We start from the raw sequence: 54,629 nt of genomic DNA, 5'->3' as shown, positions 1-54,629 counted from the left end.
CAGGTACTTCTTTTTTCCGTAGTCGCTGGGGATTTTCCTTTGTTTAAGGACATTATTTCATACACCAGAATTTATAAATTTGGACATCCCATACAGCCGCTAGAAAAGTGCTCGGGGCCCCGCCCGGCGAAAAAAGGGACCCCACTCGGCTCAGCGATAGCTACCGCCGAGTGGGGTGAGAATAGCTAATGCCGGGTGGGTTTTCTTGTTGGTTTACAAGTCCTCTCTGCGGACGTATAATGAGAATCGTAATCAATGATAATAAATCTCATTATCATTCGCTTATATATGATTTTCATAGGGGGAGGACTTCTTTTGAACAAGAAACCTGTATCACTGATTCTTGCTACGACGCTGCTTGCCGCCTGCACGGCGCAGGGACCTGCAGCAAACCAACCTGCTGCCGAGCAGCCGGTCCCTGCCGGAAAAGAGACGAAGAAGCTGGCTGTTGAGAGAGCGGGAACCGGCTTTGATACTGCAGCCAACATGTTCGCCTACGCGGAGTTCGAACTTTCGGGAGAGCCGCTGGCCGAGTCGCTGGGCCTTGATCTGGACCTCTTGGACGCAGGTAAACCTGACAGCCCTACCCCGTTCGACTACGCTGCAGGCATTGAATCCTATGAATATTCCGAAGAGGCCATGTACGAAGTGGTGGAAAAATCAGGTTTGGGCCTGCACCTGGTAAACGGCCCGATCAACCAGAAACGGGCTGGATCTAAAGATCCGCGCCAGGCGCTGGCCGAGCGCTACTACACTTTGGCCGGGTCCGTCGGATACGCACCGCAGGAGCTGTTCCAAAACATGTTCCCGACGTTCGTCGAGTACGCTTCAGGTGATCCGCACTACATCCAAAAGGTGGACACCAGCAAGTTTGCCGACGGAGAGAACGGACGGTACATACCAAAGTATCAGGTGGATTATGCCACTCTCCGCTGGGACCGCAGCAAGATGGAGCCGGTGTTGACGCCGTCTGCGGTGGGTGCCACCTATTTGAAACAGGCGCTGTGGCTGGGAGACTTTTTGAGCGGCTTCCACACCGTGGACAAGGATGAGGAACTGGAAGCTGCATCACCTGCGCAGGACAAAGATCCGAACATCCGCCTCGGCGTAAGTACGGCTGACGGCTTACAGGGTGTACTTTTGGCAGAAGGCGTATGGAACAAGCTGGCGTTTGTCCGCGACCGCATGTTCCTGCACGCAGCCGACGGAAAACTGGGAGCCACGCCGGGAACCGGCTATGATCCGGCCAAAGGATTTGTCTACATGCCGCACGGAGTCAAAGTGACGGAAGACGGCAACAAGGACTTCCCGGGCGTAAAAGAGCTGAGCGTGACGGACAAGCGCAGCCTGCTGCAGGATCAATGGTTAATGATGTGGGCCGCGTCCGAATTCTTCGGAACGACGGACCAGCGCCCTGCCAACCCCAATCAAAATCCGGCGTTCCGCGCCGTCTTTGACGGGCAGCCGTTTCCGTCCGCTCCGGCAGCCAATCTGGACGCAGACCCATCCAACGACGTGAAGGCGGACGATCCGTATTCTCTGAACCGCGACGTCCTATACACCCTGTTTGCCAACCTGCAGGCGATGCACTGGAACGAGAGTGAGCAGACACTGGTGGACGAACATTCTGGCGTGGTTAACGGACAAGGAACCCTGGTTGATACCTTCCAAATCGGTTACGCGCTGGAATCGCTCAGACTGTTCCAGCGCGCTGTGGACGGCATGCCATTGGGTTACGCCAGTGGAGAAGCGGCCAAAGGGCTGAATACGCCGGAAGGACAAAAAGCATTGAAAATGATCAAGGGGCAGGCCGACTTCATCCTGAACAATCTGTGGGACAACGGCCTTGTGGCCAACGGATACCGCATCGGCAAAGGCAAGCTGGAAGAGGCGAAAACCCTGCGGGCGCAGTTGGGCGCGATCCGTGGTTTGACCGCAGCCTTTCTCGCCTTCCAGGATGATAAATATCGCGCTGCTGCCCGCGAACTGTTTGAAAATACGACCAAGACCTTCTGGGACGCGGAAGCGGGTGTGTACCGCGACGTCGCCGGCAAAGAGAACGACTATGCCTACGACCCGTATTTGGCGGGGGCTGTTTCTGCGGCGCTGCGCGTCGGCATGCTGAACCTCGTGAACACCGATGCAGACAAGGAGAAATATCCGTCACTGGAACTCGGGACGCTGACGGAAACCTACACTCGTTTCTTCCGCACGGTGATCAACGGTCCTACGTTGGCACATGGCATGCAGGCGAGTGAGTTCTGGGATACCGGCGACTTTTACCTGCAATCGGGTGACAAAGAGGGCAACACGGACGGCGATACGGTGCCGCAGATTCAGGCAGCCGTCGAAGGGAACGGCCCGTTTGGCATCGCTCCTGTCCTGCTCCCGGTCACGGTGCGAAAACAATAGGGAGGCAAGTCTTACATGAAGAAACGGCGACAATTATACACTTGGGCAGGGTGGGGGCTGGTGATGGCCCTCGCCCTTTCCCTTTCCGCTTGCAGCGAGCCGCAAACCATTCGCCAAACTCCAAGCGAGAGTCGGCCGATCGCCATAACCGCTGACGGAAAGCAGGTGCTGACAGCCAATATTGATGTTCCCACGCTTTCGATTGTGGACATAGCCTCCCGCAAGCTGACGGCAGAAATTCCCGTGGGCAAGGAGCCGCGCAGCGTGGCGCTCTCTCCGGACAACCGGCTGGCGTATGTGACGGCCATGCAGGACGATCAGGTACAGGTAGTCGATCTGGAAAAGCGGCAGGTAATCGCCTCCGTCAAGGTTCCTCATCAACCGTTTGCGGCTGTGACCAGCCCGGATGGCTCGCTGCTATACGTCAGCTCCTACCGCGGCGGCGTGGTCAGCGCCATCGATACAGCAACTTTCAAGGTGGTCAAACAGCTGCGGGTTGAAGCCGAACCGCGCGGGCTGGCGCTCTCTGCTGTCGGCTCGGAGCTGTATGTCAGCCACTATCTGAACGGCCATATCAGCATCGTCGATACGAAGGCCTGGAAGCTGAAGAAAATGGTGCAGCTGGCGGAAACTCCTGAACCGCCGAACCACGACCAAAAAGTGAGCCAGGGACTGCCCGGCATGGTGGAGAACATGACCTTTAGCCCGGACGGTAAGCAGATCTGGCTTCCCCATTTGCTGACCAACGTGGATACGCCCATTCAGTTTGAATCTACCGTGTTTCCCACGGTGTCGGTTGTCGACACGGAAGCAGAAGCGGAACGGATTGGCGAGCGGAAACACTTGTTCAAGCAGATGAACATCGTCAATGTCAAAAACGAGACAGAAATCGTCTCCAACCCCGCCGACGTCGCCTTTTTGCCGGACGCAAGCAAAGCGTTCGTAGTGATGGGCGGAAGCGAGGACCTGATGACGTTTGACCTGCGCAGAGGAGGTAAAGCAACACAGCTGCTACGCCGCATTCCGGGCGCTAACCCGCGAGGTATGGTCATCTCACCCGACGGAAAGACGCTGTACGTGCACAACGCGATGAGCCACGACCTCGTCTGGATTGAAACAGGCGGCTCTGATCCGTATAAAAAAGCAAAAGTGTCGGGCGAGCCGCTGAAGCTCATCGCAAAGGACTCACTTCCTGCAGACGTCCGCGCCGGAAAAGTGATGTTCTTTTCCGCCAACAGCGACCGTTTCGCGGCGCCGATTACCGGCAAAAACTGGATGAGCTGCGCTTCCTGTCACTTTGACGGGGAGATCAATGGCCTGACCATGCAGTCGGCAAAAGGACCGCGCAATCTTCCGAGCAACGTCCTCACTACCAAGACGGGCTTGATGACATGGGATGGCAGCCGCGATGATTTTGCCGATTACCTGCTGACGGTACAGGCAGAAATGGGGGGCATGACGCAGTTCGATCCGACCAAGCCGCTGCCGCCCGAGGTACAGAAGATATTCGATCAGATTTTTGCCTATCTGGATTACCGGGATTCGCTGCCTGTACCAAAGAGTCCGTATCGCCAGCCGGACGGTTCACTTACCCCGCTCGCCGTTCAGGGAGAAGCCCTGTTCAAAGGAAAAGCGGGCTGCATTACCTGTCACGCGCTGCCCAACTATACCGATAGCGACAAGGCGGTTGGGAAAGATGGCAGCTTGACGGTACTTAACAAATCGTTCCTGCACGATGTAGGGACGGGTACGGACGCAGACAAGGGGGCGCCAAAAGGGGATGGTCGGGCTCATTTCCAAAACCCCCGCAAGCCAGGCGAATTTGACACGCCGACGCTTCGCGGCGTCTGGGCCACGGCTCCGTACCTGCACGACGGAAGCGCCGCCACGATCGAAGAAGTGCTCGTCAAGCGAAATCCGCAGAACCGGCACGGCAATGTAAAGGGCCTGACCGAGCAGGAGCGGAAGGCGCTGGTGGAATACGTCCTTTCGATAGACTGATCAATCCTATAAGTTATACACAGGCGATGTGCATAACCCTCCTCCGTGCGTATCAGCGGAGCTTGTGGATTGTGTGGATTTTGTTGAAAAAAATATCAAAATCACCACAACTATTTGCCTTTATGGACGTATAAATTAGTGGAAAACAAAACGGAGGCAAAGCGCGGTTGCGCAAACGATACAGGAGGATTGTAACATGAAGAAAAAATGGCTGTCCGCACTGTTGATGCTGGCAGTAGCTGGTGCTGGCACCACTGCCATCGGTGAAGGCGTGATTCGAATTTCCATTGACGGCGAGCGGGTCGTCTCCAATGTGGGGGCATCCAATGCGGAGTCCGTAGAGGAACTTGTCCACAAGCTGGGCGGGTTTACAAGCTACGACCGAAAATCAGGCAAACTGCAGGTGGAAAAACCGCAAGTGAACATTCTGGTTTTGGAAGGCACACAACAAATGCGGAACAAAAACGTCGTGCTGAGCAACCCGATCAAAGGGTACAGCGACAAGGACATTCCCCGCACCTTCAACGTGTTTGTCGAGGTGGATGAAGCTCCTGTTGCAAGGGAGCTGAAAATGCGCCTGGTTCTCATGGGACCGGACGGCAAAGAGGTTGACCACGGCAAGGATTGGACCTACTCTACGAAGAGCGGCACGAGCTTTTATTTCTCCGAACCGTTCGTCTCTGCCAAGTTCCGCGAGTACGGCACCTACAAGGTTCAGCTCCGTATGAAGTCAGAGAAGTACAGTGATTACATTGTCGTGGGCGAAAACAGCTTTACAGTTGGGCGCTAAATTTTATGGCTTGGATGCGTTTTCACATGACTTGTTTGCATGGTATAATAGACTCTAACGGAAATATACATCATCTGTAAGCAAGTACATGACGAAAGGAAAGATGGAAGCGAATGGAGACGAATCCCGCGCGGTCATCCACAGATACAGAAGGTCCGAGTATACGGATTGCCTGGAAGGATGAGCAATCGATCGTGGCTCAATGGCACATGACGAAGGAGTTTGAGTTGGAAGTGGAGCGAAAGTTTTCCATTCCGTTTGACGAACTGCCGTTTGTCCTGCGCCTGTTCGATGTGACGGACCGAAGTGAGATCCGCAATGATGGGACGGACATTTACACTGACTTCGACATTAACCTCCAGTCGTCCGAGTGGATACTCTACGGTGTCATCGAAGGAATGACCTATTGTGTTGATCTGGGGATACGGATGGTTGACGGAAGATTTTATTCGCTGACGAGATCACAGCCGATTTAAGCATGACTCAATAGACAAAGGTTCTCCCATTCAGGAGAACCTTTTTAACGTATATGAATTTATAAATTTGGACATCCCATACAGCCGCTAGAAAAGTGTTCGGGGCCCCGCTCGGCGAAAAAAGGGACCCCACTCGGCTCAGCGATAGCTACCGCCGAGTGGGGTGAGAATAGCTAATGCCGGGTAGGTTTTCTTGTATGATGCTGTTCTTTGAGTTTATTACCTCCAGGCGTGAACCTGCTGCCGCATACGGGTCATATGATCCCGGATTTGCGTCCGGAAGCAGTCCCAAGCGCCGTAGATGAAGTTTGTCAGCAGGTCAGGTGACCTCCTACGGCAATGATTGGTACTCCTGACGGTACGCTTCCGCCCGCTGACGGTAGACCCGGGTGGTCATCCGCACGATTTCCAGATCGCTTTCGGTCAGCTCTCGAATGATCTTTCCCGGAGAGCCCATGACCATCACGCGGGGAGGGATGACCTTGCCGGACGGGATAAACGTATGGGCGGCAACAAAAGCCTCCTCGCCGATCTCCACTCCGTCCAGCAGAATGGAGCCCATCCCGATCAATGCGCCGCTTAAAACGGTGCAACCGTGCAGAATCACATTGTGTCCCACAGAGGCGCGGTCCTCCAGCACCAGGGGAAATCCTTCATAGCTGTGCAGCGTACAGTTGTCCTGCACGTTTACCTCTGCCCCCAGGGTAATGAGAGATTCGTCACCGCGAATGACGCTGTTGAACCAGACGCTTGCGTGTTCGCCGATAACGACATCGCCGATGATGCGTGCGCCAGGGGCGAGAAACGCCGTGTCGGCGACGCGGGGGTAACGTCCTTGAAACGGGTACAACATGAGCTATCCCTCCCATCTTTATGGAAAAATAAAAACAGTCGGTGGAAAGTCCAACTGTTTTTTTCGGTGCACTATGGTTTGCGCGGCTGAAAATACTGAATACGCTTGTTGAAGAGATGCAACTCAGCCTTGTATTCACGGGCCAGGTAACGGCAAAACTCGTTTGCCTTGCTTTTGTCCCCGTGGGTGGCCGATTCAGGCAAGGAGATCTGGATAAAGTGCTTTTCCTGTCCGTTCACTTCTTTGGAACCCACACCACAGATGATGGCTTTGTATTCCTTGGGATCCTTGCCTTTTAAGAGGAACCACGAATCCTTTCCCTCGGGCCGTTCCTCAATGACGTAGGGAAAAGCTGCGTCGCCGTATGCCCAACCCAGCTGCTGTCCGGTTTTTTTGGTCATCTCTATGTATCGCTGCAGCTTCGCTTTCACGTCATCCAACGTCGCCTGGGCAGCTGTGGAACCTTCCACAAAATAAATATAGGCTGATTGAAAATTCACGGGTTCGTTCACTCCTAGTACCTGAAAATTCCCTTCAAATAGTGTAGCACTCCTGCCACTCTTTGACAACTTGCCAATGTAAGAAGGAAAACAATTGCTTGTTTTTTCAGAAAAGTTTATAATGTCCATAATATTTCATCTTTTCGCAAGGGAAAAAGAGGGTTAATGGAGGAGTGCACCGGATGCAAGAGGTATCAATACGGCACATTTATGAGACATTGAATACGATGCGCGCCATTGACGTCGTGAATAAAGAAGACTGGGAACGGGCTGCCAAGGATGCGGATCTCGATTCGTCCGTACAGCTGAATATCCTGTGGATCATTTACTGTTACGAAGGAGTTCGCGTCACGCAGATTGCCGACTGGACGTTCTGGCATCCCTCTTCCATCGTGATCCATATTAAAAAGCTGATGGAAAAGGGCTTGGTCACGATCGAAAAGTCGGAGCAGGACGGACGTGTGGTACACGTTTACCCCACCATCAAGGGCAGGGAAGCGATTGAAGCAAGCCGCCGCTGTGTTCCGTCTATATTTCGACTGACCTACGCCCTCGAGAAACTGGAAGAGCGCTACAGCACGGCAGTGGTGGAACTTTTCTTCGAGTGCCTGTCGTTCGTCGCCCAGTCCTTGCACGGAGCAGAGAAAGTTCGCTGGATTCAGGAAAGCGAGGATCGTATCCCCAATACCCAGCACCTGATTAGCTGAGAGTATCCACAGCCGTCTTCCTCAGATGAAGGCGGTTTTTCTGTAAATACGAATCATTTTGGGCCAAAAGGATGAATGACAGCGGAGGGGCATTATGGTAAACTTATAGAAATCAAAATATTTAAAAAACGAACGAACAGGAGGGATTGCTGAATGGATCACTACGACAACTTGTACGAAGTGACGGAGACCGCAAAGGTCCGGTTTCTCGGATTTGTAACGGATCGAACCCGACACGATTTTGGAATCATTTACACGCACAAGTTCTATGGAAAGCCATTGGTGATTTGCATGCAAACCGGGCAATCTACCCTTCTGAGTTCCGAGGATGCGATTAATCCCAACTATCTGCAAAAGATTTTTCGCCTAGACTGTCCGAACGAGGCGGAGGCGTTATCCCATTTCTTTCAGGAGTGTTTACCGTCCATGCCGTTTGAGGAAAATCAATATTAGAAAGTGGTCATTCCATACGGGCAGAGGGATTCCTCTGCTCCGTTTTGTGTTGAAAGGTAGGGAGTACTATGAAATTGTTCCGGCACAACTGGAAGGTGGAGGAGCCGCGAGCCACGGTGGTTCTCATTCATGGCACAGGGGAGCATCACGGCAGGTATGCTCATGTGGCGAGCTTTCTCAACGAACATGGCATAGAAGTGGTGTCGGGAGATTTGCCGGGGTGGGGAAGATCTCCCGGACTGAAAGGACACATCGACCGCTTTGAACAGTACCTGGACGCTGTGGAGGGATGGGTGGAGGAAGCGCGAACCGCAAACAATGGAAGGCGGACTGTGTTCGTGCTGGGGCACAGTTTAGGTGGGCTCGTAGCCACGCGGTTCGTACAGCAGTACAAGGAGCGGCACGCATTGGCCGGGTTGATCCTCTCCTCCCCCTGTCTGGAGCTGAAAATACCCGTCCCGGAATGGAAAAAGCAGTTGGCGTCCGTAATGGATCGCATTTGGCCGACGCTTCGACTGCCCAATGAGATCGAGCCGTTCATGGTGACGAGGGATCCGGACGTACAGGAACAGTACCGAACGGATCCCTACAACTATGCAAAAGTCAGCGTGCGTTGGTTCCGGGAGCTGCACCGGGCGATGCAGGAAGCATGGAAGGAGCGGGAGCAGCTGGACATCCCTTTGCTTGTGCTGCAGGCCGGCGACGATTGTTTGATCAATGCGGCTGCAGTGGAGCGCTTCGTCAGCGGAGTGCCGAGCCCGGATGTACGTTTCGTGAGCTTTCCTGGTTTGCATCATGAGGTAATGAACGAGCCCGAACGGGAAGAGGTACTGGAGCAGGTCGTCAACTGGATCGAACAACGGACTCCTTCTAATGTGACATACTAATTCGATCTTTATTTTCGTATATTTTCCTTATTGACGGAATTAGTGTGTCATATTAAGATAGAGATATCCTCAAATTGTATGACTAGTTAACGGCCAAATCCTTTTTGCCCGGCACTACTTTTCCGGAGGGATCCTTCTTATGGGTACGATTGTTTGTCAGACGTGCGGTACGATCATCGATCACTTTGAGTCCAATCAAGTGAAAACGCTTTACGGCGTCTGCGACTGCGACTGCCGCAAACGCGACCAGACGGAACAGGAGTAATCTGTATAACGTATAGAGAAGCAGGCGCTCACCTACGGGCGTCTTATTTTTTTTTTTGACATCCACCCCTTCATCCCTAATAATGGAGAAGAGTTAAAAAGTTGGGAAGAGGAGGAATTTTTCCATGAAACACAGACGCATCCAAGGATGGCTCAGCGCCGCTTTGCTGGCAGCATCCTTCTGGAGCGGAACGCCGGCACAGGCAGAAGAGATTGGAACCGAAATGAAAATAGTGCCGGATCAACCTCAGCCGTCTAAAGCCGGTATTGATCTATCCAAAAATTACGCAGTGTGGATTTCTGAGAATGATACGGACCGCGCAATCACCCTGTATGATTTGAAGGAAAAAACAGAGACACGAGTGGTCGCGAATGGCACGCAAAAATCGTATCTGAAGGTGGACGGCAACTACATAGCCTGGATCGATTCGCGCCATGGCGGCACCGATGTATACCTCTACGACATTGCCAAAAAGACGGAACGCCGGTTGACGTCCGGTACGGCAGCGGCTTCCGAACTGGAGATTCAAGGCAGCTACGTGGTCTGGACGGACGAGCGTGACGGGAAATCGGATATATATGCCTACGATATCAACAAGAACCAAGAACTTCGGGTCTCCCAAAGCGGCAAGGCAAGCCATCCAACCGTCGGCAACGGCTACGTCGCGTGGGAAGATCAGCGCAACGGCAACGCCGATATTTATTACTACAGCTTGAGCAAACGGCAGGAGTATTCCGCGAGCACCCACCGCAGCCAACAGAAGAACCCCAACATGGTGGGCACCAAAATCGTCTACGAGGATTCCCGAAATCAAAACAAGGAAGTGTACCTGTACGACATCAGCAAAGGCAAGGAAACTCGCATGACCGATGATTCAGACGAACAAGAATACCCGCAAATGTACGGCGATTTCATCCTCTATCTGGAAGACAACGATCTGAAAGTATACGATACGGATGAAGAGGGCAACTCTTACATCGAGCACAACATCTATGACAAGATCAGGCCGAGCATCTACGGAGACTACGTCCTCTTTGCAAAGCTGAATGAAGACAAAAAAGCACAGCTGTTTCTCTACGATGTAGATGACGAAGAAATCGAGCCAATCGGCGGCCTGAACGGTGAACCGAGCCAGCCTGACGGTGACTCGCGCTACGTGGTTTATGTGAACGAAGGAGACGACAATTCGGTTGTTTTGTTTGATGTGGAAACGAAAAAGATGGCCGTGATCAGCGATACCGAGACCGATCCGGAGCGTCCGCTTGTCAGCAACCAGTACGCAGTTTGGTACGACGGCGATGCTGAAGCGCTCATTTCGTACAACATCCGCAAAGGAGTCCGAGAGAGGGTTACGAAAAAAGCTGAAGAACCGCTCGGTGACATGTACGAACTGTCCGGCAGCCAGCTGTTCTGGATTCACGAGGGCCGAAACTACACCCTGAACGTCACCAACCTGTCTTCGGGTGAAACCAAGGAAATCAAGAGACTGCGCAAAAAGCCGAAAAGCCTGGATATCAACGGCGACTACCTTGTATGGATAACAGACGAAGGTTCCGATTACGGCAAGATTTATCTCTACAATCTCAAAGAAGAAGACGAGTTGGAAGTACTTGAGGACAAAGCCAAGGTAGAGGATGCGCGACTTGGAAGCAGCTTCATTGTATGGAGCCAATTTGTAGACGACAACTGGGATTTGTATTATTACGACCTTGAAAGAGGCAGGACCCGAGAGGTATTGCGCAGCGCAGCTCGCGACCAGATCCGCCCCCAGGCGGCAGGCAACTTCATCTACTTCGACGACAACCGCAATGCCGTCGGAAAGGGCAAGTACTTCCATGAGCTGTATGATTTGGTGGAAGGGCAATACAGCGACTACCTGTGGTCAGAGGATGCAGAGATTACCGAACCGCGTATGGGCGGCAACCGTCTGGTTTGGATTGACAAGCGTGACCGTGACAACCCAACGGTGTACACGGTTGCCTTTACAGAACCTGGGAACGACGGCGGAGATTCCGGTGACGGCTACAAGGAATACACCTTGATCGAGGTGTTAAGCAACGACCTGCTGCCGGAAATCATTGACGAAAACGATCCCGAGGACGTACACTTCGTCTTTTATCCCGATTCAAGCAAAGAAATGACAATCACGTTGGAAGAGGCGTTTGACGACTTGGACACCTTCATTGATGCCTTGAACAACACCGACTTTGATGATATCGTGGTTCGCGTCTTCTACTGATCAGCGAAACCAAACGAAAAAAGCAGGCCTACGAGCCTGCTTTTTTCAGTGTATAAGAATTTATAAATATGGACATCCCATACAGCCGCTAGAAAAGTGTTCGGGGCCCCGCCCGGCGAAGCGCAAATACGGGGCCCCCAAAAAGTAATCGGAATACTCTGCATAGCTACTCTTCACTTTTTGGGGTGGTCTTGAGCCGGGTGGGTTTTCTTATATGACAAAGATACGGATACGTCAGAACCAGTCCAACCGCAAACAAGAGAGCGGCGACAAAGGCCGGGAAGAGGTGCCAAAAATCCGTGTAACCCACCGCGTAGTGAATCCCGATTCCGGATGCAAAACCAGGCACTCCCGCGAGGAGCAGCGTCCACCAAATCCAGCGTGAGCCCTGCCGAAAGCCCCAGAGACTGATCAGTAAAACAGCCAGGCCATCGGAGACGAGTGCTCCGCCAAAGCCGGCCCGGTCGTGGGCGATCAGGGGAATCAGCCGTTCATTGATCGCGCTCAGCATCTCCGGTGTGGCGCAAAGATAGGCCAAATCCTCCGGTACGAAAACGTGTGTCATTCCGATGATCGAGATCACGAGGCCAGCCGCTGTCAGGCCAAATCCGATGATGACGAAACAGAGCTGTCCCCACAGCGAACAAACCCATGTGCGGTTGTTGCGAAGCTGAGGCGGCAAAGCTGGCAGCGTTTGATCGGCTGGCGCCCGTACGCCTAGAACAAACAAGGGAAAAAGCGAGAGGGAAAGGACCGCGTGCAGGATATCGAAGTAACCGTACCCGATAAACAGAAAAAAACTGGCGAATCCTGCAGAACCGGAAATGAGCAGAACCTGTCGCGCCCAGTGGAGACGATCGCGCAGACCAAACAGAGCGAGCTCTAGGTAGATGATTCCGATGGAGATCATGGTTCCGGCCAGGCTGATGCGGTCATGTGACATGAATAAAAGCAGTCTCTCGTTGATCTGCTGCAGTTGTGCGCGGGTGATTCCCAGAAACGCTTCGTCGTAAGGCAGGACTACTGTCGTAACGGCAACCAGCCAGGCCAAGCTCCCTCCGACAATCATGCCGATCGCAAGCAAAACAGCGCACATCCAAGCGGACAGGAGCGGAATCTTGTTTTTCTGCAGGGGAACTGCAGCGGAATCGGCTTTTGCTGCCTGCGTCAAAACGATGGCTTCGTTAATGCGCTTGGGCAGCCCCGGTCCTGAGTAGACCAGGCCGCTGTGCAGCTGCACGAATGATGCACCGGCTGCCAGCATTTCCAGTGCGTCTGACGGCTCGTGGATGCCGCCGGAGCCGATGACCACGAAGCGTTCGCCCCATCGCTCCCGGATGTACCGTACCGTTTCCAGACTGCATGTGCGGGTCGGGCGCCCGGTAAGAAAGCCGGGTGTCTCATCACAGACGGAAGCCCCTCCGGCCACGACGACTCCCTGGATTCCCAGTTCTGCCGCCGGATGCAGCATCTTCTCCAGCTCCTGTGGCGACATGTCAGGCGGAATTACTGCAAGCATCGGATACCGAATCGCCTGGGAAAGCCGCTGAAGGTGCTCCCGCCATTCGGCGGCCTCCCAGCATTTCCACCCGGTTTCCACGGTAAAAAATGAACAGAAGGGAGCTAGCTTCTCAGCGAGGCTGATCTGTTCTGCGGCTGCTTCGGCAGGACCGCACCCTGGTTGAAATCCGAGTCGCGCTGCAAGCGGCAGGTTCTTTGGTTTGGAAGCTTCCAGCCGGTTGACTAATGGGTTTACCCCAACGGAAGCCTGCGGTTCCGGATAAACGATGGCACCCTCAGCAGTGCGTCGCTCCACTTTTTCTGCTGGACTGATCGGTTCAAGTGTGACAGGTCCCAATTCGAGGTAGCCAAAGCCGAATTTGGCCAAAGCGGGGAGCGCCCGAGCTTCTGTATCGAGGCCCGCCCCCAATCCGACCGGGCTGGGAAAAGAAAGGCCCCAGTGGGTTCGCTTAAGACTGGCTGGCGGGTTCATATGTCCCATGGTTTCTATCACAAACGTCCCGCCAGGCATTCTGGCCAGCGTCCCCATCGCCCGCAGGGTAAGCTCCCGGGAAAACTCTGCAGGCAGACGAAACAGCAGGGGACGAAAGAGCGGCAGGTAGGACCAGTCTGGCATGACCCGCCCTCCTTTCCAAACAGAATGGATATTCTGATTGTAACAAAAAATCCCCTTTACGGGGAAAGGAGCTTGGAGGTATAGGGCTCGGTCGGTTTAACCGGAAATCGCCTGCTGGCGCTTGACGACTTTTACGGTGCGAAGCGTTTCATCTTCCGGTCCCTGAACAGGCAGGCCGACACGAATGTTTTCCTGAATGTAGGCAATATTTTCTTCCGTAATCACTTCACCCGGCAGGAAGATCGGGATCCCAGGCGGGTATACCATGATGAACTCGGTAATAATTCGTCCGGCCGCTTCTGCCAACGGGATGACCTCCGTTTCCGCATAAAAGGCGTCTCGCGGAGTCAATGACAGGACAGGAATCTCCGGAAGGGAGATGGCTGGCTTCTCTTCCGCCTGCACGTGGGCGAACTCCACGGATAAATCGCGCAGGGCATTCACCAGCTTTTGGATCGACTCGTCCGTATCACCGGCGGTAATGAAACAGAGTACGTTGTACAAATCGCTCATTTCCACTTCGATGTTGTGCTTGTCTCGAAGCCAGTTTTCCACTTCCCAGCCGGTGATGCCCAGATCGCGAACGTGAATCAACAGCTTGGTCGGATCCATCGCAAAGGTGGCCGGTTTGCCGAGAATCTCAGGGCCAACGCAGTAGATGCGCGGAATTTCATTGATCATCGCCCGCGCCTTGTTGGCCAAACGCATGGCCTGCTCGGCCAACAAACGTCCGTTGAGGGCCAGATGCTGGCGAGCCATGTCCAGCGAGGCCAGCAAGATGTACGAAGTAGACGTGGTGGTGAGCATACTCAAGACCGTTTTGACGCGGTTGACGTCCACCAGCCCCTCCCGCACATTCAGGATCGACGATTGCGTGAGGGATCCGCCCAGTTTGTGCACGCTGGTTGCAGCCATGTCTGCTCCCGCCTGCATCGCCGAAATCGGCATCTCCTCATGGAAGTGAATGTGGGCGCCATGTGCTTCATCTACCAGCACGGGAATCTCGTAGTTATGGGCGGTGCGAACGATTTCCCGCAGGTCGCCGGCGATCCCGAAGTACGTCGGGTTGATGACCAGGAGAGCGGCTGCGTCTGGATGGACTTCCAGTGCCTTTTGGACGGATTTGACAGTGATGCCGTGAGCAATCCCCAGGCGTTGGTCCATGACCGGGTGAATAAACACAGGTACGGCACCGGCAAAGATGATGGCCGCCATGACGGATTTGTGCACGTTGCGCGGCACGATAATTTTGTCGCCAGGGCTGCAGGTCGCCATGATCATGGCCATGATGGCTCCGCTTGTCCCCTGGACGGAAAAGAATGTATGGTCAGCGCCGAATGCCTCGGCAGCCAGTTCTTGCGCTTCCTTGATCATCGCCTTGGGATGGTGCAGGTCGTCCAGAGGCGCGATGTTGATGAGGTCAATCGAGAGCGCATTCTCCCCTAAAAACTCGCGGAACGCCGGGTTCATGCCCATGCCTTTTTTATGTCCCGGAATGTGAAATTGGATGGGGTTTCGCTGTGCGTGTTCGAGCACACCGGTGAACAGAGGAGTTTTTAGCTGTCTCATGTGATCGCCTCACTTTGCTGAAAAAATCGGGTTCAATCAAAATCAAAAACAAATTGAGTATAACAAAAAAGGGGGGGAAAGCAAGCGAATTTTTATTCAAATTTTCCGCATGCGGCAGGAGATCCTGCGTGTTGCCGAGAAGTGTGAAAAAGAGGTGATTGCGGTGAAAACAAGAGTGACGGAATTATTGGATATACGTTTTCCCGTCGTGCAGGGCGGCCTCGCCTATCTGGCCTATGCCGAGCTGGCTGCTGCCGTCTCCAACGCGGGAGGTCTGGGACAGATAACCGCCATGTCCCTTCCTTCTCCGGAGGCGCTGCGCGAGGAAATACGAAAAGTGAAACAATGGACGGACAAGCCCTTTGGCGTCAACTTTGCCATCGGTCAGTACAATCGTCCGTATGAACACATGCTGGACGTGGCGCTGGAAGAAGGGGTAAAAGTCGTCTCCATCACGGGAGGCAACCCCGAGCCGTTGATTCGCCGCATGGACGGGTATGACATCAAGAAACTGGTGCTGGTGGCATCTGTCCGTCAAGCGCAAAAAGCAGAGGCAATTGGCGCTGACGCTGTGATGGCAGTGGGTCAGGAAGGCGGCGGACATCTCGGTCGGGATGACATCGGCACATTTGTACTGATCCCTCGCGTCGTCGATTCCGTCAACATCCCGGTGCTTGCCAGCGGCGGTATCGGAGACGGCAGGGGCTTTCTCGCCGCACTTTCCCTCGGGGCGGAAGGCGTGGAGATGGGCACCCGCTTTATCGCCACCCAGGAGTGTGTGCACGCCCATCCCGCCTATAAGGAAGCGCTCCTGAAAGGAACGGAGCAGGACACGGCCGTCATCAAGCGCACGCTGGGTTCCCCTGCCCGCGTCGTTCGCACCAGGGGCTCTGACGTGATTCTCCGCATGGAGGCGGAAGGAGCCGGCTACGAGCAGTTGAATCCCTACATCAGCGGCGAGCGAAACCGCCTGTTTATTTACCAAGGCAACGATGAGGAAGGGTTCGGCTGGGCTGGCCAGGTAATCGGCCTGATTGAAGACGTCCCCACGGTGCAGCAGTTGTTTGACCGCATGTTTACGCAGGTAGAGGAAACGCTGCGCCGCTTGCGTGAAAGCACCGAACGCCGATAGCCTTTAAAGCTAGTGTCCCAACCAGCCGCATGGCGTTATGCAAAAATGAAAAAAGAACAGGCCATTCGCTTTTGTCAAGAAAGCGGACCTGTTCTTTTGCATATATTGAAAAACACTACGGGGTGAGGACGGCGGGCCTGCTCAGGTTATACAGTTTGGTCAGGACGCTGAACGTCTGCTCCAGCCTCTCCAGCAACCGATTTCCGTCTGTCAGAACGGGATCGTGCCGATCGATGCTGATGCCGCAGAGGATTTCCGCTTTTTTCACCGTTCGCAGCCTGTCTACCAACTGAAGGACTCCTTCCCGGCCAAGCGCGCCTTGAACCGTACTGTCGGGTTGTGTGTGGTCGGGGGACCAGCGGAAGTCGTCGGGTACCATCGCCAAAATCTCATCCAGGTGCTGTTTCATCGCCTGACTAATCTCCGTTTTAAACGGCGACTCGTAAATCACCGCGTACCAGACAAACAAGTGCGTTCCCCACAATCCCACCTGAAAATGCGGGTGTTTTTTGTATCCGCGTTTGTCGGGGGCCCATGCCACCCAGGTATCATTCGGCGGATTGACCGTACGTCGCGCGTGTTTTGCCACATGATGGAACATTTCGCTTCCCGTGGCAAGGGATAACACCGGTGAAAAGTGATGTCCGAGCGCCTCCAGTTTCGGGCGAATACTCGTTTTGATCGCCTCCATGCGGTTGTCCAAACCGTCAATCGTGAAAACGTCAAAGTCTTGCTGATCAAAACCGGTGAACGTTGCCATAGCATTTCTTACTCCTCTCTCCACAGATAAACCAAACGACAAGAAACGGGCAAGCGTCCCTGTCAAGGAGCTTGCAATCTCCCATATGATATCATACGAGCATGGAAAAAAATACGTTTGAACCGGTCAGCAATAAACTGATTAATCCCGCTGAAAAAGGGGTAATCCATCCAAAAAAAACCAAGTGTGGGGGAATAGCAAAAGTACCGGCAGAATAATATGATATACCACTCACTCCCTTAGAAGCCGCCGTATATGTCTGAGTATTCTGTGAATGGGAGGGGCCCATGATGAATACAAACAAAGAACTGGAGTATTGCAACGTAGCCGTTTGGTTTGATCGCAGCACCCTGCACGCGATGATGCAGGCCCTGGTCGAAGCGGGACTCAACGTCGCCTGGAAAGAGTCGCAGAAGCAGTTCCGCGTGACGGTTTACACGCAACACGGCACCTCCGATTTGACCCTTCTCCGTTTAAACGGCGCCTACAAGTTGGATGAACTGGACTACTGCGTCCGGGATATGCGACTCGCGCTGGTGCTGTACCAATTCATTGAGCAGGCAAAAGGGCACGCGATTGTGAAGATGATGAACCAAGACAAGATCGTAGTGAAAAACATCAGGTATGGAGAGGCCGTGAGAATAGTCGAGATAAAAGGAGCTGAGAAAAAAGTGATTTACGAAAAAGCTTGCAGTGTAACCATGGATCAGGTGATTGCCGCATTGAAGCGTAGAGATGCAGAAGAACGCATACCAGTCATGCGTTTGGAATTGGATTATGAATTGGCCACGCTGTACGACGCGATTCAGGCCAAGGACACTGCACAGGTTAAAAAGTCAAAAGATCGATTGAAGCAGTTGCGTCAGGAAATGCTCCTTCTGGAAGCGTGATGGTGCAGCTGAATATGGAGGATAGGTAGGTCAAACATGAGTACCGAACATGCGCATAGAAAGTGAGAAAGCGACATTGCTCAGGGAATGAGAGTGTCGCTTTTTTTGCGTGCCGGGATGCCCTGCAGTACAATACGGGAAAAAAGGGAGGAGAGGAGCCGTTATGTGGCGCAGGATCTATGAGGGACTGCAAGCACACTTTCCCGCTTTTTCCGTGGACGACTGGTGGGGCGTTACAGATTCATTTGCCCGGATGGCAGGCAGCATCCTCGTTCAAAACACCGCCTGGACCCATGCAAAAAGAGCGCTGGAGGAGCTGGAACGGGCAGGATTGTTGGAGCCGGAGGCACTCACTCACGCTGCACCCGATTACGTAGCAAACCTGATCCGACCTGCCGGCTTTCAACAGGCGAAGAGTGCTGCCTTGATTCGGCTTTCACAATGGGTGCTCGAAAAAGGCGGGCTTGATGCCTTGCTGTCCGGGACTGAGTCAGCGGACGAGCTTCGGCAGGAACTTCTCCAGATAAAAGGAATCGGACCGGAGACGGCGGATACCATTCTTGCCTACGCGCTGAAGCGGCCGGCTATTTCCGGAGATGCCTACTCGCGTCGACTGTACGAACGGTTAACCGGCGAGTCGCTGTCTTACGAACAAATTCGCCGCGCCATGCTGAACGAATTTCATCAGGTGGAGGAATTGCAGCGCCTGCATGGACTTGTCGTAGAGCACGGCAAGGAGATCTGCCAAAAACGCAATCCCCGCTGCGGAATTTGTTTGTTTGCCTCACATTGCAATCGTTTGAGCTGCGATCCTTATTCTTTTATTTGAATTGGGCCAATTGACGGATGTAAAATAGAGAAGGATTTTTGCAACAGGCAAGGCCAGAAAGGAAGAACACACTCCATGCAACCACTCCTATCATTCTTCACCACACCTGCTCTCCTCTTCATCCTGGCGGGAAGCAATTTCCTGCTCCTGCTGTTCTGCATCCTTCTTTCCGTCAGAATCAGCCGCCAGCGCAAATCGATGAAGCGTCTGCTTTCCGGAACGGATGGCGCCAATCTGGAAGCGGGTCTGCACCGTATTCTGGACCATCTGGACGAAATCAAGAAGACACAAGCCGATCAGCAGTATGCGCTGAATCAGTTTTCCCAGAGACTGGCCTCCCAGTGTGCCAACATTGCCGTAATCCGCTACAACGCGTTTGGTGACATCGGCAGCGATCTGAGCTTTTCTCTGGCGATGCTCGATGATGCGCAAAACGGCGTCGTGTTGACCAGCATTTACGGCCGTGAAGAATCCCGCATTTTTGCCAAGCCCGTGGAAGGCGGCACTTCGGTTTACAACCTGTCGGAAGAAGAGCTGGCTGTGATCCAAAAAGCATCCCGCCGCGGCAAATAACCGGCGCATCAGGCAGAAATCGTGAAGAATCCCGTTCTATCAGGGAGATCACTTCCCCTCACGGCGGCTGAGCACGGAAAATCAGCCTTTTTGGGAAAATTCCTCACCTTTTCGCTCAAGACTTTTTCTTCGGCCTGATGTATAATAATAAGTGTCATTCACGGTTTTGAAATATCAAAAGTAGGTGATCCGCCTTCATTACCCAAATCGATTTTCGATTCACGGGGCAAGGTCAGGTTCTACAGCGATCTTTTGTTGATACTTAGCTTGTCTCCTCAGATGCAGCCGTTATCGTCCCAACGAGCCGGCAAATTCATGAGAATTGAGGAGATAAATATGGCACAGCGTTTAGCAACCAATTACGCCAACGCCTATTTCACAATGAACGAAGAAGAGTTGGACCAATTTGTGACGCTCTTCGCAACCGAGCACATTACGGTCGACGTCAAAATTTGCGACAACGGCGATCGGGATATCATACTTACGGATAAGCACGGTGAGATCCAGCTGTCCTTTCATCGAACCGGGAATCGCTATTCGTGCGAGAGTTCCTACCTGATCAAGGACCTGCACCTCGCCAATGCCATGCGTAAAGCAATGAAAGCCTTCAAAGGCCATGGCATCGTACACCGGATTTACGACAGCTTTACCGTCGTCTACCACTACGATGAAGGGTCGGTCGTAAGCATTCAGGAGGTATCCGGAGACGAAGAGGTAACGATCTTCGAAAACACCGCTCCCAACATTGCCAGGGAACTGGAGAATTTATTTCAGCAGACAGGCAGCGAACAGGAGATAGAATGGATTCGTCAAGAGACGGATAAATGGCTTGATTTGCGGAATTGGTCACAAAGAGTTGCCCCGGAAAAGGTCACTTCCATTGACCAGCGTTTAGCCGAGTTGTCACGCCGACTGTTTATTTTGGAAGCCTAATGATACGGAAAATGGGTGCTTATCCAGCGCCCATTTTTTCTTTTCCAGGATTTTCATATAAAAAAAGTATTGTCATCTAGGCCGAACCGTGATATTGTTGATTTCGTTGAAAAACAGGATTAGGAACCAGGATTCACTTTAAAGGGTGGAACGCTTGAGAGAAACCGCCCCCGTTAGTGAATGACGCAGGTCCTAGCGATGTTTACCATTACACTTGCTAGGAAGGGGGAAACCGAAAGATGGAATACTCGACTTTCGGAAGACACGTTGCCATTGACACATGGGGAGTTCAGTTTGACTTATTGAATGACGCAGAATTTTTGAAAAAAGAAATGATTGAAGCTGCAGAAGCATGCGGAGCTACCGTTCTGGGCGTTCAGGCGAAGCAGTTTTCTCCTCAAGGGGCTACCGTTCTGGTTCTTCTCTCGGAAAGCCACCTCTCCATTCACACCTATCCTGAGCGCGGTTTTGCCGCTCTGGATTGCTACACTTGCGGCGAAACGGTTGACCCGCAAATTGCGATTGACTACATGGTTTCTGTTCTGAAACCGGAGAAAGTGTACGCGAAAAAGCTGGTTCGCGGTATCGGCGAAATGGAAGTCATGGAGCCTGAAATCAAAGTGGCTGAACTGGCAAACAAATAAGGCTTTGCAAATACAAGAGGTGCGGATCTGTTCCGCACCTCTTTTTGCTTGCAGCGGGCCTCGCTCAGCCGGGTGGTTCTACCGGAACGGAGCCGTAATCGTGCGGCCCATGTCGCGGACGAGGGCGGCAAAGTCGGTTGCCACATTCGCCAGGTTTTCGGGGACGGTTGTCGGTCCGGAGGTGATGGCATTGTTCGTACCGTTTAATCCGTTGCGGATGGACATGTCCATTTTTTGAATACGGGTAAACATGCTGCCATCGGTAGTGACCCGAATGTTGCAGTTGGGGGCAACGGAGCGAACAGCGGAGTGAATCTGCCGTTCAATCACTTGTCTCTGCTGCAAGGTGTTCATGCGGGTGTTGGCGCCTACCACACAATCGTTGCCGTAGACGATGGCGGTGGCATGATCCACGCCGGGAACGGAGTCGGCCGCTCGGGCGATACGTTCCGCCAGCTGCTGGTTGAAGCCTTGGGCGGTAAAGCCGTTGCGGTAGTTGTACACGTCATAACGCTGGGTATAGTTGTTGTAATGGTGCATGTTGGCTCGATAACTGGAAGGATTCTGGTTTGGTTGTTGATACCCGGCGTTTTGCGTGTGAAGTCCTGCCCTCGGTCCGACGGCGTTGTTGCCGCATCCGGTCAGTGCGCCAATGATCGCCAAACAAGAAAAAGAGTACAACCACTTTTTCATGTGTATGCCACCTCCGTTACTTAGTATGGTACCGGAGGTTGTGCCTTAATCAGGGATGATATGGGGCAATGGCAAGACCAATCCTGCCGTGTCCCACCCGGGTCTTTGCACCGATTCAAGCGCCGGCGAGGACAATATGGACATGAGCGATACGGGCAAGGTCAGATTTCCCTGTTCCGTGAGCCGCCCCTGTTGAAACCGGTACGCTCGAGGGATCCAGGCAAAGATGGACCGGCGAGGTTGAAACACACCGGGCAGCCGCCACTCCGGAATGAACAGCACGTCCGGTTGATTGACAAGCCATTCCCGAAACGGCTGGGGAGGGGCAGGTCTTTTCCAGTGAAAGGAAGCCGGTTCGCAGTCAGAAGGAACCAAAGCAGGCGCCTGAAAGACATCGCATGCTGCCGGAATTACTCCTTGTGATGTGAAGAGAAAGCTGCCCCGTGACCAAGGGACCAGCGGATCATACAAGACGGTCAAACCACTGCGTCCAGCCATCTCATCGGCAAAGGCGAGTGCAAGGGATCGCGTGTGCCCCTGGTGAAGAAAGCGACAGTACGTGTTGTACAGGAGGCTGCGAAATGCGTCTGGAGCCAGCAGCAGCTTCGTGTTCGAATTTTTCAAAAGGATGGAGCACAGGGGCTTGGGAGTGAGCAGACTGATCCAATCCGATTCCGTCTTTAGAAACGCAGCCTCCTTTTCATTTGGCAACCGGCGGCTTTCATAAACAAACGGGAGGCGGGCAGAGCGTACAGCGGTCATTTCCGCCTGCAGGAATAGACCATGGGAGTGACGGACCGTTCGCTTGTGCAGCGTAAGCTCCAACCGCAGGTCTTCAGCAGGATGGCAAGCCGTCAGCTGCTTGAAGTGCCTGAAGACATTGGGATCATGGAGAGGTATATCCGGCAGCGGGAAGGTTGGAGGTTTGCGCAAGCGGCGTTGATTGCGGTCAAAATATCGACCGCTTTGCCAAAAGGGAATCGGCAAGCGTTCCTCTTTTGACAGGAATGGCGAAAGTCGATGACTGGAGACGCTGCCATCCTGCCAGATCAACGTCAAGGCGCCGCTGCCTGTCATGAGATAGGATCCTTCCATGGCTGTCGTCTGCTGTTCATCCAGGCAAAAGCAGTAGGCGATGATTCCGACAGGACCGGATGGCTTTTGGATCTCTTGCTCGAGCTGTTCCCTCAGATCGTCCGCCCAAGCCATTACGCTTCCCTCCTTATCGGCTGAACCAGCACATATTGAGGACCTGAAACGGTCCACAAGAGGTCTTCAGATCCCCACCCGATGACGGTTTCACCGGCTCCGGCCCATAGTGATTCCATTACGCGATTAAGCGGCAGTTCAAAAAGGCATGGTTTCAAAATCTCATGACGGGTCCTCATGCCTCGGGGTAGAAAGCTGCATAATCCGCTGTTTTCGTCAAAAGCAAACCAATCAACGCCCTCCAACAGCAGCCACGTCCCATCCATTCCCATACGGCCGGCCTGTTCAAACAGGTGGTCCACGTGTTGGACCTGTTCCAGCGAGTCGGGCAAGCGTACCAGGAGGTGATTGGAAAAGCCGGATATTCCTCGCACCGCGTGCAAATGAGCAGGTTCTGGGCCGGTCGGGGAGAGCAGCGTGAGCGGCGGAAACAAACATCCCCAGGGATGGAGCGGGAAGTATCCGGGGCACCCATCCAGTGCGACAGCCTGGATGATCGCTCGTGATCCGATGGTTGTGCGGCTGCTTTGCACCCAGGCATATACGAGCCTGGCGAGCAGTTCGATATCCAGCAGAAGCGGACAGTCAGTCAGGGGAGCGTGTGTACAATAGGCGGAATGTTCCAAATCAGAAAGAGTCGGAAAGTCGCGGATAAACCGTTCGGTCTGCTCGGACAAGGCAGCGAGATGGTGCTGCACATCCCAGCCGTTTTGGGGTAAATGGCTGGTACCGATACGTATCCGGTGCAGGGCGTTGCCTGCAGGAAGATAAGTGACGTGATCCGTGATCAAGCGAGAAAAACGGACAGCGTACGAAATGCCGTCACTTCGAACCACGCGCATCTGCTCCAGAACGTTTTCCAGAGTTGTCGTTAAGCTGTAGGGAGCGATTCGGGCAGCTGCTTGCTGATGCAGGCGTTCCACCTCTCGAGGCAAGCTTTCAGTCTCTGGAGCTTCTGAACCTGCTTTAGACATGGCGGGGAGACGTTTTTCCTCCCTGGCCATTTCCTGAATGGATGCAAGCCGAAGCGGGTCTTGTCGAGCGTTGTTCCTGGCAACGTGAAAGCAGCGCTGGACGGCAGCAAGCGACCAGTCTTCCGACCAGGCTTGTCCTACGGCATTGTCCGCCGTAATAACCGTCAGGCAAAGCATCCGCTGCAAGTCGTTGTTCCGCATGCGGAAGGCGCCGTCCTGCCATTCGGCGCGGCGGATGTGCTGTTCGCGGGTAAACAGCGCAGTAAAGACACCAAACGTATCAGCCAGATCCATCAGGCTGTCGGTTATTTCCGTTTTGGAAACAAGTCTGTCCATAAAGTCTCCTCCTCCTTTCCTCATTTTACCATGAGACAGCCCCTCGGAAAGAGTTCGGTGCCCTCGCCCGGCAAATACCGGGCCCACCCCGAAGGCGTGAAAGCTATCGCTGGGGGAAGAGCCTGGCTCATGCCGGGTGGGTTTATTTTATTTTTAATGAACTTTCCATTGTGAAGCTAACATCTTCCTGCTAATATGGATGGTATGCATAAAAGGGCCCCCTGCGGGGACCTGGGTGTGGCTTCGCAAGGATGTTGACTCGACGCAGTATCGCCACGATGAAGCCCCCTGCGGGGACCTGGGTGTGGCTTCGCAAGGATGTTGACTCGACGCAGTATCGCCACGATGAAGCCCCCTGCGGGGACCTGGGTGTGGCTTCGCAAGGATGTTGACTCGACGCAGTATCGCCACGATGAAGCCCCCTGCGGGGACCTGGGTGTGGCTTCGCAAGGATGTTGACTCGACGCAGTATCGCCACGATGAAGCCCCCTGCGGGGACCTGGGTGTGGCTTCGCAAGATGTTGACTCGACGCAGTATCGCCACGATGAAGGAGGAAGTTATGAAACGCCTTGATATACGCAACATTGCCATTATCGCCCACGTCGACCACGGGAAAACAACATTGGTTGACAAATTGTTGATTCAATCAGGTACGTTCCGCAGCAACCAGCAAGTGGAGGACCGGATGATGGACTCCAACGACCTGGAGCGCGAACGCGGAATTACGATTCTGGCAAAAACAACATCTGTTAAATACAACGAGTACACCATCAACATTCTGGATACGCCTGGCCACGCCGACTTTGGAGGAGAAGTGGAGCGCATCATGAGCATGGTGGACGGCGTTCTGCTGATTGTGGACGCGTTTGAGGGCTGCATGCCGCAGACCCGTTTCGTACTGCGCAAAGCCCTGGAAGCAAAAGTAACGCCGATCGTCGTGGTGAACAAGGTAGACCGGGAAAACGCCCGTCCGCAGGAAGTGATCAATGAAGTGTACGACCTGTTCATTGATCTGGACGCGACGGAAGATCAGCTGGAGTTCCCGATCGTATACGCATCCGGTCTGCAAGGGATCGCCGGTATGGAACCAGACAAACTGGAAGGCGACTTGAGACCGCTGTTTGACACGATCGTACAGCACATCCCGGCACCGGAAGCGGATGAAGAAGCTCCCCTCCAAATGCAGGTAACCATGCTGGACTACAACGACTTCCTCGGCCGAATCGGAATTGGCCGTATCTACCGGGGAACCATCAACGTAAACGATATGGTATCCCTCGTGAAGCGCGACGGCTCCGTGAAGCGCATGCGCGTACAGAAGCTGTTTGGCTTTTCTGGCTTGCAGCGCGTGGAGCAGAAAACGGCCCGCGCCGGAGATATCGTTGCCATCGCAGGATTGGAAGACATCAACGTCGGGGAGACGGTTTGCCACATCGACCATCCGGATCCGCTGCCGTTGTTGAAAATCGACGAGCCGACGCTGCAAATGACGTTTCTCGTCAACAACAGCCCGTTTGCCGGCCGCGAAGGCAAACACGTGACCTCCCGCAAACTGCGTGACCGTCTGATGGCTGAGCTGGAGACGGACGTGTCGCTGCGTGTTGACGAAACCGATTCACCCGATGCGTTCATCGTGTCCGGACGGGGCGAACTTCACCTGTCCATTCTTGTGGAAAACATGCGCCGGGAAGGCTTTGAGCTGGCCGTTTCCAAACCGGAAGTGATCATCCGTGAGATCGACGGTCAAAAAATGGAGCCGGCAGAGCGTCTGATCATCGATGTGCCGGAGGAATACACCGGTTCCGTGATGGAGACCCTGGGTACACGAAAAGCGGAAATGGTGAACATGATCAACAACGGATTCGGGCAAGTTCGCCTGGAATTTATTATTCCGTCCCGCGGACTGATCGGCTACCGGACCGAATTCCTGACCATTACCCGCGGTTACGGCATCATGAACCACTCGTTTGACAGCTATCGCCCGTACGTTCCTGGACAGGTAGGCGGACGTCATGCCGGTGTATTGATCTCCAACGATACAGGGACGGCTACTACCTACGGCCTGATGTCCGTGGAGGATCGCGGCGTCATGTTCATCCATCCGGGTACGGAAGTATACGAGGGCATGATCGTCGGTGAGCACAACCGCGACAACGATCTGACCGTCAACGTCTGCAAGGAGAAACACGCGACCAACGTCCGTTCCGCGACCAAGGAAGAGACGGTAAAAATGAAGACGCCGCGCATTCTGACACTGGAAGAGGCGCTGGAATACCTGAACGACGACGAACTTTGCGAGGTTACTCCGCAATCGGTTCGCCTGCGCAAGAAATACCTCAACAAATCTGACCGGGAGCGCTACGAAAAGCAAAAACGCTGGGAAGCGCAGCCGCAGGTCTAATCTTTCGAGGATCCATCATGAAAAGTCCCCTTCTTTTTTCAAAAGGAAGGGGACTATTTTTTGTGTATAAGAATTTATAAATTTGGACAACCCATACAGCCGATAGAAAAGTGATCGGGGCCCCGCCCGGCGAAGAAGGGGACCCCACTCGGCACAGCGGTAGCTAACGCCGAGTGGGTCGAGGATAGCTAATGCCGGGTGGTTTTTTTATGTAATCGTTGACTTTATATAAAAAATATTTTTTTTCTTGTAAATTTTATGATTTATTTTACAATAATATTGAACTTAGCCATGTTTGGCATAAATGGCCTTAAAAAAGAAAAGGGGGATTCAAATCAGTATGAAGAAACGTACTCAGCTCAGTTTTTTGTCAGCGGCGTTGGTAGCAAGCTTTGCACTTGCGGGTTGTGCTACTTCTACCAATTCGACCGGAGGAAACACATCCGGAAGCGTAAATAGCGGCGGTTCCGCTCCCGCTTCCCAATCGGGATCTTCAGGCGGTGGGGCTGGAGAGAAAATCTTGATTGCCACGCAAAGCCCTCTATCCGGCAGTCAGTCCGCACAGGGAGACTCCATCAAAAGCGGTGCCGAATATGCATTGAATCTAAAAAAAGAAGAATTTAAAAAATGGGGGTTTGATCTTCAACTGTTCCCTCAGGATGACCAAGCAGACCCGAAAATCGGGGTTTCCAACGCGGAGATGATTATCTCCAATCCTGATGTACTTGGCGTAGTCGGTCACTTGAATACGGGCGTCGCCATTCCGGCCTCAGTAAAATATGAAGAAGCCAATGTGGTTATGGTATCGCCGGCCAACACAGGCGTAAAGCTGACGGAAGAAGGGAAAAAGACCGTACACCGGATTTGTGCGCGGGATGACTCACAGGGTCCGAAAGCAGCGATGTACGCGAAAAATGCACTAGGCGCCAAAAAAGTGTATGTCATCCATGACAAAACCGCATACGGTCAAGGTTTGGCAGACCAAGTAAAGAAACAGTTTGAAAAAGATGGCGTAGAAGTGTTGGGATTTGAAGGGATAACTGCGGGTGAGAAGGATTATACGGCTGTACTTAACCAGATCATCTCGAAAAATCCAGACTTGATTTTCTTCGGCGGTATGTACCCGGAAGGCGGTATCCTGATCAAACAAGCCCGCGAAAAAGGATATAAGGGATACTTTATGGGTGGAGACGGATTTGACAACTCGGATATGATCAAGATAGCCGGTCCTGCCGTTGACGGAGTGATCTTTACTTCCGTAGCTGGAGACGTTACCCAAACCGAAGAGGGTAAAAAATGGGCTGAGGAATACAAAGCAAAAACCAATAAACCTTTGGAGGCGTTCTCCGTTTACGGTTATGATGCGATGAACGTTCTTTTGAACGGCGTTCTGGAAGCGATTAAAGCAAACGGCGGCAAGAAGCCAACCCGCGAACAGGTTTTGGAAGCCGTCCATAAGACGAAAGATTTCCAGGGACAATTCACCAAAGTTACGTTTGACGAGAAAGGTGACAACCTGTACGCTGATGTATTTATCTACAAATATGAACAAGGTAAAGACAAATCTGTCTTTGTTGGCAAAGCCGAATAAACAGGCACGTTAGCAAAAAAATGGCCGATGGACTTTGTTTCAATCCGTCGGCTTTTTTTGTGTATAAGAATTTATAAATTTGGACATCCCATACAGCCGCTAGAAAAGTGTTCGGGGCCCCGCCCGGCGAAGCGTTAGCTAATGCCGGGTGGGTTTTCTTACGTGCGGCAACCTTTCATTCGTTCAAATAACGCTCGATGTCTTTGGCCAGGTCTTGTGGCTGGGTGTCGGGAGCGTAACGTTTTACCACGTTGCCGCTGCGGTCGACCAGGAATTTGGCGAAGTTCCATTCGATGTCCTGATTCTGATTTTCAGGCGCTTGGGCTTTCAGATGCTGGTAGAGCGGGTGGGTGTTCGGGCCGTTTACGTCGATCTTGGCAAACAGGGGGAACGTTACCCCATAGGTAAGGTCACAGAAGCGGGCAATTTCCTCATTTGTGCCAGGTTCCTGACTGGCGAACTGGTTGCACGGGAAGCCCAGCACTTCCAAACCCTGCTCGCGATAGCGCTCATACAGCGACTGCAGTCCCTTGTACTGAGGAGTCAGACCGCATTTGCTGGCAGTGTTGACGATGAGCAGCACTTTTCCTTTATAGTCGGACATGGTCTTGCTCTCGCCTGTAATCGTTCGCACGGAAATATCGTACAGATTCATGTTTATCACCTATTTGTATGGATTTTCCTTCTACTATATCATGCTTGGACGGTTTTGACAGGCCAACGAGCACCTGTTAAAGTTAAATGGATGCACTTTATCATTCGTCAGGAGTGAACCCGTTTTGAAAATAGGATGTCATATCAGCGTCGGCAAAGGACTGGAGCAAGCCGTCCTGCGCGCGATTGAACTGGGAGCGGAGTCTCTGCAAGTGTTCACGAAAAACCCGAGAGGTCTGCGCCCGAAAAAAGTAGACCACAAGGATGCTGCAAAAGGTGTGGCGCTCCTTAAGGAACACGGGCTTGTCCTGGTTTGCCATACACCGTACATCACCAATCTCTCTACGCCCAAGGAGGATTTGCAGGAGGTGACGATCCGCTCCATTCTGGAGGATCTGCACATCGCCGAAGCGTACGGTGCCGTAGGAGCGGTTGTGCACTGCGGAAAACACGTGGGCGAGGGGGAAGAGTACGGCACGAAGCGGATGGTGGAAACACTTGACCTGATCCTCGAACAGTACAACGGACCGGTGAAGCTCTTGCTGGAAAATACGGCAGGACAGGGCTCCGAACTTGGATTGACCATCCCCTCCCTGATGGAGATTCGAGGGGCCACCAAATACCCGGAAAAAATCGGATTCTGTTTTGACACCTGCCACTCGTTCGCAGCAGGTCAGTGGAACCTGGAGTCATTTGATCAACTCGTGGAAGAAATGGAGCGTACGGGCTATCTGAAGCACCTGGTTGCCATCCACTTTAATGACAGCAAGGCACCGTTTGCGAGCCAGAAAGACCGTCATGAAAAAATCGGCAAGGGGGAAATCGGCAGCGAAGCGCTGGCCAAATTCCTCATTCACGAAAAATTCCAGCACCTGCCGGTCGTGTTGGAAACACCGGTAGACGACGAACAGGAATACGCGGAAGAAATGGTGTATCTGCACCAGCTGCGTAACGCCGGACTTGTCGTCGAACAGTAGGGGGAGGGAAGAGAAACGCATGGAATGGTTTGAACTTGCCTCCACCTATACGCCTGCAGATCCTGCTGCGCTAACGGCCTATGACAGCTTTCGCCTGTGGGCGGATCAATACCGTGCCTACCTTATTTTTGTTGAGTTGATTGCAGTTTATTACCTGGGTTTTGCCACGAGAATCCGCATGCCGATATTGAAAATGGTGCTGCTGTATGTGGTTTTGTTTGCCGGAGCCCTTATTTTTGCCATTTTGGACGTACAGCTGCCAGTCAAAAGCGCCTTGATCGTCGCCATTGTCATTCTCGTTGTGGTCAAGCTGCGCGTAAAGCCGGAGCAGAGCGGAAGAAAGTGAGAGGGTGCTGTTATGAAACTGGACGACGCTTTGTACAACTGGTTGCAAATCCGGATTGTGGCCGACGCCCGCCCTCATGACCGGTCGGCTTTGGATACGGCTGCCTTCTTTCAGGACATCCTGAGCGAAGATCATCAGGTGTCTGATCTTCAGTACAAAAAAGAAGGGGACGCGTATTGGCTTCAATGTGTCACAGGCGGTACGCAAACAAGCCGGAGGTATGATGCCGAGGCAGTGGAATCACTGCTAAATGCCATTCAAAGTGAACCTAGGTACAATCAATGAGCATGAACCCGCCCGTACGCAGGCGGGTTTCATTTTGTTCGTGTATAAGAATTTATAAATTTGGACATCCCATACAGCCGCTAGAAAAGTGTTCGGGGCCCCGCCCGGCGAAGAAGGGGACCCCACTCGGCACAGCGATAGCTAACGCCGAGTGGGTCGAGGATAGCGAATGCCGGGTGGGTTTTCTTGGTTGAGGGTCGTTTTTTTATTTTACAGTAAACCTGAAAAAGTGGTAGGATATTGTTAATCATTTTTGAATAGTGGGACAGGGAGGGCTGAATCAGGTGTCTTATGCTTATTTTGAAGGAAAAATCGTGCCCCTTCAGGATGCAAACGTAAGTATTGCCACTCATGCATTTAACTACGGCACAGGCGTATTTGAAGGGATTCGGGCCTACTGGAACTCCACCCATGAAGAACTGTACGTATTGAAGGGACCGGAGCACTACGTCCGCATGCTGCAATCCTGTCGCATCCTGAAGATCCGGATTCCGGAGACGGTTGAGCAGCTGATGGAGACAACCGTGGAAATATTACAACGGAGTGAATACCGCGAGGACGTCTATATCCGTCCTCTGGCGTACAAGGCTGATCCGGTGGTAAAGGTCAAGCTGAGCGGCATCCGGGATGCTTGCAGTATCTTTACCGTTCCGCTGGGTGACTACCTGGACGTAAACAAGGGTCTGCATGTGGGCATTTCGCCGTGGCGCCGTCTGGATGACAACGCCATCCCTACTCGGGCGAAAGCGACGGGCAGCTACATCAATGCAGCGTTAGCCGTCGATGATCTCTTGGAGAGCGGATTTGACGACGGGATCATGCTGACGCCTGACGGTCATGTTGCGGAAGGAACCGCCTCCAACCTGTTCATGGTCCGTGGGGACAAGCTGATTACTTCCCCGGTTTCCGACGCTATTTTGGAAGGGATCACCCGTACAACCCTGCTTGAGCTTGCGCAGGATGCGGGAATGAAAATAGAAGTGCGCTCGATCGACCGAACCGAACTGTACGTTGCGGATGAGCTGTTCATGTGCGGAACCGGCGTGCAGGTGGCACCAGTAACAAAAGTCGATCACAGACCGGTCGGCAGCGGCCGCCCTGGAGACAAAACGCTGACGCTGCAAAAGCTCTATTTCGACGCAGTCCGCGGAAACAACCCGGCCTATCGCCATTGGCTCACGCCCGTATACAAGACAGAGGCATGATTGATGCCTCTTTTTTTTGACTACTGAAATATTTTTCTCCTCATTTGCAACCTTTCTGCGACACCCTTCGTCAGTAATGGTGCTCATGTAAGTAAGGAAAGCATTGGAAAGGGGAGTTCGTTATGAAAAAATACATGTCGAAACCTGTATTGGCTATCGTAGCCGCGGCAGCCATCGCAGGTGCGGTTACCCCGCTCTGGGCGAATGCAAGCTCTTTTGATGCCAGCAGCGCCAAAGTCGTGATGAACGAAGAAGGAAAGCAGGTAACCCGCTACCATCTGAAGACACTGGCGGAAAAAGATCCCGCCACGCTGAACATGCTGTTGAAAACGCAGGCGGAACACCTCTACATCGTCGTGGAAGAAATTAACCTGGACGCGAAAATGTCCACGTTTATCGAGCAGCGTGAGGCAGAATGGAACAAAATCTACAATGAACATTACGAGGACATCTACCTGGAAGTGCGGTTTGATGAGACCAGCGAAGGTTTCATCAGCGTAAAGCCGGAAACGGTGGACAAAACCACCTACATCAAAGGGGAAGTGACGGACGACGTTACCAAGGTGGTGGTGACGAAGCCGAACGGTGACATCATTGAAGTCGTGCCGAATGCCGACGACACCTTTGCGGTGAGCTTTGCTGCTGTGGTTAGCGAGACTCCGCAGTATGCTTCCCTGAAAGCGTATGTAGGAGACAAGGTGGTGGAAACGAAGGAAGTCCAAATCAACACGGATACCGTTGTGGAAAAGGACGTGATCGTGCATACCCTCGCGACAAACGACCTGAAGAAAAAAGAAGTGAAGGTAAACGGCATCGTTAGCCTGGAAGCTGACGAAGTGTTCGTTACGTACAACGGCGAGAAGAAAAAAGTGGACGTGAAAAAATTGTGGCAGGGCGTCGGTACCTTTAAGGCAACCTTCAAGAACATTTCCGAGAAAAAACAGGACGTTCTTGTGGAAGCGTATAAGGACGGCAAAAAAATCGACTCCGAAACCGTTGAGGTGCTGACTGTCAACGCACCGCCAGCAACGACTGAGCCGCAAACCTTCAAAATCACAGGTACGGCCACGATTCATGCAAAATACAAGCTTGTTCAAGTGAAAGGGAAAGTGGAGAAGCTTGATGACGTGAAAAAGGCCAAGCTCTATGTAGTGGCACCGGACGGCAAAAAGCACGAAGTGAAGCTGAACGACAAAGAGGAGTTTGAAATCAACATCAGCTACAAAAACCGCTCCTACAGCGCAAAAGCAGTTCACCTGGAGCTATACGTGGATGGCAAGCTGGTAGCGAAGGCAGACATTCCGCACGGAACGCCGGTCAACGAGCTGCCGGAAAAACCAAAAGAAAAGAAAGAAGAGAAAGAGAAGAAAGAAAAGCACAAGGGTAAAGGGCACGCGTACGGACACAAAAAATGGTCTGATCGCGATGACGACGATGATCGCGATGACGACGATGACGACCGCGATGATGACGATGACTACCGCGACGATGACGATGACCGTGACCGCAATGGCAAAGATGACAACGACGATTAATACCTGCTATTCCGGTAGGCATTGACGTAATCAACCAGTTGGCCGATGTAATCGCCGATGATCGGAACGGATAGAAACTGCTTCAGGATATACCCGAGCAGACCTAACACAATGGCCGTTCCGATGGTTAACCCCAGCCCCCGTGCCAAGCCTGCGAGGAAATTGGTCCAGAGCAGCTTGCGCGGGGCTGTGTAATTTTGAATGACATCGGCAAGACGGATGTCTTCCAGAAACAGGGCGATCTTATCCATGCGCTCGTTTAATTTGCGCACTTCCTGCAGTTCCTCCAGCAGTTGATCCACTTTGGCCAGAATTCGGTCGGTAGGGGACTGCGACATAAACATCGCCTCCTTTCACATCGGACTTGTTTTGGTTTCTACCAGTTTAGGAAAAAAAGGGAAGGGAAGCAAGCGGAGCCTGAACGGTATGGTTTGCCTTGGGCGAGTGGCACAGGTACAATAGACGTACATATCTTTTCCAAGGAGGAATCGGAATGGCCGAAACCGTTGCTCAATCGCTGTCGGAAGACCTGTTTGCGCTGCTGCAGCAGGAGCGTTTCGTCACATTGGGGACCATTGATCATGAAACAGGTGCGCCTTCGATCAGCTCTCTATCATGGGTCTATGCGCCTTCTCAACAAACCATTCGTTTTGCTGTCGACAATCGTTCGCGCATCCTCACCAATATTGCAAAAGAACCGCAGGTGGTATTGCACCTGATCGGAGCGGGCTCTTCTTACGCCATCAACGGCAGGGCCGCGGTAAAAGTCGAGCGGATGGAAGAGGTGCCGTTAAAGCTTGCGATGGTGGAGATCTCCATCGAGGCCGTGCGCGATGTGATGTTTTACGGTTCCCGCATCTCCGTAGAGCCGCAGTATGAAAAGACGTATGACAAGAAAGCCGCGGCCAAACTCGATAATCAGGTGATGACCGCGCTTCGCAAAGCTTGAAAAGAAAAACCGGTTGACAATATTCAGACGATTGGGTACGATAAGTTCAATTCAATTGAATAGCAATAACTTTCTTATCCAGAGAGGCGGAGGGACTGGCCCGATGATGCCCGGCAACCGATCTCCTATGATTCATAGGGAGATAATGGTGCTAATTCCTGCAGAGCGAACGCTCTGAAAGATGAGAAGGAGTTGCTTACGGTACCCGTAAACAAAGCCTTCTTTTTAAGAGAAAGAGGGCTTTTTTATTTGCCCTCAATAAAGATGTGGAGGGAAAGCCATGCATTTGGAGACAAAATTGGTGCAGGCAGGAGTAGGAAAGGATTCTCAAACGGGAGCGGTCAGTTTCCCCGTGTATCATGCAACCGCGTACCGCCATCCGGCATTGGGAGAAAGTACGGGTTTTGATTATTCCCGGACAGCCAATCCGACGCGCACGGTACTGGAGCAGGCCATAGCGGATGCGGAGGGAGGAGACGCCGGTTTTGCCTTCGCATCGGGAATGGCGGCGATCCATACCCTGATGGGGTTGTTCTCCCAAGGCGATCATTTCGTCGTTTCGCTTGATCTCTATGGAGGTACATACCGCTTGTTTGAGCAGGTGCTCTCCCGCTACGGTCTGTCGTTTTCCTACGTGGACCTGCGTGATCTGGAGCAGGTGGAAAAAGCGATTCAGCCCGAGACGAAAGCTTTGCTGGTCGAGACGCCTACCAATCCCCTGATGCAGGTTACTGACATCGCCAGGGTATGCCAACTGGCCAAGCGGCACGGAATCCTGACCCTTGTCGACAATACATTCCTCTCTCCGTATTTCCAGAGACCATTGGAGCTGGGGGCTGACCTCGTGTTTCACAGCGCCACGAAATATTTGGGCGGGCACAATGACGTTCTGGCCGGTCTGATCGTGACAAAAGGCGCCGAGTTATCTGAAAAAGTCAGATTTTTGCACAATTCCATCGGAGCGGTTCTGGGGCCGCAGGACTCGTGGCTTCTCCTGCGCGGAATGAAAACGCTCGCGCTGCGCATGGAACGGCATCAATCCAATGCATTCGCGCTCGCACGATGTCTACGTGAACATCCGGCGGTGGCAGAAGTCTTTTATCCCGGTCTTGACGACCACCCGGACCACGAGGTGCAGAAGAGCCAGTCGAACGGGTTCGGCGGCATGCTTTCGTTCCGGGTGCGGGACGCGGCGCAGGTAGCTCCGTTCCTTTCCCGCCTGCGTATCGTTTCCTTTGCCGAGAGTCTGGGAGGCGTAGAGTCGCTGTGTACGTATCCGGCCACCCAAACGCACGCCGACATCCCTCGGGACATACGTGAGAAAGTTGGCGTATGCGACCGGTTGCTGCGGCTGTCCGTCGGGATTGAACACCCCGACGATCTGATTGCCGACTTGTCTCAAGCCTTGGATGTCAGTTTGCAAGCGGGAGGGAATCAGCGATGAACTTTGCCACAAAACTGCTTCACGGGACTGCGTGCTTTGACAGGGTGACGGGTGCGTCCTCCGTGCCCCTTTATCTGGCATCCACCTATCATCAGCCGGATCTTGACCGGCCGGGCGTTTTCGACTATGCCCGTTCCGGAAATCCCACCAGGCAGGCGTTGGAAGAGGCAATCGCTGTGCTGGAGGGAGGGACCCGAGGGTTTGCGTTTGCGTCGGGGATGGCAGCGATCTCCAGCGTGTTCATGCTCTTTTCCGCCGGCGATCATCTGGTCGTGGCGGAGGACGTCTACGGAGGAACGTACCGGTTTTTGACCCGGGTACTGTCCCGATTGGGTATGGAAGTCAGTTTCGTCGATACTACCAGCCCTGAGCTGGTAGCGTCAGCGATTCGGGCAAATACAAAAGGAATCTATTTGGAGACGCCTTCCAATCCGACGCTGAAGGTGACGGATATTGCCGCGATCTGCTCCCTGGCGAAAAAGCACGGTCTCTTGACGATTGTCGACAACACGTTTATGACCCCATACTACCAACGTCCCCTGGAACTGGGGGCAGACATCGTGATTCACAGTGCGACCAAATTCATCGGAGGGCACAGCGATGTCGTCGCAGGCCTGGCGGTAACCAGCGATGAATGTCTGGGAAATGAATTGTACCTGATTCAAAACGGCATGGGTTCCATACTGGGTGTACAGGATTCCTGGCTGGTGATGCGGGGTTTGAAAACGCTCAAGGCACGTCTTGACGTCAGCAGCAAAAGTGCGGAAAAACTGGCTGGCTGGCTGCAAGCGCATCCTGCTGTCCAAAAGGTGTACTACACCGGTCTCTCTAACCACGAAGGCCATCAGCTGCAGAGTCAACAGGCAAGCGGTCACGGTGCCGTTCTCTCGTTCGACGTAGGCAGCCGGGAGCGGGCCAAAGCGCTGTTTGACCGCGTAACGCTTCCGATCGTAGCCGTCAGCTTGGGAGCTGTGGAAACCATCCTTTCCTATCCGGCCATGATGTCCCATGCCTCAATGCCGGCTGAGGAGCGTCTGAAGAGAGGCATAACCGACGGTCTCATTCGCCTGTCCGTTGGCCTGGAAGAAACCGATGATCTGATCCGCGACCTGGAGCAGGCTTTGGACGGCCTGCCTCCCCAAACCGAAAAGGCATTCACCTATGCGGGACGCTAGGGAATGCCGTGCTTCGATAAAAGCTGGCTTTACTATCTGTTGACCGGAATTTTATTGTTGCCTTCCGGATTGGAGCGGTTACTTTTGTTGATGCGCTGTTCATTTTCTTTGGACGGCGCTTCTTCCCGCTTTTTCACCTCACGGGGCAATTGCGGAATCAGGCGACCGACGATGTCGGCCAGTTCTTCGGCAAAACCGGCAATCGGCCGCCCGTTCTGAATATCGGCGTACATTTCCCGCAGTCGCTGCACAATATCCGGGTCGGCTGTTACGATCGCGTTGGCTCCCTGCGGGTCCTCCTTTAACGCTTCAGCCACAGAGTACTTGATTACTCCTACTTCCGGCCGGTCCAAATGTGCGTTGACATCAATTCCTACGACTGCCCATTTCCCGATGACGACAGCGGTGGCGTCGTTAACGTTCTTCACGCGGGAGGCAAGCTGGACGAGACGGTTGGCAGTGGCCTGCGGCGATTGGTTGTATTGCGGCTGTGGAGCCGTTTGCTGAACGCGCTGGGTATGTGGCACCGGTTGGTTTGGTTGAGGGGCCGCCTGGTTGGCGGGCGGCTTGTTCGCAGGCTGACAGGCTGTAAGCAGCAGTATGGTGAGCCCAATCACACGAAAGCGATTCACAATCATTCTCCTTTTCCGTTGATCTTCTGGACACAGGTTAGGTGTATTGTTGTCCTCCTGCCCCGTTTTCATTCGAAAAACCGCATCGTCTATATCCTTTCTACCCGTCATACACTTTTATTACATCGCCTTAAGGCATTTAGCATCCTTACCGTATTTGCATAAGCTATATAAGATGGGTAATAGGAGGCGAGATTTTGAAAAAAATCTACGTACTGGACACGAACGTACTCCTGCAAGATCCACGGGCGATATTCTCCTTCGAAGACAACGAGATCATCATCCCCGCCGTGGTATTGGAAGAGATTGATTCAAAAAAACGCTACATGGATGAAATCGGACGAAATGCCAGACACGTCTCCAGGCTATTGGACAGCTTTCGCGAGCTGGGACAGCTGCACCAGGGCATCCTCCTTCAAACGGGCGGGCTGTTTCGCGTAGAGCTTAACCACTCCTCGCTTCACAAGCTGCAAAAGCAGTTCCACGAAATGTCCAACGACAACCGGATCCTCGCGGTAGCCATAAACCTGCAGGAGGAAGAAAATCTTACTCCCACCCCGCGGCCGGTCATCCTCGTCAGCAAGGATGCGCTCATGCGCGTAAAGGCAGACGCTTTGGGGTTAAAGGCGGAGGACTTCCTTTCCGACCGTGTCGTTGGCGAGTACTCCAGCATTTACCCCGGATATCAGAAGAGGATGGTTGCCTCGGATCTCATCAAGGGCTATTACGCCAATCGAAGAATGATTCTTTCCACCCATTTCCCAAACGATCGCTTTTATCCGCATCAATTTTTGGTTCTGAAAGACGAATGCAACCCCTCCATTTCCGCCATTGGCAAAGTGGATCAGGAGGGAAAAACGCTGGAAATGCTCGTAGCCGATGATGATCCCATTTGGGGAATCAAAGCCCGTAACGTACAGCAGCGGATGGCAACCGAACTGCTGCTGCGAGACGATATCCCGCTGGTGACCATGACGGGCAAGGCGGGAACAGGGAAGACGCTCCTGGCGCTTGCTGCAGGACTTCTGCAAATTGAAGACTTGCAGAAGTACAAGAAGCTGTTGGTGGCCCGACCCATCGTTCCGTTAGGAAAAGACATTGGCTTTCTCCCCGGCGAGAAGGAAGAAAAGCTAAGGCCGTGGATGCAGCCGATTTACGATAATTTGGAATATTTGTTCAACACGAAGAAGCCTGGCGATCTGGACAAAATACTGGCCGGCATGGGAAGCATTCAGGTCGAAGCGCTCACCTACATTAGGGGGCGCTCCATTCCCGGACAGTTCATTATCATCGACGAAGCGCAAAACCTGACCAAACATGAAGTAAAAACCATTTTGACCCGTGTCGGCGAAGGATCCAAAATTGTGTTGATGGGGGACCCGGAACAGATCGATCACCCGTATTTGGATGAAAGCAACAACGGATTGACCTATGTCGTTGAGATGTTTAAAGATCAAAAGCTCGCCGGCCACATCAAGCTGGAGAAAGGAGAGCGCAGCGTTTTGGCGCAGCTGGCTGCCGACCTGCTGTAAAAATCAGTGCGCATAACGATACGAAATCCGGTCATACTATGGTCATCGAGCCCGGTGATCAAGCAAGTCAACGGCGCAAGCCCACAGGAGGCGAAGAACCGTGGATGGTCATGATCACGAACACGACGTCAGTCGGATTGGCGGAAGCCGTACTCTTTAGGTAGCCGACTCTGTTTACGGAGGTTGAAGTGCCAAAGAGACAAATCGGTAGCACCCCAAAACACTCGGGCTCGATATCGGCCGCTCCCTTATTGGGGGCGGTTTTCTTTAGTGTATATTGTTCGGGGCCCCAGCCGACACCAGCGATCGCTTAAGTCGGCTGGGTTTTCTTTACATCCCATACAGCCGCTAGAAAAGTGTTCGGGGCCCCGCCCGGCGAAGAAGGGGACCCCACTCGGCACAGCGATAGCTAACGCCGAGTGGGTCGAGGATAGCTATTGCCGGGTGGGTTGTTACTTGCCCCCTGTCCTCTCCTGGTATAAGATAGCGGTGTAATGAATCGCAGAAAAAGGAGAGCACGATGAAAGGATATAAAAGCCATTGGATGATGCTGTTGCTTGCGGTCGTTCTGCTCCTCGGGGCTTGCACTTCTTCCCATGCGGGGCAAGGTCAGTTGGGCGATGCGTTTGATCCGGAAAATCCGCAGGAGTACGGAGTGCGCGGCATTTACCTGGGACAGGGAATTAAGGAAGCTATGGACGTATTGAAGCCAACCAAATACGATTTTATGGACGCCGTCACAAGAGAAAGCTACACCTTGGAGCAGCTTGCCGAAGGGAAAGGCACTGTGGTGATGGGCATGATCTTGATCGACCGGGCGCAGATGTTGATAAAGGTGCGAAACGGCGTATTGGAATCGATTATTCTCGGCGGAGTTTCAGAGCAGGATGCGCCTCAATTTAAAACCAACCGGGGCGTCGCTTTATACGACTCGGTCGAACAGGTGAAAAAGCTGTACGGAGAAACAACGGTCGGGAAAGAGATGATCTACAAGGGAAGCAAGTATCAGATCTTATTCTCCGTTCACGACAACAAGGTAATCGGTTTCCGGTTTGATCCGGTACAGTAATCGGCATGTTTACAAATAAAGATGCCTGATGATGGTCTCAGGCATCTTTTTTCGTGTTCGGGGCCTCAGCCGGCACCAGAAAGGGATCCCACTCGGCATAGCGGTAGCTTTCGCCGAGTGGGTAAAGCCGGGCTTAATCCAGGTCTACCCATTGCATGGATACACGATAAGCTCGGGCGATTCCCTCCATCAACTCTTTCTCATTTTTGTCTATGATGAGGGTAGGAGAGCCATCAGAGGAAGGAATGCTGACAAGCACATGCTCCTTCATCTGTTCCAGAGCGGCCCAGCGATCTTCCTCGGTTCCGGCATTCAGGCGAAAGACGGATACATGATCGGCGTAGAGATAGGGATTGCCGTCCTGACTGGTAAATCCGAAGTCCGTGATATCCTGAAATTCACTTTCAACCGGCAGCAGTAACAGTTCAAACGTTTCACCGAGCATCTTTGCCTTCTCCAAAATCTCCGTCAGCTTTGCCCGCTGTTCCTCGCTTTCTACAATCAGTAATTGCTGATCGCGATCGAACACATTGACATTGTCCCCGATTTTATGTATGACTTGTGCATAGAAGCCTGGGAGTTTTCCGACAGGCGCCTGCATTTCAACACCGTACATACGTCGCATGATACTCACCTCAGTCCAAGCCGGATTTTCTACCATCATACCATATGTAAACAGGAGGTTCCCATGACGCCAGAACACCTATCCATTCGCTCGTTTGCGTTAGGACCGTTTCAGACGAACGCCTACGTCCTCACCAACACTGAGACGGGAGAGACCATCGTGATTGACCCGGGCATGCAGCCGGATTCGCTCCTTCGCCATCTGGAAGGGAAAAACGTAGTAGCTGTCCTGCTTACCCATGCCCATCTCGATCACATCGGCGGGTTAAACCAGGTGAGGGAGCTCACCCATGCTCCGGTATACATTCATTCGTTGGAGCAGAGTTGGTTGACCAATCCAGACTTGAACGGTTCATCGCGGTGGCCTTCCATCACGGAACCGATCATGTGCCAGCCGGCTGAGTACGAATTGGCGGAGGGGCAAACTCTGCTGCTGGCAGGCTTTCACATTCAGGTCATGCACACGCCAGGCCACTCTCCCGGGAGCTGTTCGTTCGTGTTGGGACAGCACTGCTTTGGCGGAGACGTCTTGTTCGCGCAGAGCATTGGCCGTACCGATCTGCCCGGGGGCGACTACGAAACCCTGATGATCAGCATTCAGGACAAACTGTTCGAATTGGAAGACGACACGATTGTCTACCCGGGCCATGGGCCAAAGACGACGATTGAAACCGAGAAAACCTACAATCCCTTTGTTACCGGTATGCTGCGCTGACAAGATTCAGCGCATCTAAAGACGGCGAACCTATGAAAAGAAGAGAGGCCACAGCTTCTCTTCTTTTTCTTTTTGCAGGAACAGGATTCATGTCGATTGATGGAGAAGAAAGGAGGATCCGTGTTAAGAAAAAGGGGATTATTTTCATGATTCAGAAATGTGTTTCTGTAGTGATGCTCATGGGATTATGCAGCGGGATCATTGGCTGCTCCAACGCTGCAATGACAAAGAAGGAGCAGACGTCCGTTCAAACCCCTGTCGCAGCGACTACCCCAGTGCAGACAACAACGGAAATTCCTTCACAGGTACCGTCCAAACCGGAAGACCCTCCTTTGGTTCCGCCACAAGACATCAAAGTGACACTGATGGCCGTAGGCGACATCATGGTTCATCAGGAACAGCTGGAGGCGGCTTGGGATGCCAAGAGCAAAACGTATGACTTTGCCCCCTTTTTCAGCAAAGTGACCCCGATTTTTCAAGAAGCGGATTGGGTCATCGGCAATCTGGAGACCACGTTGAGCGGCAGCGCTTCCCGCTATACAGGCTATCCGGAGTTCAATACACCGGAATCGCTGGCGCTCACTTTGAAACAAGCCGGCTTCACCGCTGTGACTACGGCCAACAACCACTCGTTGGACCGCAGGGAAGCCGGGGTGCTGAAAACCATCGAGCATCTGGATCGTGCAGGATTGGCCCATACCGGTACGTTTCGCAATCCATCAGAGCGAGACGAGCCGCTCTTTTTGGAAAAAGACGGCATCACTCTGGCAGTCCTTGCGTATACCTACGGAACCAACGGGATTCCCATACCGAAAGGAAAGCCGTATCTCGTCAACCTGATCCAGCCGCAGCTGATCAAGCAGGATATTGCGAGGGCGAGAGCGTTGGGAGCCGATTTTGTGGCAGTGGCTCTCCACTTCGGTGCCGAGTACCAGCGAATGCCCAACGACAGCCAGCGAACCATCGCCGATCTCTGTCTGCAGTACGGGGCAGACCTCATTCTCGGCGCCCACCCGCATGTCGTTCAGCCTTACGAATGGCGGACTGTCACATTGGAAAACGGTCAGCAGCATACGGGATTCGTGGCGTACTCCCTCGGCAATTTCATCTCCGCACAGCGGCGGGACTACAAGGACGTCGGAGCCATTTTGAAGCTGACGCTTGTCAAGCGGGCGACAGGAGAAGCCAAACTGGAGTCGGCGGAGTTGATCCCCACGTATGTTCACTACTATCGAAAAGACGGCAAGCGGAAGTACGTCGTTTATCCGCTGCCGCAGACGCTGCAGGCCGTGAATGTCACCAAGGATCCGATGCTGACGAAGGATTTGCTTGCCTATTTGAAACGCCTGTACAAAGAGATGACCGTTCATGTCCTGTCGCTCACCGCAAAAAAGAAAGCCAGCTGAATGCTGGCTGTTATTTTTTGCCGAATCCAAAAGGCAGATGAATCTTCAGTTGCAGCTTCAGCTCTTCATTGGCCATGGTGATCCCCTCCACCTGAATGTTGGGGGAAATCAGCTCCGGATAAAAGCCGAGATCGTACGCTTTTTCCATTTCTTCAATCGTAGACTGCGGAAGGGCAAAACCGTCAAAATAGAGCTGATTGATGTGGAATTTCAACTGTTTGGGCGACACCAATTCGTAGTTGCCGACGATCCGCAGGCGCATGTGGTCGTACGTGCCGTCGACGATCAACTGATTGTTGTCAAACTGAAAATGGGATTGCTTGAACAGTTCGTCCTTGGACACAAGGAACTGGTTAAAGTCTTGCTGCCTGATCGTAAATGTGTGGGAGAACAAGCTCTCCGATTGAATCCGTTCCGGCGTGGCCAACTCCGGAATTTGCGACATGACATTGGCCAGCATGCCAAAAAAGGTCTGAAAAGCGGGGAGTCCGCGGTTGCGCCAATCCACAACCAGATGGTCCATCAGCGATTCGACGCTGGTGGAATCGGACAGTTTTTTCACGTTCTGTTCTTTTTCCGCCTGAATGGCCAGCATCTCAGCCAGCTGCTGTTCGTAGTTGGCGCGCAGTTCCTGCAGCGCGACCAGTCGAGTCTGCTTGTCTGTCTGCAGCACGGCCGCTTTGGTCCGTTCCGCCTGGTACGCCTCCAGTTTGGACATGTCGCGCTGATATAACAGTTGGAGAAAATCAACCAACAATAACAAATTGCTGAAATTTTCCGTATCAAACAGCAGGGAAAGCAGGGAGACGCGTTCGCCGGTATAGTAGGCACGGGCTACGTCGCCGGCGTGCCGCCGCATCGCTTCCATCACCAGCTTCTGTCGCGCAAGCTCCAGGTCCAACCGGGCTATATCTGCCTGCAGCCGGCCCTCTTCCTCTTTAATCAGCGTGAGAGTGCGCTCCAGCTCCTTTTGTGTGAAGTGCTGCTGCAGAATCAGCTGTTCCAGAGGAAGCCCCTCCTGGGCACTTGCCGTGAACGGAAAGAGCGTCAGCGAAAGAACGAGCAGGATCAGTAGGCCATTGCGCATAGTTTCACCTTTTGCTTTCTTGATTGGATAGGGAGTCAAATGGTAAAATGCGGGGGCATCCAATTGGGAGACTCCTCTTTACATTGTATGTTGCTGCCGTGTAATTATAGCCTTACACTACCACATTTGGGGATCACAGGAGAATAGGTTTATGGAATTGACTTCAATCATACGCGAGGAAATGGAACAAAACGAACAGAATGCCATCCCGTTTGTCCGGTTTATGGAGTTGGCCCTGTACCACCCGCAGTTCGGCTACTACACCTCAGAACGGCCAAAAGTGGGGAAAGAGGGCGACTTTTTCACCAGCGCTTCGGTTCATCCTGTGTTTGCCGAGACCCTGGCCGACAAGATCATAGACATCGTCCGGGCACAACAGATAGCAAACCCGACGCTTGTGGAAATTGGCGGAGGAACGGGCATGCTGGCCAAACACATCACAACGCGGATGGAACAGACGGCGCCTGATCTCTGTCACCGCTTGAAGCTGATTTTGATCGAGACAAGTCCCTACCATCGCCGTCTGCAGGCTGAGGCCCTGCGCGGGTTTGCCGGCCGTGTGAACCTCTACTCCTCCCTGAAGGAAGCTGCTGATTGCGAACGGGTGGAAGGTGTCGTGCTGTCCAACGAATGGCTGGACGCTTTTCCGGTGCACCTGGCGGAGAAAACGGCGAGCGGTTGGAGAGAGGTATGGGTAACGGGTCAGGATGAGGGCTTTGCGGAACAGATCGGGAACTTGACACCCGAGCTGGCAGAGTATTTGCACAGCGCCAAACTGAAGCTGCCCGCAGGTATGCGGATCGAGGTCAATCTGGGGATGAGGCAGGCGATTGCTGACGTCTCACGATTGCTTCTCCGAGGGGCGGTCATCACCATTGACTACGGGGACACGGAAGAGGAACTGTATCATCCCAGCCGAAAGCGCGGTACGCTGATGTGCTACCATCGCCATACGGCCGATGACAATCCCTATGAAAGGGTGGGGGAGAAAGATATCACCGCACATGTCAACTTTAGCGCCCTGATGAAGTGGGGAATGGAAGTCGGTCTGGGAACCCTTGAATACATGCGGCAGGATCAGTTTCTCATCCGGAACGGCATTCTGGAAAAAGCGGTGGCACATACCGATACGGATCCCTTCACCAGCGAAGCGATGAAGCGCAACCGCGCGATCCAGCAGCTGATTTACCCCGGCGGCTTGGGCGGTATGTTCCGGGTGTTGATCCAGACCAAATAAAAAAAGATGCTCTGTATCAAAGAGCATCTTTTTTTACTGTATAAGAATTTATAAATTTGGACCTCCCATACAGCCGCTAGAAAAGTGTTCGGGGCCCCGCCCGGCGAAAAAAGGGACCCCACTCGGCTCAGCGATAGCTACCGCCGAGTGGGGTGAGAATAGCTAATGCCGGGTGGGTTTTTTTATTACAGAATCATTTGCAGCAAGGAATGCTCTTGGGTACCTACCGGCATCAAAAAGAACGTGTAGTAGGTAAATCCTACGAAAGAGATGAACATGAAACCGAAGAAGATGTTCAGGTACGCTCTTTCAGACAGGTTCATGTAGCTGAGAGCTACGAAGAAGGCAGTCAAACCAAAGAACAAAAGCGCCATCGGGAACAATTTTCCCCAGAACGCCATCAGTGCGATCACGAGCGTCCAAAAGCCGAGCACGCGGTACATGCGATCCATCTGAATCCCTCCTTTTAACAGCATATCGGCAAGATTTTCAAGATTCCTTCCCCATTATATCGGACACGGACAGGTGTGTAAACGGGAAGGTATGACGGATTTATGACGAGTTTTAGACGGTCTGGGGAATGTGGATGACCGTATAATTGCAGGATTTGCAACCACCGAGCATGGACTCCTCTTCTCGTAATTCAATGTTTCCAAAGTACGCCTCAAATATTCCCGTCAACAGAGCATTGTGCATTTTGCAGACGCTGCTGGAAAAACGCTTGGCTGTTTCGGAAAAGGTGCAATTGTACACGCGGAAGCGGAGGCAGTTGTCACTCACATGTTCAATATCGGGCTTTAGTCCCTGGGCGACCACCAGCCTGTTGATGTGAGCCAGTTTTTCTTCAAACGAACTGCTGTTCAAATCCAACGGGTATTCCTTCATCGATCGTTTCGCCATCTCCATCCCGAGACGGTGCCCCATTTTGATCAGAGCCATCTCGCCCGCTTCACCCAGAGAAAGCAAGCTCTCAATGGCAATATCAGCCAACAGCTGGTAATCGCGGGGCGGAAACTGAAGGCTGACGACCTGGTCCGACAGCATGTAGAGTCGGCTTGGTCTGCCTCCCTTACCGGTTTTGTCGGAAATCGATTTCAGTAAATGGACATCTTCCAGTTTGCTCAGATGCAGCCGGGCGACGTTTGGATGGATGGAAAAGTGTTCGGCAACCTCTTGCACGGTAATGGGATCCTTGCTGGAGGCGACGTACTGGTATATGGAATAACGGGTGGGGTCAGCCAAAGCGCTTGTAACTTTCTGTGCATCGTAAACCAAGCCGGTACCCCCTTTTCTATTTCTGGTGTCGTATCAAGTGGAAATCACATTTAGTTTAGCCGATTTTTGGCTGGTTGTTAAGCTTGAAGTGTGCAAACGGCTGATTATGGGGTATTTTATATATTTACTACTATTGACATAGTGTTAATGTCAATTTTATAATCCCAGTAGGAAATGATTGTATATTAGCTTACCAAATGAAAGTTTCTCATAAATAGATGGGAGGGATAGCAAATGGCGGTTGCACAAAAAAACCAAACTCAGAAGTTGACGTTTTTTACTTATCCCAGCTGCACATCCTGTCGCAAAGCCAAAGCCTGGCTTGCGGAGAACGGAGTTACATACGAGGAACGGCACTTGTTCAAAAATCCGCCAACCGCTGAAGAGCTGTTGGAAATCATCAAAATGACAACGAACGGGATGGATGAAATCCTGTCTACGCGCAGCCAGCGTTTTCGAAACCTTGAGGTAGACATCAACGACATGACCGTCAGCGAGCTTCTGGAAATGCTAAGCGAGGAGCCGCAGCTGTTGAAACGGCCAATTCTGACCAACGGGGAACAACTGATCATCGGCTACAACCAGTCGGCTATGAAAAATCTTTTGTCTTAACCACGATCACGTGCTTTCTTCCACTGCAGCCACCTTCTCGACACCTTGGGGAGCGAAAATACGCTTCTCTTTTTTCTTGCCTGTCCGGACGTTAGAATGAAGAAGAAATGTCATTCGGTGGGGAGGATGGAGGCAAGTGAACACCGTACGGTTGGAAAAAAGGGAAGGAATGGCAGTCGTTACACTGGATCGGCCGCATGTTCGCAACGCGCTCAGCCTGGAGATGGTGGATGAGCTGCATCTTGTGTTGGATGCGTGCAGGCAGGATTCGCAGGTAAAAGTCCTGGTCATAACCGGGTCCGGTTCCAGCTTTATTTCCGGGGGCGATCTGGAACAGTTTATCGCCGTACGGGGCAAGGAACAGTCGCTTCCCTTGCTGACTAAGGCAGGGGAGTTGCTCACCGCAATCGATGCCATGACCAAGCCGACGATCGCCATGATCAACGGCGCTGCGCTGGGGGGAGGCTGCGAGTTTGCCGCCGCCTGCCACTTCCGGTTCGCCAGTGAAAACGCCGTGTTCGGCTTTGTCCAAATCGGGATGCACATCACCACAGGCTGGGGCGGCGGAACCCGATTGTTGGACAAGTTGCCGGAATCCCGTGCGCTGGCTTTGCTGTTGACAGGCGAACGCTTTGATGCCAAACAGGCGGAACAGATCGGTTTTATCGACGGGCTGTACCAGCCGGAGTGTCTTCAGGAAGAAGTGTACCGCTTCGCCGGCAAGATCGCGGCCCAGCCGCTGGAAGGCATCCAGGCGTACATGCGGATGCTGCAGTGGAAGCGTGCCGGGATGAGCCAGGCCGAGCGGATCCGACGGGAAATCGAGCAGTGCGCTGACCTCTGGGGCAGCGACGAGCACGTAAGAGTGGTTCAGCGCTTTCTTCGCAAGGGATAGTTCTGCTTGCTGCGCAGGTTCCTCCCGTTTAAACATTTCGTAGCTTGGACATACTTTTTCTAGTAGAAAGCGATTCTACGAGAGTAGGAGTATGCATAGGATGAACTACATCATCCTTTAAAGGTTACGGGAGGGACATCACATATGGTAGCTTCCAGACAGGACGCGTGGACAGAGGACGACGATTTGGTACTGGCAGAAGTAACGTTGCGCCATATTCGCGAAGGCGGAACACAGCTTGCTGCTTTTGAAGAGGTAGGACAGCGGTTGGGGCGGACTGCCGCTGCTTGCGGATTTCGCTGGAACAGTTCGGTGCGCAAGCGATACGATGCAGCGATTGCCATCGCCAAGGGCCAAAGGCAGCAGTTGAAAAAGCTGGGACGACTGCCCGTGCAAACGCCAGAACTGGGCGTGGAGAACGTTGAGGTGCAGCGAAGTGTCCAGACGGCTGAAGTGCAAGCGGCGGCTGCGGTTGCGGACGAGGAGCAGCAGATTGAAGCCGTGATCAAGCTTCTTTTGAACCAGAAGGAGACCATACGCCGATTGAAGCAGCTTGAACATGAGATGGAAGTAAAAGAATCGGAGATGAAAGAATTAAGAGAGGTCAACCAAAAGATGAAAAAGGAGTTGGAGGCGGTCCGGGGAGTGAATGACGACTACAAGGCCCTGGTGCAAATCATGGACCGCGCTCGCAAGCTGGTCTTCCTGCAGGAAGAAGGCGCCCCGAAGCCGATCTTTAAAATGGACTCCAACGGAAATCTTGAACGGGTGGAAAAATAGGCGTAAACAGAAAAGAAGCGGATCATTCCGCTTCTTTTTGTATTACTCTTGCAATCCGACACCCTGTGGAAGCCACACGTACGGGTTTTCGCCGCGGTCGCGGATCGGGTTGTACTTCACAGGGGTAAAGCCCATTTTCAGCCAAAATTCGTCGGCACGGCAGCGGGAGTTGGTCTTGATCGGGGCTCCGAAGCTTTTTGCATGGTTCACAAGAGCGGTGCCGTAATCCTTCCCGCGGTAGTCAGGCAAAACCTCAAGCTTCCAGAGTTCATAATAGTCCTGTGCCGGTTGGAAATAGCGGTCGTACTTGCCGTCGATCTTGTACAGGCTCATCCGGGCAACCAGACGTTCGTTGTGGTAAATGCCGTAAAACGGTGAGTCGGAATCGTTTTCCACGATATTTGCCTCCAGGTCCTCCTTCATGGAGAGTTCCTCCAGGCCAAATTCGCGGAATGCTTGAAACTCCTCCAGCGTCTTGTAGTTGATGCGTAAACGTTTTACTTCATACATAAATGATGCCACTCCTCCCGGGACGCTTAACGTTTCATCATTTCTTTCCTTTCATTATACACAATAAAGGTTGCAAATGCTCTATTTGTTCCAACGGAGTTTTAAGGAAATGATTTCGCTTGCATGGAAGATTTTTAAAAATTATCCTAGAACTATCGAAACAGTCGTGGCAAAATAGGGAGTAATGAAAGTATTCCGACGCTTTTTGTGGCTTCGCAGGGAAGTGACTCGACGTAGCATCGCCACGATGAAGCACCCTGCGGGCACCTGGATGTGGCTTCGCGGGGAAGTGACTCGACGTAGCATCGCCACGATGAAGCACCCTGCGGGCACCTGGATGTGGCTTCGCAGGGAAGTAACTCGACGTAGCATCGCCACGATGAAGGGAGAGTAATTATGCGTAAAGTGCTAATCGCAAACCGGGGAGAAATCGCCCGACGCATCATCCGCACCTGCCGCGCTCAAGGACTGGCGACGGTAGCCGTTTATTCGGAAGCGGACAAGGATCTTCCGTTTGTCCGCGAGGCGGATGAAGCCGTTCACATCGGACCCCCGCCAGTCCCGCAGAGCTATTTGAACATGGAAGCGATCCTTGCAGCCGCCAAAGCGACCGGCGCTGACGCGATTCACCCCGGCTACGGACTGCTGTCTGAAAATGCGGCGTTTGCCAAGCGGTGCCGGGAAGAGGGTATGACATTCATCGGGCCATCTCCGGAAGTGATCGCCCAGATGGGAGACAAGGTTACCGCCCGCAAAATCATGCGTGACGCCGGAGTGCCGATCGTACCCGGTTTTGAGGGCCAAATGGAGACAGCGGATGAAGCAGTGGAACGGGCAAACGAGATGGGCTATCCCGTGATGCTGAAGGCAAGTGCCGGAGGCGGCGGAATCGGCATGCAGGTATGTCACAGCGACGCAGAACTTCGCCAGGCATTCCAGTCGGCAAAAGGCAGGGCAAAAGCGTATTTTGGCAATGACACGATGTTTTTGGAGAAATATGTGCAAAATCCGCATCATATAGAAGTACAGATTGTCGCAGACGAGCATGGAAACGTCCTTCACCTCCTGGAGCGTGAATGTTCCATTCAGCGCCGTCATCAAAAGGTGTTGGAGGAGAGCCCGTCACCGTTCCTCGACGCGGATACCCTTGAGAAAATCTGCCAGGCAGCGGTTGCGGCAGCCCGTGCAGTTGATTACACGGGCGTGGGAACAGTGGAGTTTATCATGGACGATCGGAAAAACTTTTTCTTTCTGGAGATGAACACGCGTCTGCAGGTGGAGCATCCTGTGACAGAAGAGATGACCGGACTCGACCTGGTGGCCTTGCAGCTGGACGTCGCCCGCCATCAACCGCTTACGCTGCAGCAGTCTGATGTGAAGGCTCTCCGTCACGCGATCGAACTGCGCGTGTACGCGGAAGATCCTGTTACCTTCCTGCCGTCTCCGGGAAAAATCGAGCAGTATCAACCGCCAAAGATGGAACACGTGCGCATCGATGACGGGGTGGAAAGAGGGACGCAGGTAACGCCGTTCTACGATCCGATGATTGCCAAGGTGATCGTCTCCGGCGCTGACCGGAAGGAAACGATCGAGCGGGCCGTCGAAGCCATGCAGGCATTTACGCTTACCGGAATCAAGAACAACATCCCGTTCTTGCTGGAGGTATTGCAGGATGAACGGTTCCAGCAGGGCATGTACACCACGCAATTCGTGCAGGACAGAAAGAAGCAATCCCAATAAAGCGTGTTGAAAAAAGGAGAGAGTAACATGAAAAAGGTAACCGCTAACATGGCTGGAACCGTTATCAACGTATTGGTAAACGCAGGTGACCACGTATCCGCCGGACAGGACGTGATCGTGATGGAATCGATGAAAATGGAAGTGCCTGTCCAATCGGAAGCGGAAGGAAAAGTGGCGGAAGTGAAAGTAAACATCGGTGATTTCGTCAACGACGGGGACGTCATTCTGGTTATCGAATAGTTTTTTCTGGATGGAAACTGAGCGCTCGCTAGGTTTGGCAGGAGAGGAGATAGGTTCCATGCAGGTACACATTGTGGAGGTAGGTCCGCGGGACGGTTTACAGAATGAAAAGGAGATCGTGCCGACCGATGTAAAGATCGAACTGATCCAGAAATTGACGGCGGCAGGGCTAAAGCGCATTGAGGCCACCTCGTTTGTCAATCCGAAATGGATTCCCCAGTTGGCCGATGCGGCTGAAGTGCTGAACGGTTTGTCTGCCCAGCCGGGTGTGACGTACAGCGCGCTCGTGCCCAACCTGCGCGGGTTGGAACGGGCGAGGGAAACCGGGCTTAAGGAAGTGGCTGTATTCATGTCAGCCAGTGAAAGCCACAATCAAAAAAATATCAACAAGACGATTGACGAGACGTTTCCGGTGCTGGAAGAAGTGGTCCGCGAAGCGAGATCACTGGGAATGCGTGTACGAGGGTACGTCTCTACCGTGTTTGGCTGCCCGTACGAGGGCGAGGTGCCGCTTGACAAAAGTCGGCGGGTCACGGATGCTCTGCTGAAGATGGGTGTTTATGAAGTGTCCATCGGCGATACGATCGGCGTGGCAACGCCCAGGCAGGTGCATGAGACGTTTGCCGCGCTTGTGAAAGATGTTACGACTGAGCGCTTGGCCGGTCACTTTCACGATACGCGCGGGACGGGGTTGGCCAATGTAGCGGCCGCACTGCAGGAAGGCATCCGCACGTTTGACAGTTCCATCGGCGGGCTTGGCGGATGTCCCTACGCCCCAGGAGCGGCAGGCAATATCTCAACGGAAGACCTGGTTTACATGTTGTCAGGCATGGGTTTGGAAACGGGTGTCGACCTGGACGGGCTAACAGAAGCGGGAGCGTATATCCAGCATCAATTGGGCCGTGAGCTTCCGTCCAAAGTGCTGAAGGCGCAGTTGGCCGGCAAGTGCCCAAACTAACCGCAACGGAGGGGAAGCGGCGATGACGGTTCAATATCGGAAAGAAGGACAGATCGGCGTCCTCACACTGGAACGCCCGGAAGTATACAATTGCTTGAATCTTGAAACGCTTCAAACGATGCGCCGTCTGATCGGCGAAATCGTGTTGGACAAGGAGGTGCGCGCGCTCATTGTCACTGGTGCGGGCGACAAGGCCTTTTGCGCCGGCGCCGATTTGAAGGAACGGCGCACCATGACGGAACAACAGGTGCAGCTGTTCATCCGTACCATTCGCGATACCTTCAGCGAATTGGAAAAGCTGCCGAAGCCGGTCATCGCCGCGATCAACGGGGTGGCGCTGGGCGGAGGAACGGAGTTGGCGCTTGCCTGCGATCTTCGCGTCATGAGTGCGACTGCGCAGATGGGATTGACGGAGACGTCGCTAGGCATCATCCCGGGAGCGGGGGGAACCCAGCGACTGCCGCGTCTGATCGGCAAAGGCAAGGCAAAAGAACTGATCTTCACCGCACGCCGTGTGCAGGCGGACGAAGCGTTGGCCATCGGGTTGGTCAACCGTGTGGTACCGGGAGCAGAAGTGATGGCAACCGCCATGGAACTGGCGGAAGAGATTGCTGCCAACGCCCCGATCGCATTGGCTCAGGCCAAGTTCTCGATCGATTTTGGGCTGGAGGCGGATCTCGCCACCGGATTGGCCATTGAGAGCAATGCCTATCAGGTGCTGATTCCGACCAAGGATCGTCTGGAAGGACTGGAAGCCTTTAAGCAAAAACGAAAGCCCGTGTATCGCGGAGAGTAGAAACGCAGCATGTCTGCACACAGGAGGTCGTGTTATGAGCAATCATTTGGAAGATACCTTGCGTGAACGAATCGCCCAGGTGAAAAAAGGGGGCGACGAAAAATACCACGCCAAGCTGAGGGAACAAAACAAGCTGTTCGTCCGCGACCGGCTGAAGCTATTGTTTGACGACGAATTCATGGTAGAGGACGGCCTGTTTGCCAACTTCATGGCCGGTGATCTGCCGGCGGACGGCGTTGTCACTGCGATCGGAAAAGTGAACGGCCAGACCGTATGCGTCATGGCGAACGACTCCACCATCAAGGCTGGCTCCTGGGGAGCACGCACGGTGGAGAAGATCATTCGGATCCAGGAAACAGCGGAAAAGATGCGAGTACCGCTCATCTACCTCGTTGACTCGGCGGGAGCGCGCATCACGGATCAGCTGGAGATGTTCCCCGGACGGCGCGGAGCCGGCCGCATTTTTTACAACCAGGTAAAACTGTCTGGAAAAGTGCCGCAGATCTGCATATTATTTGGTCCATCCGCCGCAGGAGGAGCGTACATACCTGCGTTCTGCGACATCGTCATCATGGTGGATAAAAACGCCAGCATGTACCTGGGATCCCCGCGCATGGCAGAAATGGTCATCGGGGAAAAGGTAACGCTAGAGGAACTTGGCGGGGCACGCATGCACTGCTCGGTCAGCGGCTGCGGAGACGTGCTGGCGGCCAACGAAGAGGAAGCGATTCAGGCGGCTCGCCGTTACCTCAGCTTCTTCCCGGGCAACTATATGGAAAAACCGCCGGCGGCAGAGCCAAAAGCTCCCAATGCAAACGCCAAGGATATCGCGATGATCGTGCCGGAAAACCAAAACGCGCCGTTCAACATGCACGATTTTATCGATGCGCTGGTGGACGAAGGCTCCTTTTTTGAGATCAAGAAGCTGTTCGCTCCTGAGATCGTCACCGGCTTGGCGAGGCTGGACGGCAAGCCGGTGGGTATTGTAGCCAATCAGCCGCGGGTAAAAGGCGGCGTCCTGTTTGTTGACTCGGCAGATAAGGCGGCCCGCTTCATCACCTTGTGCGACGCCTTTCACATCCCGATTCTGTTCCTCGCCGATGTGCCCGGCTTTATGATCGGAACCGCCGTGGAACGTGCCGGCATTATCCGCCACGGAGCGAAGATGATTTCCGCCATGGCGGAGGCGACGGTGCCGAAGATTTCTGTCATTGTTCGCAAAGCGTACGGGGCGGGACTCTATGCGATGGCCAGCTCCGCATTTGAACCGGATGCCTGCCTGGCGCTGCCGGGAGCGCAAATCGCCGTCATGGGTCCGGAAGCGGCGGTCAATGCCGTATACAGCAACAAGATCCAGGCAATCGAGGATCCCCAGGAGCGCCAGGCGTTCATTATGGAAAAACGGCGTGAATACCAGCAGGATATCGACATTTACCTGCTTGCCTCCAATCTGATCGTGGATGGCATCGTACCGCCCGGTGAACTGCGGCGGGAATTGATCAACCGTTTTGACGTTTACTTAAGCAAGCGGCAGGTCTTTACCGACCGCAAGCATCCTGTTTATCCGGTATAACTGCATGGCTGCCGTTCCCGTTATGGGCGGCAGCCATTCTAAGTATATAAGACTTCCATGCCGCGTTCACGGCATCACTGATGAATGAAAATATTGTCAATACTGCTACTACGGCTGGCGAAG

At 53.1% G+C, this 54,629-nt stretch carries 55 protein-coding genes and 1 riboswitch; of the genes, 39 read left to right on the top strand and 16 right to left on the bottom strand.

Annotated features, from left to right (window positions below; genetic code table 11):
• The first annotated feature begins 315 nt into the window (after positions 1-315).
• The 4 genes from ACE99V_RS14070 (at position 316) to ACE99V_RS14055 (ending at position 5,679) form a co-directional block, all read left to right on the top strand.
• Positions 316-2,412, top strand: a complete 2,097-nt coding sequence (locus tag ACE99V_RS14070) for a hypothetical protein (protein WP_400491750.1) — start codon at positions 316-318, stop codon at positions 2,410-2,412.
• Between the two features lie 15 nt (positions 2,413-2,427).
• The gene (locus tag ACE99V_RS14065) at positions 2,428-4,413 is read left to right on the top strand and encodes a cytochrome D1 domain-containing protein (protein ID WP_400491748.1); all 1,986 of its coding nucleotides are present in this window, start codon (positions 2,428-2,430) and stop codon (positions 4,411-4,413) included.
• 196 nt (positions 4,414-4,609) lie between these two features.
• Entirely contained in the window at positions 4,610-5,203 is a 594-nt protein-coding gene (locus ACE99V_RS14060) for a hypothetical protein (protein WP_400491746.1), read from the top strand.
• Positions 5,204-5,316: 113 nt separating this feature from the next.
• Positions 5,317-5,679, top strand: coding sequence for a DUF4912 domain-containing protein (locus ACE99V_RS14055; protein ID WP_400491745.1), 363 nt, complete (start codon positions 5,317-5,319; stop codon positions 5,677-5,679).
• A gap of 331 nt (positions 5,680-6,010) precedes the next feature.
• Here ACE99V_RS14055 and ACE99V_RS14050 read toward each other — a convergent pair whose 3' ends face one another.
• Together ACE99V_RS14050 and ACE99V_RS14045 are read right to left on the bottom strand one after the other, a co-directional pair.
• Positions 6,011-6,532 (bottom strand): gamma carbonic anhydrase family protein, encoded by a 522-nt coding sequence (locus ACE99V_RS14050; protein ID WP_400491743.1) that lies wholly within the window; start codon positions 6,530-6,532, stop codon positions 6,011-6,013.
• 71 nt (positions 6,533-6,603) lie between these two features.
• Positions 6,604-7,032 (bottom strand): DUF1885 family protein, encoded by a 429-nt coding sequence (locus tag ACE99V_RS14045; RefSeq protein WP_400491741.1) that lies wholly within the window; start codon positions 7,030-7,032, stop codon positions 6,604-6,606.
• A 182-nt stretch (positions 7,033-7,214) separates the two neighbouring features.
• On the opposite strand from ACE99V_RS14045, the gene ACE99V_RS14040 reads away from it, so the two are divergent.
• From ACE99V_RS14040 to ACE99V_RS14020, 5 genes are all read left to right on the top strand, one after another.
• Positions 7,215-7,739 (top strand): MarR family winged helix-turn-helix transcriptional regulator, encoded by a 525-nt coding sequence (locus tag ACE99V_RS14040; RefSeq protein ID WP_400491739.1) that lies wholly within the window; start codon positions 7,215-7,217, stop codon positions 7,737-7,739.
• A gap of 153 nt (positions 7,740-7,892) precedes the next feature.
• The gene (locus ACE99V_RS14035) at positions 7,893-8,192 is read left to right on the top strand and encodes a DUF3055 domain-containing protein (RefSeq protein ID WP_400491737.1); all 300 of its coding nucleotides are present in this window, start codon (positions 7,893-7,895) and stop codon (positions 8,190-8,192) included.
• A 68-nt stretch (positions 8,193-8,260) separates the two neighbouring features.
• Positions 8,261-9,079 carry an alpha/beta hydrolase gene (locus tag ACE99V_RS14030; protein ID WP_400491735.1) on the top strand — a complete coding sequence of 273 codons (819 nt, stop codon included), beginning with the start codon at positions 8,261-8,263 and terminating at the stop codon, positions 9,077-9,079.
• 139 nt (positions 9,080-9,218) lie between these two features.
• Positions 9,219-9,344, top strand: coding sequence for a GapA-binding peptide SR1P (locus ACE99V_RS14025; protein ID WP_400491733.1), 126 nt, complete (start codon positions 9,219-9,221; stop codon positions 9,342-9,344).
• Positions 9,345-9,468: 124 nt separating this feature from the next.
• On the top strand, positions 9,469-11,583 hold the full coding sequence (locus ACE99V_RS14020; protein WP_400491731.1) for a hypothetical protein: 2,115 nt from the start codon (positions 9,469-9,471) through the stop codon (positions 11,581-11,583).
• A gap of 166 nt (positions 11,584-11,749) precedes the next feature.
• On the opposite strand, the gene ACE99V_RS14015 is transcribed toward ACE99V_RS14020, so the two are convergent.
• Positions 11,750-13,720, bottom strand: coding sequence for a dihydroorotate dehydrogenase (locus ACE99V_RS14015; RefSeq protein ID WP_400491729.1), 1,971 nt, complete (start codon positions 13,718-13,720; stop codon positions 11,750-11,752).
• Positions 13,721-13,816: 96 nt separating this feature from the next.
• Entirely contained in the window at positions 13,817-15,289 is a 1,473-nt protein-coding gene (locus tag ACE99V_RS14010) for an aminotransferase class I/II-fold pyridoxal phosphate-dependent enzyme (RefSeq protein WP_400491727.1), read from the bottom strand.
• A 109-nt stretch (positions 15,290-15,398) separates the two neighbouring features.
• Here ACE99V_RS14010 and ACE99V_RS14005 point away from each other — a divergent pair, with 109 nt between their 5' ends.
• A complete protein-coding gene (locus ACE99V_RS14005) occupies positions 15,399-16,421 on the top strand; it encodes an NAD(P)H-dependent flavin oxidoreductase (RefSeq protein WP_400491725.1) in 1,023 nt (340 codons plus the stop codon).
• Positions 16,422-16,536: 115 nt separating this feature from the next.
• Here the strand turns inward: ACE99V_RS14005 and ACE99V_RS14000 are convergent, their stop codons facing one another.
• Positions 16,537-17,181, bottom strand: a complete 645-nt coding sequence (locus ACE99V_RS14000) for a YktB family protein (protein ID WP_400491723.1) — start codon at positions 17,179-17,181, stop codon at positions 16,537-16,539.
• Positions 17,182-17,471: 290 nt separating this feature from the next.
• Here ACE99V_RS14000 and ACE99V_RS13995 point away from each other — a divergent pair, with 290 nt between their 5' ends.
• From ACE99V_RS13995 to speD, 5 genes are all read left to right on the top strand, one after another.
• Positions 17,472-18,071: a YkzI domain-containing protein gene (locus tag ACE99V_RS13995; RefSeq protein ID WP_400491752.1), complete on the top strand. Its 600-nt coding sequence runs from the start codon at positions 17,472-17,474 to the stop codon at positions 18,069-18,071.
• Positions 18,072-18,234: 163 nt separating this feature from the next.
• Complete coding sequence (locus ACE99V_RS13990) at positions 18,235-18,900, top strand: endonuclease III domain-containing protein (protein WP_400491721.1); 666 nt, start codon at positions 18,235-18,237, stop codon at positions 18,898-18,900.
• Between the two features lie 75 nt (positions 18,901-18,975).
• Entirely contained in the window at positions 18,976-19,473 is a 498-nt protein-coding gene (locus ACE99V_RS13985) for a DUF4446 family protein (protein WP_400491720.1), read from the top strand.
• Positions 19,474-19,809: 336 nt separating this feature from the next.
• Entirely contained in the window at positions 19,810-20,406 is a 597-nt protein-coding gene (locus ACE99V_RS13980) for a hypothetical protein (RefSeq protein WP_400491718.1), read from the top strand.
• A 239-nt stretch (positions 20,407-20,645) separates the two neighbouring features.
• Entirely contained in the window at positions 20,646-21,050 is a 405-nt protein-coding gene (speD, locus tag ACE99V_RS13975) for an adenosylmethionine decarboxylase (RefSeq protein ID WP_400491717.1), read from the top strand.
• Between the two features lie 78 nt (positions 21,051-21,128).
• Here the strand turns inward: speD and ACE99V_RS13970 are convergent, their stop codons facing one another.
• Genes ACE99V_RS13970 through ACE99V_RS13960 form a run of 3 tightly spaced genes read right to left on the bottom strand, consistent with a single transcriptional unit; the run spans position 21,129 to position 24,262 of the window.
• Entirely contained in the window at positions 21,129-21,743 is a 615-nt protein-coding gene (locus ACE99V_RS13970; protein ID WP_400491716.1) for a YhcN/YlaJ family sporulation lipoprotein, read from the bottom strand.
• Positions 21,744-21,788: 45 nt separating this feature from the next.
• Positions 21,789-22,952 (bottom strand): hypothetical protein, encoded by a 1,164-nt coding sequence (locus tag ACE99V_RS13965; protein ID WP_400491715.1) that lies wholly within the window; start codon positions 22,950-22,952, stop codon positions 21,789-21,791.
• Positions 22,952-24,262: a hypothetical protein gene (locus ACE99V_RS13960; RefSeq protein ID WP_400491714.1), complete on the bottom strand. Its 1,311-nt coding sequence runs from the start codon at positions 24,260-24,262 to the stop codon at positions 22,952-22,954. Before ACE99V_RS13960 ends, ACE99V_RS13965 begins: the two co-directional genes overlap by 1 nt.
• Positions 24,263-24,822: 560 nt before the next feature.
• Between ACE99V_RS13960 and typA the strand changes: the two genes are divergently transcribed.
• Positions 24,823-26,664, top strand: coding sequence for a translational GTPase TypA (gene typA, locus ACE99V_RS13955; protein WP_400491713.1), 1,842 nt, complete (start codon positions 24,823-24,825; stop codon positions 26,662-26,664).
• A 340-nt stretch (positions 26,665-27,004) separates the two neighbouring features.
• Entirely contained in the window at positions 27,005-28,255 is a 1,251-nt protein-coding gene (locus tag ACE99V_RS13950) for a branched-chain amino acid ABC transporter substrate-binding protein (protein WP_400491712.1), read from the top strand.
• 175 nt (positions 28,256-28,430) lie between these two features.
• On the opposite strand, the gene ACE99V_RS13945 is transcribed toward ACE99V_RS13950, so the two are convergent.
• The gene (locus ACE99V_RS13945; protein ID WP_400491711.1) at positions 28,431-28,910 is read right to left on the bottom strand and encodes a glutathione peroxidase; all 480 of its coding nucleotides are present in this window, start codon (positions 28,908-28,910) and stop codon (positions 28,431-28,433) included.
• Positions 28,911-29,034: 124 nt separating this feature from the next.
• Between ACE99V_RS13945 and ACE99V_RS13940 the strand changes: the two genes are divergently transcribed.
• The 5 genes from ACE99V_RS13940 (at position 29,035) to ACE99V_RS13920 (ending at position 33,257) form a co-directional block, all read left to right on the top strand.
• Complete coding sequence (locus ACE99V_RS13940; protein WP_400491710.1) at positions 29,035-29,886, top strand: deoxyribonuclease IV; 852 nt, start codon at positions 29,035-29,037, stop codon at positions 29,884-29,886.
• A 19-nt stretch (positions 29,887-29,905) separates the two neighbouring features.
• Positions 29,906-30,232, top strand: coding sequence for a YlaH-like family protein (locus ACE99V_RS13935; protein WP_400491709.1), 327 nt, complete (start codon positions 29,906-29,908; stop codon positions 30,230-30,232).
• A 12-nt stretch (positions 30,233-30,244) separates the two neighbouring features.
• Positions 30,245-30,517 (top strand): hypothetical protein, encoded by a 273-nt coding sequence (locus ACE99V_RS13930; RefSeq protein WP_400491708.1) that lies wholly within the window; start codon positions 30,245-30,247, stop codon positions 30,515-30,517.
• A 284-nt stretch (positions 30,518-30,801) separates the two neighbouring features.
• Entirely contained in the window at positions 30,802-31,722 is a 921-nt protein-coding gene (locus ACE99V_RS13925; protein ID WP_400491707.1) for a branched-chain amino acid transaminase, read from the top strand.
• A gap of 122 nt (positions 31,723-31,844) precedes the next feature.
• Entirely contained in the window at positions 31,845-33,257 is a 1,413-nt protein-coding gene (locus ACE99V_RS13920; RefSeq protein WP_400491706.1) for a hypothetical protein, read from the top strand.
• Here ACE99V_RS13920 and ACE99V_RS13915 read toward each other — a convergent pair.
• Positions 33,254-33,595, bottom strand: coding sequence for a DUF5665 domain-containing protein (locus tag ACE99V_RS13915; protein ID WP_400491705.1), 342 nt, complete (start codon positions 33,593-33,595; stop codon positions 33,254-33,256). The two genes, ACE99V_RS13920 and ACE99V_RS13915, sit on opposite strands and share 4 nt — an antisense overlap.
• Before the next feature lie 155 nt (positions 33,596-33,750).
• Here ACE99V_RS13915 and ACE99V_RS13910 point away from each other — a divergent pair, with 155 nt between their 5' ends.
• The 3 genes from ACE99V_RS13910 to ACE99V_RS13900 all read left to right on the top strand — a co-directional run bounded on the left by ACE99V_RS13910 (position 33,751) and on the right by ACE99V_RS13900 (position 36,825).
• Positions 33,751-34,206 (top strand): pyridoxamine 5'-phosphate oxidase family protein, encoded by a 456-nt coding sequence (locus ACE99V_RS13910; RefSeq protein WP_400491704.1) that lies wholly within the window; start codon positions 33,751-33,753, stop codon positions 34,204-34,206.
• 71 nt (positions 34,207-34,277) lie between these two features.
• Positions 34,278-34,394, top strand: a riboswitch (SAM riboswitch).
• Positions 34,395-34,486: 92 nt separating this feature from the next.
• On the top strand, positions 34,487-35,650 hold the full coding sequence (locus ACE99V_RS13905; RefSeq protein WP_400491703.1) for an aminotransferase class I/II-fold pyridoxal phosphate-dependent enzyme: 1,164 nt from the start codon (positions 34,487-34,489) through the stop codon (positions 35,648-35,650).
• Positions 35,647-36,825, top strand: a complete 1,179-nt coding sequence (locus tag ACE99V_RS13900; protein ID WP_400491702.1) for an aminotransferase class I/II-fold pyridoxal phosphate-dependent enzyme — start codon at positions 35,647-35,649, stop codon at positions 36,823-36,825. Before ACE99V_RS13905 ends, ACE99V_RS13900 begins: the two co-directional genes overlap by 4 nt.
• A 32-nt stretch (positions 36,826-36,857) precedes the next feature.
• Here the strand turns inward: ACE99V_RS13900 and ACE99V_RS13895 are convergent, their stop codons facing one another.
• A complete protein-coding gene (locus tag ACE99V_RS13895; RefSeq protein ID WP_400491701.1) occupies positions 36,858-37,463 on the bottom strand; it encodes a YhcN/YlaJ family sporulation lipoprotein in 606 nt (201 codons plus the stop codon).
• A 191-nt stretch (positions 37,464-37,654) separates the two neighbouring features.
• On the opposite strand from ACE99V_RS13895, the gene ACE99V_RS13890 reads away from it, so the two are divergent.
• Both ACE99V_RS13890 and ACE99V_RS13885 read left to right on the top strand, forming a co-directional pair.
• Positions 37,655-38,989, top strand: a complete 1,335-nt coding sequence (locus tag ACE99V_RS13890; RefSeq protein WP_400491700.1) for a PhoH family protein — start codon at positions 37,655-37,657, stop codon at positions 38,987-38,989.
• Between the two features lie 520 nt (positions 38,990-39,509).
• Complete coding sequence (locus ACE99V_RS13885; protein WP_400491699.1) at positions 39,510-40,058, top strand: hypothetical protein; 549 nt, start codon at positions 39,510-39,512, stop codon at positions 40,056-40,058.
• 133 nt (positions 40,059-40,191) lie between these two features.
• Here the strand turns inward: ACE99V_RS13885 and ACE99V_RS13880 are convergent, their stop codons facing one another.
• A complete protein-coding gene (locus ACE99V_RS13880) occupies positions 40,192-40,683 on the bottom strand; it encodes a hypothetical protein (protein ID WP_400491698.1) in 492 nt (163 codons plus the stop codon).
• 63 nt (positions 40,684-40,746) lie between these two features.
• Here ACE99V_RS13880 and ACE99V_RS13875 point away from each other — a divergent pair, with 63 nt between their 5' ends.
• Both ACE99V_RS13875 and ACE99V_RS13870 read left to right on the top strand, forming a co-directional pair.
• Positions 40,747-41,397, top strand: a complete 651-nt coding sequence (locus ACE99V_RS13875; RefSeq protein WP_400491697.1) for an MBL fold metallo-hydrolase — start codon at positions 40,747-40,749, stop codon at positions 41,395-41,397.
• A gap of 146 nt (positions 41,398-41,543) precedes the next feature.
• Positions 41,544-42,803: a CapA family protein gene (locus tag ACE99V_RS13870; protein ID WP_400491696.1), complete on the top strand. Its 1,260-nt coding sequence runs from the start codon at positions 41,544-41,546 to the stop codon at positions 42,801-42,803.
• 10 nt (positions 42,804-42,813) lie between these two features.
• Here ACE99V_RS13870 and ACE99V_RS13865 read toward each other — a convergent pair whose 3' ends face one another.
• Positions 42,814-43,890 (bottom strand): hypothetical protein, encoded by a 1,077-nt coding sequence (locus ACE99V_RS13865; protein WP_400491695.1) that lies wholly within the window; start codon positions 43,888-43,890, stop codon positions 42,814-42,816.
• A 151-nt stretch (positions 43,891-44,041) separates the two neighbouring features.
• On the opposite strand from ACE99V_RS13865, the gene ACE99V_RS13860 reads away from it, so the two are divergent.
• A complete protein-coding gene (locus ACE99V_RS13860) occupies positions 44,042-45,127 on the top strand; it encodes a class I SAM-dependent methyltransferase (protein ID WP_400491694.1) in 1,086 nt (361 codons plus the stop codon).
• A 185-nt stretch (positions 45,128-45,312) separates the two neighbouring features.
• Here ACE99V_RS13860 and ACE99V_RS13855 read toward each other — a convergent pair whose 3' ends face one another.
• Both ACE99V_RS13855 and ACE99V_RS13850 read right to left on the bottom strand, forming a co-directional pair.
• Positions 45,313-45,579 (bottom strand): DUF2626 domain-containing protein, encoded by a 267-nt coding sequence (locus ACE99V_RS13855; RefSeq protein ID WP_400491693.1) that lies wholly within the window; start codon positions 45,577-45,579, stop codon positions 45,313-45,315.
• A gap of 112 nt (positions 45,580-45,691) precedes the next feature.
• Positions 45,692-46,402 carry a helix-turn-helix transcriptional regulator gene (locus ACE99V_RS13850; protein WP_400491692.1) on the bottom strand — a complete coding sequence of 237 codons (711 nt, stop codon included), beginning with the start codon at positions 46,400-46,402 and terminating at the stop codon, positions 45,692-45,694.
• Positions 46,403-46,636: 234 nt separating this feature from the next.
• Between ACE99V_RS13850 and ACE99V_RS13845 the strand changes: the two genes are divergently transcribed.
• The 3 genes from ACE99V_RS13845 to ACE99V_RS13835 all read left to right on the top strand — a co-directional run bounded on the left by ACE99V_RS13845 (position 46,637) and on the right by ACE99V_RS13835 (position 48,689).
• Complete coding sequence (locus ACE99V_RS13845; protein WP_400491691.1) at positions 46,637-47,014, top strand: Spx/MgsR family RNA polymerase-binding regulatory protein; 378 nt, start codon at positions 46,637-46,639, stop codon at positions 47,012-47,014.
• A 136-nt stretch (positions 47,015-47,150) separates the two neighbouring features.
• Positions 47,151-47,909, top strand: a complete 759-nt coding sequence (locus ACE99V_RS13840) for an enoyl-CoA hydratase/isomerase family protein (RefSeq protein ID WP_400491689.1) — start codon at positions 47,151-47,153, stop codon at positions 47,907-47,909.
• A 144-nt stretch (positions 47,910-48,053) separates the two neighbouring features.
• Positions 48,054-48,689, top strand: coding sequence for an RsfA family transcriptional regulator (locus ACE99V_RS13835; protein ID WP_400491688.1), 636 nt, complete (start codon positions 48,054-48,056; stop codon positions 48,687-48,689).
• A gap of 42 nt (positions 48,690-48,731) precedes the next feature.
• Here the strand turns inward: ACE99V_RS13835 and ACE99V_RS13830 are convergent, their stop codons facing one another.
• On the bottom strand, positions 48,732-49,199 hold the full coding sequence (locus ACE99V_RS13830) for an N-acetyltransferase (protein ID WP_400491687.1): 468 nt from the start codon (positions 49,197-49,199) through the stop codon (positions 48,732-48,734).
• A 184-nt stretch (positions 49,200-49,383) separates the two neighbouring features.
• On the opposite strand from ACE99V_RS13830, the gene ACE99V_RS13825 reads away from it, so the two are divergent.
• The 6 genes from ACE99V_RS13825 to ACE99V_RS13800 are packed head-to-tail and all read left to right on the top strand — an operon-like array spanning position 49,384 to position 54,506.
• Positions 49,384-49,593 (top strand): hypothetical protein, encoded by a 210-nt coding sequence (locus tag ACE99V_RS13825; RefSeq protein ID WP_400491686.1) that lies wholly within the window; start codon positions 49,384-49,386, stop codon positions 49,591-49,593.
• Between the two features lie 2 nt (positions 49,594-49,595).
• On the top strand, positions 49,596-50,939 hold the full coding sequence (locus ACE99V_RS13820) for an acetyl-CoA carboxylase biotin carboxylase subunit (RefSeq protein ID WP_400491685.1): 1,344 nt from the start codon (positions 49,596-49,598) through the stop codon (positions 50,937-50,939).
• A gap of 27 nt (positions 50,940-50,966) precedes the next feature.
• A complete protein-coding gene (locus tag ACE99V_RS13815; RefSeq protein WP_400491684.1) occupies positions 50,967-51,179 on the top strand; it encodes a biotin/lipoyl-binding carrier protein in 213 nt (70 codons plus the stop codon).
• 58 nt (positions 51,180-51,237) lie between these two features.
• Complete coding sequence (locus ACE99V_RS13810; RefSeq protein ID WP_400491683.1) at positions 51,238-52,137, top strand: hydroxymethylglutaryl-CoA lyase; 900 nt, start codon at positions 51,238-51,240, stop codon at positions 52,135-52,137.
• Between the two features lie 22 nt (positions 52,138-52,159).
• Positions 52,160-52,933 (top strand): enoyl-CoA hydratase, encoded by a 774-nt coding sequence (locus tag ACE99V_RS13805; RefSeq protein ID WP_400491682.1) that lies wholly within the window; start codon positions 52,160-52,162, stop codon positions 52,931-52,933.
• A 34-nt stretch (positions 52,934-52,967) separates the two neighbouring features.
• Positions 52,968-54,506, top strand: a complete 1,539-nt coding sequence (locus tag ACE99V_RS13800) for an acyl-CoA carboxylase subunit beta (RefSeq protein WP_400491681.1) — start codon at positions 52,968-52,970, stop codon at positions 54,504-54,506.
• Positions 54,507-54,629: the final 123 nt, after the last annotated feature.

It is taken from the genome of Brevibacillus soli, assembly GCF_044759095.2.
In the GTDB taxonomy this organism is placed as follows: domain Bacteria; phylum Bacillota; class Bacilli; order Brevibacillales; family Brevibacillaceae; genus JBIYSM02.
Note: the sequence above shows the minus strand (reverse complement) of the source record. Positions and strands in the feature narration are given on the sequence as shown.

Excerpts from the sequence above, each read along its gene's own strand:
- ACE99V_RS14065 (WP_400491748.1), top strand. The coding sequence starts at position 2,428 with ATGAAGAAACGGCGACAATTATACACTTGGGCAGGGTGGGGGCTGGTG.
- ACE99V_RS14060 (WP_400491746.1), top strand. The coding sequence starts at position 4,610 with ATGAAGAAAAAATGGCTGTCCGCACTGTTGATGCTGGCAGTAGCTGGT.
- ACE99V_RS14055 (WP_400491745.1), top strand. The coding sequence starts at position 5,317 with ATGGAGACGAATCCCGCGCGGTCATCCACAGATACAGAAGGTCCGAGT.
- ACE99V_RS14050 (WP_400491743.1), bottom strand. The coding sequence starts at position 6,532 with ATGTTGTACCCGTTTCAAGGACGTTACCCCCGCGTCGCCGACACGGCG.
- ACE99V_RS14040 (WP_400491739.1), top strand. The coding sequence starts at position 7,215 with ATGCAAGAGGTATCAATACGGCACATTTATGAGACATTGAATACGATG.
- ACE99V_RS14035 (WP_400491737.1), top strand. The coding sequence starts at position 7,893 with ATGGATCACTACGACAACTTGTACGAAGTGACGGAGACCGCAAAGGTC.
- ACE99V_RS14030 (WP_400491735.1), top strand. The coding sequence starts at position 8,261 with ATGAAATTGTTCCGGCACAACTGGAAGGTGGAGGAGCCGCGAGCCACG.
- ACE99V_RS14025 (WP_400491733.1), top strand. The coding sequence starts at position 9,219 with ATGGGTACGATTGTTTGTCAGACGTGCGGTACGATCATCGATCACTTT.
- ACE99V_RS14020 (WP_400491731.1), top strand. The coding sequence starts at position 9,469 with ATGAAACACAGACGCATCCAAGGATGGCTCAGCGCCGCTTTGCTGGCA.
- ACE99V_RS14015 (WP_400491729.1), bottom strand. The coding sequence starts at position 13,720 with ATGCCAGACTGGTCCTACCTGCCGCTCTTTCGTCCCCTGCTGTTTCGT.
- ACE99V_RS14010 (WP_400491727.1), bottom strand. The coding sequence starts at position 15,289 with ATGAGACAGCTAAAAACTCCTCTGTTCACCGGTGTGCTCGAACACGCA.
- ACE99V_RS14005 (WP_400491725.1), top strand. The coding sequence starts at position 15,399 with ATGCGGCAGGAGATCCTGCGTGTTGCCGAGAAGTGTGAAAAAGAGGTG.
- ACE99V_RS14000 (WP_400491723.1), bottom strand. The coding sequence starts at position 17,181 with ATGGCAACGTTCACCGGTTTTGATCAGCAAGACTTTGACGTTTTCACG.
- ACE99V_RS13995 (WP_400491752.1), top strand. The coding sequence starts at position 17,472 with ATGAATACAAACAAAGAACTGGAGTATTGCAACGTAGCCGTTTGGTTT.
- ACE99V_RS13990 (WP_400491721.1), top strand. The coding sequence starts at position 18,235 with ATGTGGCGCAGGATCTATGAGGGACTGCAAGCACACTTTCCCGCTTTT.
- ACE99V_RS13985 (WP_400491720.1), top strand. The coding sequence starts at position 18,976 with ATGCAACCACTCCTATCATTCTTCACCACACCTGCTCTCCTCTTCATC.
- ACE99V_RS13980 (WP_400491718.1), top strand. The coding sequence starts at position 19,810 with ATGGCACAGCGTTTAGCAACCAATTACGCCAACGCCTATTTCACAATG.
- speD (WP_400491717.1), top strand. The coding sequence starts at position 20,646 with ATGGAATACTCGACTTTCGGAAGACACGTTGCCATTGACACATGGGGA.
- ACE99V_RS13970 (WP_400491716.1), bottom strand. The coding sequence starts at position 21,743 with ATGAAAAAGTGGTTGTACTCTTTTTCTTGTTTGGCGATCATTGGCGCA.
- ACE99V_RS13965 (WP_400491715.1), bottom strand. The coding sequence starts at position 22,952 with ATGGCTTGGGCGGACGATCTGAGGGAACAGCTCGAGCAAGAGATCCAA.
- ACE99V_RS13960 (WP_400491714.1), bottom strand. The coding sequence starts at position 24,262 with ATGGACAGACTTGTTTCCAAAACGGAAATAACCGACAGCCTGATGGAT.
- typA (WP_400491713.1), top strand. The coding sequence starts at position 24,823 with ATGAAACGCCTTGATATACGCAACATTGCCATTATCGCCCACGTCGAC.
- ACE99V_RS13950 (WP_400491712.1), top strand. The coding sequence starts at position 27,005 with ATGAAGAAACGTACTCAGCTCAGTTTTTTGTCAGCGGCGTTGGTAGCA.
- ACE99V_RS13945 (WP_400491711.1), bottom strand. The coding sequence starts at position 28,910 with ATGAATCTGTACGATATTTCCGTGCGAACGATTACAGGCGAGAGCAAG.
- ACE99V_RS13935 (WP_400491709.1), top strand. The coding sequence starts at position 29,906 with ATGGAATGGTTTGAACTTGCCTCCACCTATACGCCTGCAGATCCTGCT.
- ACE99V_RS13930 (WP_400491708.1), top strand. The coding sequence starts at position 30,245 with ATGAAACTGGACGACGCTTTGTACAACTGGTTGCAAATCCGGATTGTG.
- ACE99V_RS13920 (WP_400491706.1), top strand. The coding sequence starts at position 31,845 with ATGAAAAAATACATGTCGAAACCTGTATTGGCTATCGTAGCCGCGGCA.
- ACE99V_RS13915 (WP_400491705.1), bottom strand. The coding sequence starts at position 33,595 with ATGTCGCAGTCCCCTACCGACCGAATTCTGGCCAAAGTGGATCAACTG.
- ACE99V_RS13910 (WP_400491704.1), top strand. The coding sequence starts at position 33,751 with ATGGCCGAAACCGTTGCTCAATCGCTGTCGGAAGACCTGTTTGCGCTG.
- ACE99V_RS13905 (WP_400491703.1), top strand. The coding sequence starts at position 34,487 with ATGCATTTGGAGACAAAATTGGTGCAGGCAGGAGTAGGAAAGGATTCT.
- ACE99V_RS13900 (WP_400491702.1), top strand. The coding sequence starts at position 35,647 with ATGAACTTTGCCACAAAACTGCTTCACGGGACTGCGTGCTTTGACAGG.
- ACE99V_RS13895 (WP_400491701.1), bottom strand. The coding sequence starts at position 37,463 with ATGATTGTGAATCGCTTTCGTGTGATTGGGCTCACCATACTGCTGCTT.
- ACE99V_RS13885 (WP_400491699.1), top strand. The coding sequence starts at position 39,510 with ATGAAAGGATATAAAAGCCATTGGATGATGCTGTTGCTTGCGGTCGTT.
- ACE99V_RS13880 (WP_400491698.1), bottom strand. The coding sequence starts at position 40,683 with ATGCGACGTATGTACGGTGTTGAAATGCAGGCGCCTGTCGGAAAACTC.
- ACE99V_RS13875 (WP_400491697.1), top strand. The coding sequence starts at position 40,747 with ATGACGCCAGAACACCTATCCATTCGCTCGTTTGCGTTAGGACCGTTT.
- ACE99V_RS13870 (WP_400491696.1), top strand. The coding sequence starts at position 41,544 with ATGATTCAGAAATGTGTTTCTGTAGTGATGCTCATGGGATTATGCAGC.
- ACE99V_RS13865 (WP_400491695.1), bottom strand. The coding sequence starts at position 43,890 with ATGCGCAATGGCCTACTGATCCTGCTCGTTCTTTCGCTGACGCTCTTT.
- ACE99V_RS13860 (WP_400491694.1), top strand. The coding sequence starts at position 44,042 with ATGGAATTGACTTCAATCATACGCGAGGAAATGGAACAAAACGAACAG.
- ACE99V_RS13855 (WP_400491693.1), bottom strand. The coding sequence starts at position 45,579 with ATGGATCGCATGTACCGCGTGCTCGGCTTTTGGACGCTCGTGATCGCA.
- ACE99V_RS13845 (WP_400491691.1), top strand. The coding sequence starts at position 46,637 with ATGGCGGTTGCACAAAAAAACCAAACTCAGAAGTTGACGTTTTTTACT.
- ACE99V_RS13835 (WP_400491688.1), top strand. The coding sequence starts at position 48,054 with ATGGTAGCTTCCAGACAGGACGCGTGGACAGAGGACGACGATTTGGTA.
- ACE99V_RS13830 (WP_400491687.1), bottom strand. The coding sequence starts at position 49,199 with ATGTATGAAGTAAAACGTTTACGCATCAACTACAAGACGCTGGAGGAG.
- ACE99V_RS13825 (WP_400491686.1), top strand. The coding sequence starts at position 49,384 with ATGAAAGTATTCCGACGCTTTTTGTGGCTTCGCAGGGAAGTGACTCGA.
- ACE99V_RS13820 (WP_400491685.1), top strand. The coding sequence starts at position 49,596 with ATGCGTAAAGTGCTAATCGCAAACCGGGGAGAAATCGCCCGACGCATC.
- ACE99V_RS13815 (WP_400491684.1), top strand. The coding sequence starts at position 50,967 with ATGAAAAAGGTAACCGCTAACATGGCTGGAACCGTTATCAACGTATTG.
- ACE99V_RS13810 (WP_400491683.1), top strand. The coding sequence starts at position 51,238 with ATGCAGGTACACATTGTGGAGGTAGGTCCGCGGGACGGTTTACAGAAT.
- ACE99V_RS13805 (WP_400491682.1), top strand. The coding sequence starts at position 52,160 with ATGACGGTTCAATATCGGAAAGAAGGACAGATCGGCGTCCTCACACTG.
- ACE99V_RS13800 (WP_400491681.1), top strand. The coding sequence starts at position 52,968 with ATGAGCAATCATTTGGAAGATACCTTGCGTGAACGAATCGCCCAGGTG.